This is a genomic window from Rossellomorea marisflavi (assembly GCF_009806575.1).
GTDB classification, from domain to species: Bacteria; Bacillota; Bacilli; order Bacillales; family Bacillaceae_B; genus Rossellomorea; species Rossellomorea marisflavi_A.
Map to the genome: position 1 here is coordinate 1,180,545 of NZ_CP047095.1, position 55,688 is coordinate 1,236,232.

65 protein-coding genes and 1 pseudogene (2 of these 66 cut by a window edge) are annotated in these 55,688 nt (G+C 48.3%); 45 read left to right on the forward strand and 21 right to left on the reverse strand.

Going from position 1 to position 55,688, the window contains the following annotated elements; translation table 11 throughout:
• On the forward strand, positions 1–142 hold the end of the coding sequence (locus D5E69_RS06235; RefSeq protein ID WP_048005179.1) for a toxin-antitoxin system YwqK family antitoxin. Its footprint begins 305 nt before the window's first position; 142 of the gene's 447 nt are visible here — the last part of the coding sequence; its start codon lies beyond the left edge, outside the window; it ends in the stop codon at positions 140–142.
• 38 nt (positions 143–180) lie between these two features.
• Here the strand turns inward: D5E69_RS06235 and D5E69_RS06240 are convergent, their stop codons facing one another.
• Positions 181–1,311, reverse strand: coding sequence for a 2-methylaconitate cis-trans isomerase PrpF family protein (locus D5E69_RS06240; protein ID WP_048005178.1), 1,131 nt, complete (start codon positions 1,309–1,311; stop codon positions 181–183).
• A 125-nt stretch (positions 1,312–1,436) separates the two neighbouring features.
• Between D5E69_RS06240 and D5E69_RS06245 the strand changes: the two genes are divergently transcribed.
• Positions 1,437–2,312, forward strand: coding sequence for a LysR family transcriptional regulator (locus tag D5E69_RS06245; protein ID WP_048005177.1), 876 nt, complete (start codon positions 1,437–1,439; stop codon positions 2,310–2,312).
• A 130-nt stretch (positions 2,313–2,442) separates the two neighbouring features.
• Positions 2,443–3,753 carry a CitMHS family transporter gene (locus D5E69_RS06250; RefSeq protein ID WP_048005176.1) on the forward strand — a complete coding sequence of 437 codons (1,311 nt, stop codon included), beginning with the start codon at positions 2,443–2,445 and terminating at the stop codon, positions 3,751–3,753.
• 17 nt (positions 3,754–3,770) lie between these two features.
• Here the strand turns inward: D5E69_RS06250 and yyaC are convergent, their stop codons facing one another.
• The gene (gene yyaC / locus D5E69_RS06255; protein WP_063190779.1) at positions 3,771–4,355 is read right to left on the reverse strand and encodes a spore protease YyaC; all 585 of its coding nucleotides are present in this window, start codon (positions 4,353–4,355) and stop codon (positions 3,771–3,773) included.
• Between the two features lie 68 nt (positions 4,356–4,423).
• Entirely contained in the window at positions 4,424–5,263 is an 840-nt protein-coding gene (locus D5E69_RS06260) for a LysR family transcriptional regulator (protein WP_063190778.1), read from the reverse strand.
• Positions 5,264–5,364: 101 nt separating this feature from the next.
• Here D5E69_RS06260 and D5E69_RS06265 point away from each other — a divergent pair, with 101 nt between their 5' ends.
• Positions 5,365–6,210: a sulfite exporter TauE/SafE family protein gene (locus D5E69_RS06265; protein WP_048005174.1), complete on the forward strand. Its 846-nt coding sequence runs from the start codon at positions 5,365–5,367 to the stop codon at positions 6,208–6,210.
• A 42-nt stretch (positions 6,211–6,252) separates the two neighbouring features.
• On the opposite strand, the gene D5E69_RS06270 is transcribed toward D5E69_RS06265, so the two are convergent.
• Positions 6,253–6,714 (reverse strand): hypothetical protein, encoded by a 462-nt coding sequence (locus D5E69_RS06270; RefSeq protein ID WP_053072431.1) that lies wholly within the window; start codon positions 6,712–6,714, stop codon positions 6,253–6,255.
• A gap of 205 nt (positions 6,715–6,919) precedes the next feature.
• Here D5E69_RS06270 and D5E69_RS06275 point away from each other — a divergent pair, with 205 nt between their 5' ends.
• The 4 genes from D5E69_RS06275 to D5E69_RS06290 all read left to right on the forward strand — a co-directional run bounded on the left by D5E69_RS06275 (position 6,920) and on the right by D5E69_RS06290 (position 9,811).
• Entirely contained in the window at positions 6,920–7,408 is a 489-nt protein-coding gene (locus D5E69_RS06275; protein ID WP_048005638.1) for a DedA family protein, read from the forward strand.
• A 219-nt stretch (positions 7,409–7,627) separates the two neighbouring features.
• A complete protein-coding gene (locus D5E69_RS06280; protein WP_048005173.1) occupies positions 7,628–8,107 on the forward strand; it encodes a MarR family transcriptional regulator in 480 nt (159 codons plus the stop codon).
• Between the two features lie 34 nt (positions 8,108–8,141).
• Positions 8,142–9,263, forward strand: a complete 1,122-nt coding sequence (locus D5E69_RS06285; protein ID WP_249931607.1) for an MFS transporter — start codon at positions 8,142–8,144, stop codon at positions 9,261–9,263.
• 251 nt (positions 9,264–9,514) lie between these two features.
• On the forward strand, positions 9,515–9,811 hold the full coding sequence (locus D5E69_RS06290) for a hypothetical protein (protein ID WP_048005172.1): 297 nt from the start codon (positions 9,515–9,517) through the stop codon (positions 9,809–9,811).
• 5 nt (positions 9,812–9,816) lie between these two features.
• Here D5E69_RS06290 and D5E69_RS06295 read toward each other — a convergent pair whose 3' ends face one another.
• The 5 genes from D5E69_RS06295 to D5E69_RS06315 all read right to left on the reverse strand — a co-directional run bounded on the left by D5E69_RS06295 (position 9,817) and on the right by D5E69_RS06315 (position 17,417).
• Entirely contained in the window at positions 9,817–11,556 is a 1,740-nt protein-coding gene (locus D5E69_RS06295) for a S9 family peptidase (RefSeq protein ID WP_249931608.1), read from the reverse strand.
• Positions 11,557–12,095: 539 nt separating this feature from the next.
• Positions 12,096–13,031 (reverse strand): DUF1672 family protein, encoded by a 936-nt coding sequence (locus D5E69_RS06300; protein ID WP_159129438.1) that lies wholly within the window; start codon positions 13,029–13,031, stop codon positions 12,096–12,098.
• 46 nt (positions 13,032–13,077) lie between these two features.
• Positions 13,078–14,004 (reverse strand): DUF1672 family protein, encoded by a 927-nt coding sequence (locus tag D5E69_RS06305; RefSeq protein ID WP_159129439.1) that lies wholly within the window; start codon positions 14,002–14,004, stop codon positions 13,078–13,080.
• A 365-nt stretch (positions 14,005–14,369) separates the two neighbouring features.
• A complete protein-coding gene (locus D5E69_RS06310; protein ID WP_159129440.1) occupies positions 14,370–16,463 on the reverse strand; it encodes an SA1320 family protein in 2,094 nt (697 codons plus the stop codon).
• Between the two features lie 6 nt (positions 16,464–16,469).
• Positions 16,470–17,417, reverse strand: coding sequence for a DUF1672 family protein (locus D5E69_RS06315; RefSeq protein WP_159129441.1), 948 nt, complete (start codon positions 17,415–17,417; stop codon positions 16,470–16,472).
• Positions 17,418–18,032: 615 nt separating this feature from the next.
• Between D5E69_RS06315 and D5E69_RS06320 the strand changes: the two genes are divergently transcribed.
• Positions 18,033–19,619 (forward strand): ATP-binding protein, encoded by a 1,587-nt coding sequence (locus tag D5E69_RS06320; RefSeq protein WP_063190769.1) that lies wholly within the window; start codon positions 18,033–18,035, stop codon positions 19,617–19,619.
• On the forward strand, positions 19,616–20,290 hold the full coding sequence (locus tag D5E69_RS06325) for a response regulator (protein WP_048005162.1): 675 nt from the start codon (positions 19,616–19,618) through the stop codon (positions 20,288–20,290). The genes D5E69_RS06320 and D5E69_RS06325 overlap by 4 nt, the downstream gene beginning before the upstream one ends.
• A 40-nt stretch (positions 20,291–20,330) precedes the next feature.
• Here the strand turns inward: D5E69_RS06325 and D5E69_RS06330 are convergent, their stop codons facing one another.
• Positions 20,331–20,747: a VOC family protein gene (locus D5E69_RS06330; protein WP_063190768.1), complete on the reverse strand. Its 417-nt coding sequence runs from the start codon at positions 20,745–20,747 to the stop codon at positions 20,331–20,333.
• Between the two features lie 155 nt (positions 20,748–20,902).
• On the opposite strand from D5E69_RS06330, the gene D5E69_RS06335 reads away from it, so the two are divergent.
• The 5 genes and pseudogenes from D5E69_RS06335 (at position 20,903) to D5E69_RS06355 (ending at position 24,072) form a co-directional block, all read left to right on the forward strand.
• Positions 20,903–21,328, forward strand: coding sequence for an NUDIX hydrolase (locus D5E69_RS06335; RefSeq protein WP_156489279.1), 426 nt, complete (start codon positions 20,903–20,905; stop codon positions 21,326–21,328).
• Positions 21,325–21,876 (forward strand): ATP-binding protein, encoded by a 552-nt coding sequence (locus D5E69_RS06340; protein ID WP_063190766.1) that lies wholly within the window; start codon positions 21,325–21,327, stop codon positions 21,874–21,876. Before D5E69_RS06335 ends, D5E69_RS06340 begins: the two co-directional genes overlap by 4 nt.
• A gap of 60 nt (positions 21,877–21,936) precedes the next feature.
• Positions 21,937–22,557: a class I SAM-dependent methyltransferase gene (locus tag D5E69_RS06345; RefSeq protein ID WP_159129442.1), complete on the forward strand. Its 621-nt coding sequence runs from the start codon at positions 21,937–21,939 to the stop codon at positions 22,555–22,557.
• Positions 22,558–22,559: 2 nt separating this feature from the next.
• The gene (locus tag D5E69_RS06350) at positions 22,560–23,087 is read left to right on the forward strand and encodes a DinB family protein (RefSeq protein ID WP_063190764.1); all 528 of its coding nucleotides are present in this window, start codon (positions 22,560–22,562) and stop codon (positions 23,085–23,087) included.
• Positions 23,084–24,072 (forward strand): annotated as a pseudogene (locus D5E69_RS06355) (S66 family peptidase). Before D5E69_RS06350 ends, D5E69_RS06355 begins: the two are co-directional and overlap by 4 nt.
• Positions 24,073–24,101: 29 nt before the next feature.
• Here D5E69_RS06355 and D5E69_RS06360 read toward each other — a convergent pair.
• On the reverse strand, positions 24,102–24,536 hold the full coding sequence (locus D5E69_RS06360) for a GNAT family N-acetyltransferase (RefSeq protein ID WP_048013564.1): 435 nt from the start codon (positions 24,534–24,536) through the stop codon (positions 24,102–24,104).
• 62 nt (positions 24,537–24,598) lie between these two features.
• Positions 24,599–25,321 carry a 3-ketoacyl-ACP reductase gene (locus tag D5E69_RS06365; protein ID WP_048013563.1) on the reverse strand — a complete coding sequence of 241 codons (723 nt, stop codon included), beginning with the start codon at positions 25,319–25,321 and terminating at the stop codon, positions 24,599–24,601.
• Positions 25,322–25,467: 146 nt separating this feature from the next.
• Between D5E69_RS06365 and D5E69_RS06370 the strand changes: the two genes are divergently transcribed.
• The 14 genes from D5E69_RS06370 (at position 25,468) to D5E69_RS06430 (ending at position 36,953) form a co-directional block, all read left to right on the forward strand.
• A complete protein-coding gene (locus D5E69_RS06370) occupies positions 25,468–25,890 on the forward strand; it encodes a GNAT family N-acetyltransferase (RefSeq protein WP_048013849.1) in 423 nt (140 codons plus the stop codon).
• A 5-nt stretch (positions 25,891–25,895) separates the two neighbouring features.
• Positions 25,896–26,306, forward strand: a complete 411-nt coding sequence (locus tag D5E69_RS06375) for a nucleoside 2-deoxyribosyltransferase (RefSeq protein ID WP_159129443.1) — start codon at positions 25,896–25,898, stop codon at positions 26,304–26,306.
• Positions 26,293–26,763 carry a DinB family protein gene (locus D5E69_RS06380; RefSeq protein ID WP_063190763.1) on the forward strand — a complete coding sequence of 157 codons (471 nt, stop codon included), beginning with the start codon at positions 26,293–26,295 and terminating at the stop codon, positions 26,761–26,763. Before D5E69_RS06375 ends, D5E69_RS06380 begins: the two co-directional genes overlap by 14 nt.
• Positions 26,760–27,293 carry a cysteine hydrolase family protein gene (locus D5E69_RS06385; RefSeq protein WP_082824274.1) on the forward strand — a complete coding sequence of 178 codons (534 nt, stop codon included), beginning with the start codon at positions 26,760–26,762 and terminating at the stop codon, positions 27,291–27,293. Before D5E69_RS06380 ends, D5E69_RS06385 begins: the two co-directional genes overlap by 4 nt.
• A gap of 138 nt (positions 27,294–27,431) precedes the next feature.
• On the forward strand, positions 27,432–28,154 hold the full coding sequence (locus D5E69_RS06390) for a hypothetical protein (RefSeq protein ID WP_063190762.1): 723 nt from the start codon (positions 27,432–27,434) through the stop codon (positions 28,152–28,154).
• Positions 28,155–28,170: 16 nt separating this feature from the next.
• Complete coding sequence (locus D5E69_RS06395) at positions 28,171–28,557, forward strand: GntR family transcriptional regulator (protein WP_048005151.1); 387 nt, start codon at positions 28,171–28,173, stop codon at positions 28,555–28,557.
• The gene (locus D5E69_RS06400) at positions 28,554–29,429 is read left to right on the forward strand and encodes an ABC transporter ATP-binding protein (RefSeq protein WP_048013561.1); all 876 of its coding nucleotides are present in this window, start codon (positions 28,554–28,556) and stop codon (positions 29,427–29,429) included. Before D5E69_RS06395 ends, D5E69_RS06400 begins: the two co-directional genes overlap by 4 nt.
• Positions 29,422–30,351 (forward strand): ABC transporter ATP-binding protein, encoded by a 930-nt coding sequence (locus D5E69_RS06405; protein WP_063190760.1) that lies wholly within the window; start codon positions 29,422–29,424, stop codon positions 30,349–30,351. The genes D5E69_RS06400 and D5E69_RS06405 overlap by 8 nt, the downstream gene beginning before the upstream one ends.
• A complete protein-coding gene (locus tag D5E69_RS06410) occupies positions 30,344–31,552 on the forward strand; it encodes an ABC transporter permease (protein WP_048013846.1) in 1,209 nt (402 codons plus the stop codon). The genes D5E69_RS06405 and D5E69_RS06410 overlap by 8 nt, the downstream gene beginning before the upstream one ends.
• A gap of 123 nt (positions 31,553–31,675) precedes the next feature.
• On the forward strand, positions 31,676–32,245 hold the full coding sequence (locus D5E69_RS06415; RefSeq protein WP_159129444.1) for a 2'-5' RNA ligase family protein: 570 nt from the start codon (positions 31,676–31,678) through the stop codon (positions 32,243–32,245).
• A complete protein-coding gene (locus D5E69_RS06420; RefSeq protein WP_159129445.1) occupies positions 32,242–33,924 on the forward strand; it encodes a M3 family metallopeptidase in 1,683 nt (560 codons plus the stop codon). Before D5E69_RS06415 ends, D5E69_RS06420 begins: the two co-directional genes overlap by 4 nt.
• Positions 33,925–33,970: 46 nt before the next feature.
• Positions 33,971–34,099 carry a hypothetical protein gene (locus D5E69_RS23805; RefSeq protein ID WP_268786706.1) on the forward strand — a complete coding sequence of 43 codons (129 nt, stop codon included), beginning with the start codon at positions 33,971–33,973 and terminating at the stop codon, positions 34,097–34,099.
• A gap of 16 nt (positions 34,100–34,115) precedes the next feature.
• The gene (locus D5E69_RS06425) at positions 34,116–34,826 is read left to right on the forward strand and encodes an alpha/beta fold hydrolase (RefSeq protein ID WP_159129446.1); all 711 of its coding nucleotides are present in this window, start codon (positions 34,116–34,118) and stop codon (positions 34,824–34,826) included.
• 63 nt (positions 34,827–34,889) lie between these two features.
• Positions 34,890–36,953, forward strand: coding sequence for a DUF4179 domain-containing protein (locus tag D5E69_RS06430; RefSeq protein WP_159129447.1), 2,064 nt, complete (start codon positions 34,890–34,892; stop codon positions 36,951–36,953).
• 38 nt (positions 36,954–36,991) lie between these two features.
• On the opposite strand, the gene D5E69_RS06435 is transcribed toward D5E69_RS06430, so the two are convergent.
• Positions 36,992–37,291: a TIGR04104 family putative zinc finger protein gene (locus D5E69_RS06435; protein ID WP_048013556.1), complete on the reverse strand. Its 300-nt coding sequence runs from the start codon at positions 37,289–37,291 to the stop codon at positions 36,992–36,994.
• A gap of 55 nt (positions 37,292–37,346) precedes the next feature.
• On the opposite strand from D5E69_RS06435, the gene D5E69_RS06440 reads away from it, so the two are divergent.
• Positions 37,347–37,844, forward strand: a complete 498-nt coding sequence (locus tag D5E69_RS06440; RefSeq protein WP_159129448.1) for a GNAT family N-acetyltransferase — start codon at positions 37,347–37,349, stop codon at positions 37,842–37,844.
• Between the two features lie 2 nt (positions 37,845–37,846).
• Entirely contained in the window at positions 37,847–38,302 is a 456-nt protein-coding gene (locus D5E69_RS06445) for an NUDIX hydrolase (protein WP_048013555.1), read from the forward strand.
• Here D5E69_RS06445 and D5E69_RS06450 read toward each other — a convergent pair.
• Positions 38,271–38,954 (reverse strand): DUF421 domain-containing protein, encoded by a 684-nt coding sequence (locus D5E69_RS06450; RefSeq protein ID WP_048015177.1) that lies wholly within the window; start codon positions 38,952–38,954, stop codon positions 38,271–38,273. The genes D5E69_RS06445 and D5E69_RS06450 overlap by 32 nt on opposite strands.
• 226 nt (positions 38,955–39,180) lie before the next feature.
• Here D5E69_RS06450 and D5E69_RS06455 point away from each other — a divergent pair, with 226 nt between their 5' ends.
• Together D5E69_RS06455 and D5E69_RS06460 are read left to right on the forward strand one after the other, a co-directional pair.
• On the forward strand, positions 39,181–39,630 hold the full coding sequence (locus D5E69_RS06455) for a GNAT family N-acetyltransferase (RefSeq protein WP_048005629.1): 450 nt from the start codon (positions 39,181–39,183) through the stop codon (positions 39,628–39,630).
• 63 nt (positions 39,631–39,693) lie between these two features.
• The gene (locus D5E69_RS06460) at positions 39,694–39,876 is read left to right on the forward strand and encodes a DUF4083 domain-containing protein (RefSeq protein WP_048005142.1); all 183 of its coding nucleotides are present in this window, start codon (positions 39,694–39,696) and stop codon (positions 39,874–39,876) included.
• 7 nt (positions 39,877–39,883) lie between these two features.
• Here D5E69_RS06460 and D5E69_RS06465 read toward each other — a convergent pair whose 3' ends face one another.
• Complete coding sequence (locus D5E69_RS06465; RefSeq protein WP_048005141.1) at positions 39,884–40,477, reverse strand: dienelactone hydrolase family protein; 594 nt, start codon at positions 40,475–40,477, stop codon at positions 39,884–39,886.
• Positions 40,474–41,403 carry an RNA polymerase sigma factor gene (locus D5E69_RS06470; RefSeq protein WP_148795917.1) on the reverse strand — a complete coding sequence of 310 codons (930 nt, stop codon included), beginning with the start codon at positions 41,401–41,403 and terminating at the stop codon, positions 40,474–40,476. The genes D5E69_RS06465 and D5E69_RS06470 overlap by 4 nt, the downstream gene beginning before the upstream one ends.
• A gap of 227 nt (positions 41,404–41,630) precedes the next feature.
• Between D5E69_RS06470 and D5E69_RS06475 the strand changes: the two genes are divergently transcribed.
• Complete coding sequence (locus D5E69_RS06475; RefSeq protein WP_048005139.1) at positions 41,631–42,326, forward strand: CPBP family intramembrane glutamic endopeptidase; 696 nt, start codon at positions 41,631–41,633, stop codon at positions 42,324–42,326.
• 33 nt (positions 42,327–42,359) lie between these two features.
• On the opposite strand, the gene D5E69_RS06480 is transcribed toward D5E69_RS06475, so the two are convergent.
• Positions 42,360–43,556 (reverse strand): MFS transporter, encoded by a 1,197-nt coding sequence (locus D5E69_RS06480; protein ID WP_063190750.1) that lies wholly within the window; start codon positions 43,554–43,556, stop codon positions 42,360–42,362.
• On the reverse strand, positions 43,546–44,571 hold the full coding sequence (locus D5E69_RS06485; protein WP_063190749.1) for an ArsR/SmtB family transcription factor: 1,026 nt from the start codon (positions 44,569–44,571) through the stop codon (positions 43,546–43,548). The genes D5E69_RS06480 and D5E69_RS06485 overlap by 11 nt, the downstream gene beginning before the upstream one ends.
• Before the next feature lie 221 nt (positions 44,572–44,792).
• On the opposite strand from D5E69_RS06485, the gene D5E69_RS06490 reads away from it, so the two are divergent.
• The 4 genes from D5E69_RS06490 (at position 44,793) to D5E69_RS06505 (ending at position 48,185) form a co-directional block, all read left to right on the forward strand.
• On the forward strand, positions 44,793–45,788 hold the full coding sequence (locus tag D5E69_RS06490; RefSeq protein WP_048005136.1) for a tripartite tricarboxylate transporter substrate binding protein: 996 nt from the start codon (positions 44,793–44,795) through the stop codon (positions 45,786–45,788).
• Positions 45,789–45,853: 65 nt separating this feature from the next.
• Positions 45,854–46,300: a tripartite tricarboxylate transporter TctB family protein gene (locus D5E69_RS06495; protein WP_048015135.1), complete on the forward strand. Its 447-nt coding sequence runs from the start codon at positions 45,854–45,856 to the stop codon at positions 46,298–46,300.
• A gap of 14 nt (positions 46,301–46,314) precedes the next feature.
• Positions 46,315–47,835 carry a tripartite tricarboxylate transporter permease gene (locus D5E69_RS06500; RefSeq protein WP_063190748.1) on the forward strand — a complete coding sequence of 507 codons (1,521 nt, stop codon included), beginning with the start codon at positions 46,315–46,317 and terminating at the stop codon, positions 47,833–47,835.
• A 155-nt stretch (positions 47,836–47,990) separates the two neighbouring features.
• A complete protein-coding gene (locus D5E69_RS06505) occupies positions 47,991–48,185 on the forward strand; it encodes a hypothetical protein (RefSeq protein ID WP_213085581.1) in 195 nt (64 codons plus the stop codon).
• Between the two features lie 183 nt (positions 48,186–48,368).
• Here the strand turns inward: D5E69_RS06505 and D5E69_RS06510 are convergent, their stop codons facing one another.
• Positions 48,369–49,256 (reverse strand): cation diffusion facilitator family transporter, encoded by an 888-nt coding sequence (locus tag D5E69_RS06510; protein WP_048013550.1) that lies wholly within the window; start codon positions 49,254–49,256, stop codon positions 48,369–48,371.
• A gap of 199 nt (positions 49,257–49,455) precedes the next feature.
• Here D5E69_RS06510 and D5E69_RS06515 point away from each other — a divergent pair, with 199 nt between their 5' ends.
• The gene (locus D5E69_RS06515; RefSeq protein ID WP_063190746.1) at positions 49,456–50,292 is read left to right on the forward strand and encodes a GNAT family N-acetyltransferase; all 837 of its coding nucleotides are present in this window, start codon (positions 49,456–49,458) and stop codon (positions 50,290–50,292) included.
• 77 nt (positions 50,293–50,369) lie between these two features.
• Here the strand turns inward: D5E69_RS06515 and D5E69_RS06520 are convergent, their stop codons facing one another.
• Positions 50,370–51,173 carry an alpha/beta fold hydrolase gene (locus D5E69_RS06520; RefSeq protein ID WP_063190745.1) on the reverse strand — a complete coding sequence of 268 codons (804 nt, stop codon included), beginning with the start codon at positions 51,171–51,173 and terminating at the stop codon, positions 50,370–50,372.
• Positions 51,174–51,355: 182 nt separating this feature from the next.
• On the opposite strand from D5E69_RS06520, the gene rlmD reads away from it, so the two are divergent.
• From rlmD to D5E69_RS06540, 4 genes are all read left to right on the forward strand, one after another.
• Positions 51,356–52,717 (forward strand): 23S rRNA (uracil(1939)-C(5))-methyltransferase RlmD, encoded by a 1,362-nt coding sequence (rlmD, locus tag D5E69_RS06525; protein WP_063191052.1) that lies wholly within the window; start codon positions 51,356–51,358, stop codon positions 52,715–52,717.
• A 399-nt stretch (positions 52,718–53,116) separates the two neighbouring features.
• Positions 53,117–53,557 carry a GNAT family N-acetyltransferase gene (locus D5E69_RS06530; RefSeq protein WP_063190744.1) on the forward strand — a complete coding sequence of 147 codons (441 nt, stop codon included), beginning with the start codon at positions 53,117–53,119 and terminating at the stop codon, positions 53,555–53,557.
• Between the two features lie 3 nt (positions 53,558–53,560).
• Positions 53,561–54,196: a histidine phosphatase family protein gene (locus D5E69_RS06535; RefSeq protein WP_159129449.1), complete on the forward strand. Its 636-nt coding sequence runs from the start codon at positions 53,561–53,563 to the stop codon at positions 54,194–54,196.
• A gap of 28 nt (positions 54,197–54,224) precedes the next feature.
• On the forward strand, positions 54,225–54,389 hold the full coding sequence (locus D5E69_RS06540) for a hypothetical protein (RefSeq protein WP_156183340.1): 165 nt from the start codon (positions 54,225–54,227) through the stop codon (positions 54,387–54,389).
• Between the two features lie 36 nt (positions 54,390–54,425).
• Here the strand turns inward: D5E69_RS06540 and D5E69_RS06545 are convergent, their stop codons facing one another.
• Positions 54,426–54,971, reverse strand: coding sequence for a helix-turn-helix domain-containing protein (locus D5E69_RS06545; RefSeq protein WP_048005127.1), 546 nt, complete (start codon positions 54,969–54,971; stop codon positions 54,426–54,428).
• Between the two features lie 117 nt (positions 54,972–55,088).
• On the opposite strand from D5E69_RS06545, the gene D5E69_RS06550 reads away from it, so the two are divergent.
• Complete coding sequence (locus D5E69_RS06550; RefSeq protein ID WP_063190743.1) at positions 55,089–55,328, forward strand: PLD nuclease N-terminal domain-containing protein; 240 nt, start codon at positions 55,089–55,091, stop codon at positions 55,326–55,328.
• Positions 55,325–55,688, forward strand: partial view of an ABC transporter ATP-binding protein gene (locus tag D5E69_RS06555; protein WP_048015142.1) — the beginning only. It continues 542 nt past the right edge of the window; the window shows 364 of its 906 coding nt (coding positions 1–364); its start codon is at positions 55,325–55,327; the stop codon falls past the right edge of the window. Before D5E69_RS06550 ends, D5E69_RS06555 begins: the two co-directional genes overlap by 4 nt.

Sequence of the window (55,688 nt, forward strand, 5' to 3'; positions counted from 1 at the left end):
TGGAATACGCGAAGAATTTGAGAGTTTCGCTGGTAAACGCATCACGTATAGATTGTATGATCGGAATGGTCAGGTGACAGATGAGAAAGCGGAGTGGACCGAGTCGGATCGCCGATTTGCAGAAAAGTGGGGAAAAGAGTGAACCGGATGGCCAGAGTAGGCGATCCGGTTCTTTGCTCGTCATGCCGACTGGACGGCCGAGGTGTACTCTTTCTTCGTATGGACGGATCCCTCAAGGATCGTCCGGGCGGTCCTCACGACTTTGATGGCGCTGATATGTCCGGCAATGAGGTCCACCTTGGTCTGCATGATACCCCCGGGATGTCCAAGTCTGACAATATCCCCTTTCACTTCGAGGATATCCGATAAAATCGTATCATTCAGGAAGGCGGCGGTCGTCGTACAGATGGCTCCGGTGATGGCGAGTGCCTGATGGGGCTTCTGCATGCTCATCATGCGGATCAGGCAGTCGATGTCGGAAGCGTGGTGGGTGGTCCCGACCACATCCACATAGTCTTTCGGAGGTGCGATGATGGTCATCTTCGGGATGGCCGGTGACAGACGGGTCGCGTCTTCTTTCGATGCAAAACCGCATAGTTCAGCTGCCCGGGAACGGATATCTTCCAGTTCCGCAAGCTTTTCAGCAGAGAAATCCTCGGGAAGCTCGGTTCCCTCCAGTCCGACGTCCCTTGCATGCACGAACACAAGGGGGTTGGCGGCATCGACGATGGATACAGGGATGGTGCTCCCGCTTCCCGTAGTCATCAAATCAACAGGATTTCCAGTAGGGTAGACCCGTCCCGTCACGGCCCCTTCAGCATTTGAGAACGAAAGGTAAATTGGCGAACCGGATCCGGGTACACCAGGAATGGTCGTAGTCCCTTCGGTTTTCACCCTGCCGTCTTCGACTTCCACTTCTGCCGTGATGACCTTATTTGTATTCGTATTAAGGATCCTGACGGCAGTGAGTGGTTCCTTCACCTTTACCAGCCCCTGCTCAATGGCATACGGTCCCACCGCTGACGAGATGTTACCGCAGTTTCCGCTGAAGTCCACCAACTGATTTCCGATGCTCACCTGGGCGAAGGTATACTCGATATCGATCCCCTCAATGGAGGAAGCCTGGATGATGGCAGCCTTGCTCGTCAGGGAATTCGCCCCTCCGAGACCATCGATCTGACGTTGATCGGGGCTCCCCATGATATCCAGGAGAAATTCCTCCCAAAGGGAACGGTCCTCGGGCATATCCTTTTTATTCAGGAACACTCCTTTACTCGTACCTCCGCGCATGATCACAACTGGAACTTTCATAGAAAAAACCACCTTTCAGGAATCCACATTTGTTGCTCCCTATAGTATGATAAGAATAGCTATAAGTAAAATAGATAATTTAGTCGTAAACATCAAAAAAATACTTATAATCAGGAGTGATTTCCATGGATGAAAAGGATTGGACCGCTCTCAGCGTCCTGCTGGAAGAGAAGAACATCAGCAGGGCTTCAGAGCGGCTTTACATCTCCCAGCCGGCATTGACATACCGCCTCAAAAACCTGGAGAAGGAGTTTGGGATCAATCTGTTCTATAAGATCAAAGGGGGGATCGAGTGGACAAGTGAAGGCTTGTATCTGGCCCAGTACGCTGAAGAAATGCAGGAGAAGCTTCAAAAGACGAAGGACTATATGCTCAACATGCAAGATGATGTGCGTGGCACATTGCGACTCGGTGTATCAAGCAACTTTGCCCAGTACAAGCTTCCGAAGATCCTGAAAGAATTCTCCACTCTCTATCCGAACGTCCAGTTCAGCGTGAAGACGGGGTGGAGTACGGTCATCAAGGGGCTGCTCGATTCATCAAGCGTCCAGCTTGGCATCATGCGGGGCGATTATCAATGGAACGGGAAGAAGAAGCTCCTTCACAAAGAAAGACTTTTTCTCATATCGAAGAACGAAGTCGATATCGAACGTCTGCCGGAGCTCCCGTTCATTCAATACAACACCGACTCCTCTTTGAAAAACCTGATCACGGGCTGGTGGAATGACCGCTTCAATGAACCGCCCTCAACGACGATGGATACGGATCGCCAGGGAACGTGCAAGGAAATGGTCAAGCATGACCTCGGTGTCGCCATCCTGCCTGAGATCTGCCTGCGACCTTCCGACAACCTGTATACGTATGGATTGACCTACGAAGACGGGACGCCTGTCCAAAGGGATACATGGCTCATGTATAATGAATCATCCCTTCAGCTTGCGACGGTGAAGCACTTTGTGGACTTTTTGAATCAGCACGTCGATATCTCTGTTGGATTATAAAAAATACTTATAAGTATAAGTAAAAATTCTATATTTTACTTATTTGTAAGCGTCCCATATTCTTATAGTATCAATTTTCTGAAAAAACAGATCGGTAATTGAAAGCGTTTTCTATAAGGAGGATGAAATGATGCTTACATTTTTAGGTATTTCCATGGTGGTTGTCTTCACGTATTTGATCATGTCGAAAAAACTTTCGCCAGTGGCTTCCCTTGTACTCGTGCCTGTCATATTCGGTATCATAGGAGGGTTTGGACTGCACCTGGGGGATATGATGCTCGAAGGATTGAAGACCGTTGCGCCTTCAGCGGCCCTCTTATTGTTCGCCATCCTGTTCTTTGGGATCATGATCGATGCGGGGCTGTTTGATCCCCTCATCCAGAAGATGATGAAGATCGTCAAAGGTGACCCACTCAAGATCGCCATCGGGACGGCCGTGATTGCCATGACGGTCGCCCTTGATGGGGACGGGACGACTACCCACATGATCACGATCTCCGCGATGCTCGCTCTGTACCTGCGCATCGGGATGAACCCGCTGATCCTCGCCACGATTTCGCTCATGTCTGTCAGCATCATGAGCGGAATGACGCCCTGGGGAGGACCGGCGACCCGGGCCATTGCCGCTTTGGGACTCGATGCGAATGAATTCTTTATCCCGATGATCCCGACGATGTTGTCCGGGATGGGTGCGATCCTCCTGATGTCATACTTCCTTGGGAAGAAAGAACGGGAGCGGATCGGCGTCATCTCCCTTGATGAACATAGCACAGAGGAGTTGAGCCAAAACGAGGCCGCAGCATCATTTGCCTTGGAAGAGAACTGCAAGCGTCCCAAACTCCGCTGGATCAACCTGATCCTCGTCGTGACGGTCATGACCATCCTGGTCATGGGCCTCATGCCGATCCCGGTGCTTTTCCTTCTCGGCTTCGTCTTGGCCACCGTCATCAACTATCCGAATCTTGAAGAACAGAAGGAGCGGATCCTCTCCCATGCGGGGAATGCCATGACCGTCGTGCTTCTTGTATTCGCAGCAGGGATCTTCTCCGGAATCTTCTCGGGTACGGAAATGGTCAATGCCATTTCGAATTCCCTCGTCTCGATCATCCCTGAGTCCGTGGGGAAATTCTTCCCTCTCGTCGTAGCCATCACGAGCATGCCGTTCACTTTTGTGTTATCAAACGATGCATATTACTTCGGGGTGCTTCCAATCCTTGCAGAAGCAGGAGCGGCATATGGGGTGAGCCCGCTTGAAATTGCACGGGCGTCTGTCCTCGGGCAACCGGTCCATTTCCTGAGTCCGCTTGTGGCATCCACGCTGTTGCTCGTAGGGATGGTGAAAACCGATATTGGAGAGCTTCAGAAATATGCCATCAAATGGGCGCTATTCTGTTCCGTCATCATTATCATCGTTGGTTTCATCACAGGAGCCATTCTCTAATAAAAGAAGCAGGGATCTCAAAGGGTCCCTGCTTCTTTGCGTATATAGGCTTCTTGGATGATGGCGGATATTCGCTCAGCGAGCGTCATCACCGTGTATAGGCGGGTGTCATTCAGGAACTGGGAAGAGGGAAGGGGATCAGCGGAATTCACGATCCCCTGGAAGTGACAGTCCCCGACTTCAGGAAGCATCTTCTCGAGTGCCTTCCCCGGGGTGAGGGGGCCGGTGTTGAACAGGATGGAACCGACCGCATCTTGTTTCCCGAGTGCCGCGTCCACCGTCATGATGAATGGGTCACGGTGCGTTTTCTGGATGGCTTTCAACGTTGGTTTAAGATTAAAAGCGTGAATGGGCGTTTCAAGGGTTCCATAGACAGGTGAAGGAATCGAAAACCGGGTGAGCATCGTTCCGACGAGTGGTCCCAATGAATCCCCTACATACCGATCAGATCCAATACAGAGAATGACGGGGGTACGTCCACTTTCCTCCAGATCGGTCAGCATCGATTGAAGCAGTTGGAGGAGGGTCTCCGTTTCGTATTCCCTGGACTGTGCCGAGATCCACACTGGCAGATCGGGCTGGCTTCTATCGAATGAACGCATCTCTCAAGCTCCTTTCCATGTGGTCGTACTTCCATTATACATGCAGCCGGTGTGAAAGGATTTCCACATCATGACAAACCTTTAACAAGTTGGATCAGGTTGTCCACGACGCTTCCCTCGCCGGACTTTCCAGCGTGTACGAAATAGAAGGGCCGGTAGACGACAAAAGGATCAATGGGGACAAGTTTCCCTTGCCTGAGCTCCTCCTTCACCATGGAAGTGGAAAGAAAGGCAATCCCAAGTCCGCGGATCGCCAGCTGCTTAATGAGGGAGTGGCTGCTTGCCTCGAGGATTTCCACAGGCTGGATCCGCTCTGAGCGCAGGAGATCATCAGCATATTCACGCGTTCCGGAACCAAGCTCCCTCAGAATGATGGGGGACGATTCCAGGCTCATGCGATTGCTAGCAAAGAAACGTATCTCATCCCGTGCGATGACTTCGACCTGGAAAGGCTCGAGTCCCTTCGTCCCTTCCACAAGGGCAAAATCAATCTCACCGTGATTCAATTCCTCCACGATCGTCTCATGATTGTTGATCCGGAGCTGCAGATGGGCATGTGGATACATCACCTTCAGCTGTTTCACAAAATCGGGGAGAAGAACATCGCTTACCGTATGGGTGGACCCGATCCGCAGGTGGAATTCTTCCTTTTCTTCCTGGATATGTTCCATGGAGCGGGCAATCTCAAGCATCTTCTTGCCCTGCTCATAAACTTTCTGTCCAGCAGGCGTCAATTGAAAGGCGGGTGAATTGGAAGAGCGGCTGATGAGGGCAACGCCGAGAGCCTGCTCGAGCTTTTTGATATGGACGCTCACCGTCGGCTGGGACAGATTCAGGAATTCACTCGTCTTCGTGAAATGCTGAAGCTGCGCAAGGGTGACAAACGTCCGGATCCAATCGATTTGCATAAGGGCACCTCCATTATGAAACGTAATCATCATTATTCGTATTATTCATTTCTATTATAAACTTCCCCACTGTATAATGAAAGGGAAGGAAGTGAACAGAAATGGAATGGATTTATTTTATCATCGGTGGTGCGTTCATCGGGATTCTGTCAGGTTTTTTCGGCATCGGAGGAGGAATCGTCCTGACTCCTACGCTCCTGGTCCTCGGCTATGACCCGAGTCAGGCAATCATCCTCTCCTTGATGCTGACCCTCGGATCCACGGTGACCGGCACGATTTCTCATATACGGTTGAAAAATGTGAACGGACGCCTTGCCATAATCCTCGGGATTGCAGGTGTGATCGGTTCAACGGTCACGGCTCCGTTCGTGAAATGGCTTGAAGCATCAAATGGTGCATCCCTCGTCATTTCCATCGTCTATATCGCGATCCTTGGCTGGTTCTCCTACCAATTCTTCAGGAAAGAGAAGTCGGATGCGAAACCGAAAGGCAAGGGTGCCGTTCCGGTGATCGGGTTCATCACAGGGGTCATTTCATCCCTGATGGGTGTCAGCGGCGGGTTCGTCATGACCCCGCTCCTGTCAAAATGGATCAGGCTGGATCTGAAGAAAGCGATCGGAACGAGCATCACGGCTGCTTCCATCATCGTCCTATCCGGGATCGGTTCCTATATGGCAGCGGGTGAAACACTGGACTATCGCCACGGCGTGCTTCTCATCGCAGGTGCACTGATCGGAACCCCGATCGGTTCAACCCAGCTGAAGAACTTTGCGACGGATAAGGTGAAACGCATGCTCGCTTTCCTGTATATCATCGTAGCAGCAAGCGTCATCCTCAAGCTGCTTCAGATCCCGACCCTGTCCCTGATTCTGATCGGCGCGGCCATGGTAGCTTTTTTCGCCGTCTTGATCAACAAGCAAAGAAAAGAGCCGAGTGCATCAGCTTAGGTACAGAGAAGAAGCCCACGTCATCTGACGTGGGCTTCGTTTTTATGTTGCAGCGGTAATGGAACGGGCCATGCGAAACCAGTTTATATAAACCAGGATGATGAAAAATATACTGATTCCTATGGGAAGTCCATAATGGGGTCCCTCGAACACAGTATTATAAAAGTCGATAGGGGTCATGGCAATGGCTGCAACCATACTGATCAAGGCGAGGATGATCACTGAAAGTCTGCGATTACCGGCATTCCGGATAATAAACAGTGCAGTGGTGCACAGCAGCCATAAGCTGAGGACCAGTAGCGCATGAGAAATGCGATCCTCGAGATGGGTGTGAAGATGGTATACGACAAATGATAAGATCGCTATCGCCACAATCGGGATAACCATGAGAATATTCAGCTGCACCAAAGCGGGCTTGCGGACAATGTCTTCTTTAACTTCTAAAAATGATATGACACTATAATAAGACAGGGCACCTAGAAGCAGGGATAAAACAATGATCATACATATCACTCCGTATTAATTATTCTTGTATAATAATACATGGATTTTCTGGAAAAATCTATAGAAAACCTGCTCCCTATGGTATGATAGAAGGAGTGTTTTGAAAGAATATCCATGAACTGAAACTCTGGCCGGTGTTGAACCGTATAAGAATATGGAACATCATTGCTTGGAATTCACGTAGGGAGTTTAATGCTGTATGAGCTTGGAATCAGTTGAACAAATCATCGCCAATTATGGCTATATAGCCGTCTTTTTATTACTCACACTGGGGATCGTCGGACTGCCTGTCCCTGATGAGGTCCTGATGATGCTGGTCGGGTATTTCACAAATGTCGGGACCCTCAACTATGAACTGGCCGTATTGTTCAGTTTTGGAGGCGCCCTTGTCGGGATGACCATCAGTTACTTCATTGGCTACAAAGCCGGTCGACCGTTCCTTGATAAATACGGGAAATGGGTGGGACTGAAGGAAAAGCGTTTGCGAAGGGTCGAACAGTGGATGGAGAAATATGGATCGTATTCTTTGATTATCGGCTATTTCATTCCCGGCGTAAGGCATATCACCTGCTATTTTTCGGGGATTGCCCGGATGGATCTTAAACAGTACTTCCTGTTCGTCGCCATCGGATCCCTCCTTTGGACGTCGGTCTTCATCACCATCGGGAGGATGGCAGGTGTCATTACACTATAAAATTGTAAAAGCCAACGGGACTGGTCTCGTTGGCTTTTCTCGTTCAATTTTTTGATGATGTTATGGTTTTTATGAAGTAAGGGCCAACAGTGTGAGCTTAAGGATTAGTGAGATGATGGAGATTAGTATAATAGTTCACAGGTAAACTAATATTTGCAAATGGATTGTGACCGTGTTATTCTGTTTTTGTTCACTAGTAAACATAAAGGAGTTTGTTGCATGAAACAAATCATTTATGAATCGTATCTAGAATTACTTCACCTGAATGAGCAGAAAGCCGATTCAATTCAATCTTTATTCGGCATCTACCTTAACAAAGATGAACCACTTGATCTTTTACCTGGTAACATGACGAGCATCCACGTCATTCAGTGCATCGGTGACCATGAACCCATCAATCATAAGGGGATTTCCCGAACGATGATGATTTCCAAGGCTAACATCACAAAGGTTACCCGCAAACTGCAAGAAGATGGGCTGATTAGGACGGTTAAACTGAATGATAACAAAAAAGAAGTCTACTATAAGCTGACACCCGAAGGCAGGAAAGTCCACGACATGCACATGAAGCTTCACAACGAGAAAAAAAGGGCGTTCATGAATATGATCGAAGCATTTTCAGTGGAGGAACAACGGACCATTGCATCGTTTCTGGAAAAAATGACCGAGAGCATAAGACATGAACATGACCAACTCTAAGACTCGTTCACGCAATCAATCAATTTTGTATCTCATGTCCCTAGTAGCTTTCTTTGCTTCGCTTAACCAAAATATTTACACCCCATTGATTCCCTCGATAAAGGAATATTTTCACATTAACGGTCTGGCTGTAAATAGCACAGTATCGCTCTTCATCATTCTTACAGCCATTATACAACTGATCATGGCACCGTATTTGGACCGTACAAAGACAGGACATATACTTGTAGGAAGTCTCGTGCTCGTCGCCTTGGCGAGTCTCGGCTGCGCCTTGTCCCAAGGTTTTTATGCTTTTCTTTTTTTTCGGTGCCTACAAGCCATTGGTGCCGCATCTTTGCCGTTGATCGCGGTGATTACCATCATGGGTGAAACTCCTGAAGGAAAACAGGGGGAGGCGATGGGGACTTATCAAATGTTCCTCTCCATAGCACCGGCGGCTGCACCGGTTCTCGGAGGAATCATCGGTGCCAGATATGAGTTCCACGGTGTGTTCTGGTTCCTGGCAGGGCTAAGCCTCTTATTTTTATTCCTGAACGTACGACGAAGGAATACGACCGTGAAAAAAGAAAAATTGCACCAATCCCTAAGGTATTTGGATTTAATGCGGGATCCGGTCGTATTTGTGATCCTTTCGCTCAGTCTAGTGGTTTTCCTAGTGTATATGGCGATCCTTGTATTTCTCCCGGAGCTCCTCGCCGACCGTTTTCATATCGGATTGAAGTGGATTGGGTTTCTTTATGTGCCGGTAACGGGAAGCATAGTAGCAGGAAGCTACCTTTTTAAAAAGGTGAAATTGAACTTTTCCCATGTTATGGGCGCTGTCTCTGTGAGCTTGATCCTTTTCGCGCTAATGGATCAATGGTTGCTGCCTCTCACCCTTTTCCTTCTTATATTGTTTGGAATGGGCCTGGGAGCAGCAACCCCTCTCTTTGCCACATTACTGACATCCCGTTACAAGGAAGGAAAAGGCAGCATCATGGCGCTGTATAATGTAACTCGCTATATCGGCATGGGGGCAGGGCCGGTCGTATTCAGCCTTTTCTACAGGGAGATGGGGGAGAAAGGAACATTCCTGATCCTATCGGCACTTTTGCTTGCCTTGAGCTTTTCCTTTTATTCAGTCATCTCCTCTAGTAAGAAGAAATACCCCATCTAAAGGGGAGGTGCTTGCCATGCCCCTTTACTTCTGGGATTATGGAAAAGCGGGTTAGCGATCTTTTTCGTTGTCGTCAAGTAATTGAGTGATTTCCTGAAGTAATTCAATCTGCCGGTCCTGTTTTTCCTGGACACGTTTTGAATGGTCCCTGATTGCTGAAATCATGAATCCGAAACCAAGGATCAAGGTAAGAATGACTAAGCTAATGATACATATGCACTCCAATCGATTATTTTTGGGAGGTACTTAAAATGGAAAATGAAAAACTCGATAAACGTTCCCTGCAGGCGGTCTCCCTGACGGCCGTCCTGCTGGTGGCCTCCATTCTCGTGTTCCCGATCGGGAAGCTTGTGAAAGCCGATCTGTGGCTGCCCATCACCCTGTTTGCCTTGATCGATGCGGGCTTCATCTTGGCTCTCTTCATGGGGATGAGGTCACCACAACGCTTCGTGAAGCTGTTCAGCATCCTGGCAAATGGCGTTTTCATCATCGTGACCAGCTTCATGATCTATCTGCTGCTCATTGCCAACGGGATATCCGAGCCGTGATCGCTTTATAAAAGGGTATCCAGGAAGTGCTTGATCTCCTGGTACACCCTCACTTCATTGTCATGTTTCGAAAAGCTGTGGCCCTCGTCTTCCAACAGGATATACTGGACGGGGATGCCGCGCTCCCGTAGTCGTCCGACGATCCGCTCCGATTCCTCAGGGCGCACTCTCGCATCATTCTTCCCATGTATGACGAGCATAGGACCCGCCATATCCTCTACATACGTGATCGGGGACTCAGCAACAAGCTTTTCGCGCTGCCCGACGGGATCACCCACCAGATTGACGATCAGAGGCTTCAGTGTCTCCGGAGCTGCCTCCACGTACGAAATCAAATCCGAGATCCCGAAGATATCAACGGTCCCACAGAAATACTCCGGATGTCTCCCGGACAGAAGAAGGCTCATGTAACCGCCATAGCTCCCGCCCATGACAGCGATCCTTCCTTTCTCCGCAAGTCCCTCGGCAATCAGCCAATCCATTCCCGCTACACAGTCAAGCCTTGGCCCGACGCCCCAATCACCTTCCACCCGTTTCATGAACGAAGCTCCATACCCGATGCTCCCGCGGAAATTGGGCGCGAAGATCGTGTACCCATTCAGCGCCAAGTACTGCAGGAGGGGGCGATCCTTCAACCGCTCCGATTTCTGCGGTCCACCGTGCGGCCATAGAACCGTCACCCCGTTTGGCTCATCCGGGCGGTACAGGATTCCTTCAATCGTCAGTCCGTCGAAGGAGGGGTACTCGACAGCCACCGGTTTGACGCGCCTGTTTTTCACCCTATAGGGAGTCAGGCACTCCCAGCGTCCGTCCAAACTCAATCGATAGATAGCGTCGGAGGCATGGGCAGAGCTTCCCAGAAGGAGAAGGGTGCCGTCCGATGTTGCCTTCAGTTGATTGAAGGTATCGCAGGGAGTGTCGATTTCCGTGCAGTTGCCTTCCTCAGGGAAGTAACGGTGCAAATGATCCCGTACCCCTTTCTCAGTTGTCAGAATCAACTCATCCTGCACCTTGCAGAGCCCCTTCATGTTCTCGCCCTCAATCGAGAGTTCCTTCTGAAACAATCCGGTAGAAGGTTTATACGAAGCAAGGTAGTGAAAATCCTCACCATAGTCTGTCAGGAAGTAGATCCGGTCGCTTCCGTCGTATAGGACATCCTGGGTGCTGTATGGACCTACAGCATCCGGAATCATGGGCTGACTGACTCCGCCCACCATGCAGTAGGCCGGCACATGGGTATTGGAATAGGATTCCGTGTACACATAAGACGATTCATCCGGCGCAACGGCTGCACACACGATGGGAGCCGCCTCCCCTTTTTGCACAAGGGTCTTTGTTCCAAGGACAGCATCATAACGCATGACGTTAATGAGCGGATTCAAATGATTGGTGGAATAGTAAATATGCCCTTGTGAAGTGAAGCTGGCAAAGTAGGCCGTCGACCCGTTTTCCTCCTCGGATAAAGGAATGATTTGCCCGTCATCCATCACTCGATGCCACTGGTAGTGCTCATCTCCATCGCGATCGAATGTTGCAAGAACACTCCCATCATAGGTGAAGAGGCTGGAACTATGCTGATTTGAGAATGTGAGACGGTTGGTCTCAAGGGAGTCGAGGCAGAGTTCCCACACATCATAGGAACCTCCGTGGTTCGTACTGAACAGGATGCGCCTTCTTTCGTCATCAACCGTGAAACAGGCGATGGCGGTTGTTTGATACAGGTCTTGAATGGCTATCAATGTCATCACTCTCCATAATTGATCGTCATGGTAACAGGGACACCCTTCACCCCGCACTCATTCACGGTACGAGCTGTGATCGGATTGTGGCCTCTTTCCTATTGGATGCATCACTCTTGTAAAAGAAGAGGGAGGAGCTAGAATCCTCCCGTAATGGGGATTCACTCCACGCAAGCTGGTTGCTTTATAGAAAAGGGTACCATGAATGGAGGTGTATATAAATGGGTTTTATGGAATTTAGAGTGAGGTTGTTTAGTGTGATGCCTCGTCGCTGTAGCTTAAAGGATGACACCGAGCAGTATAAAACAGGAACGTACTACAGCAAATCGGTGAAGATCATTAAAAATCTATAGATTGATTTTCGTGGTCTTCCCGGAGGATACAAGTAAAAAGCACAGGGGTCGTTCCTACTCTTCATGAAGGAAGAGAGACCGTTCCTGTGCTTTGCTTTTATTCAGAACATGTATCTATCATTTAACTTACTAACATTCAGAAATAGGAGGTTTTTACATAAGCTAAGGAGTATGTGCTAACTCTTGCATGCTTTATTCTTTGTAAATCCCGTATATCCCATCCTGACTTAGTGAATTTTCTTTATTGCCGGAACCTGCCTTCTTGATCACATAATGATCGTGCAAGTTAATGAAATACTGGCCTTTCGGTAGATCATCGTTTTCTTCAAAAGCAATCATGATGGGATTGTATACTTCTTGTACCGGCTCTTTTTTTGGATCTTTCATATATAAGTTGATAGAGAACGTTAAATCATCAGGGTCAAACAGTTCTTCTTGATAGGCGTCAGTCAATTCTTCTTTTGAAGCGTCGGGATTTTTCATGTATAGATCATAAACCGGCTGAATGGCTTCATCATTGGAGGAGGCCTGGACAAAATAATAGGGAGTTTCGTAGGCATTTCCACCTACATTTTCTATCGATTCGACAGTGGTTCCAACTACCTCGCCACTCGAGTTTATAATCTCTTCGATTTGTTTATCCAATACTTTGAATTCATCTTCTTTTATATAAGCATATAGAGCGGTTCTCAACCCTTTCTCTACTTCACCTTCCAAGGTCCAGACGCTTTCTGTTTTGACTCGTTTTTCACTAAAGTCAATTGGGACAATCGCGGTGGAATAAAAATGTAGTCGTCCTTTTGATTCGAAGAAGACCGTGTAACCGCCTTGATTACCTACCAAATTGTGAACCTCTATATCCGTTTTATATTCTTTTTTAATATAATCTTTGGTTGCCTTTATTACTTCTTCTTTGTATTGATCTTCGGCTTTTTCTGCTTTCCCCCCATAAGGAAGGAAATATCCGTCTCCAGTATAGGTTAAGACACTTTCATAAAAATCGCTGGGCCGATCCTTTACACCGTCTTCGTTTTCAGTCTGTGGTGAATCGTTTGAAAGGAGGTTTAAGCATCCTCCTAAAAATAGGATGGGGGCGAGACATAATAGCGTGATTCGTTTACCTATCATTTTATTGAATTCCTCCAATCAATTAAGGGTTAGTAAAAAGCGCATATCATTCTATGATAATCTCTTCCTGCTTGGAGCCAAGGCTTCTGTTATCGATTGTTCCCTTTTCTTTTTGATTATCATTAAGGGTGATGATGTAATGTCCTTTCGGCAGTTGATTTCCGGTTTTAATCTTATCCATTATTAGACGGAAGGTCTTTTCGTCAGGTTCAGTATCTGGTTCTTTCATGAACAACTGAATGTGAATCTCGATATTCTCAGGATCGAAGTCCTCTGATTTAAATACCTCTAACAGTTCTGCTTTAGTGGAGGAAGGAGAATCTAAATATTTTTGATAAACGGGGATAAGTGCTTCATCTGAATTTAAATAATTCGTGTAGTAATAAGGAGTCATGTATCCCTGTCTACCTATGTTTTGGATCAATTCCTTCCTGATTCCCACCACATCATTTTCTTCAGCTACCTCACCCAAAAGTCCATCCAACTCACTGAATTGTTCTTCATGCATATAAGCGTATAGTGATGCCTTCATAGCGTTATCCAGAAGGTCATCATAATATTTCACTTTATCTCCCAGAACTCTCTTGTTAATCAGATCGATCGGTATCCTGACTTCTGAGAAGAAATGGATATGATCCTTTGTTTCAAAGTAAACGGTCACCCCGTCAATGTTAGTAAGAATATTGTGTACTTGGATGTCTAAGTGGAAGTTCTTCTTTATGTAATCCTTTGTTGCTTGAATGATTTCATCTCGTAATTCTTCTGTGATGTCTTCCGTTTCCTGTGCATCATACGCTTTGTAATCTTCCGCAGTGTACGTTAATACGTCCTCGTTTCGTTCTTTTCTTTCTTTCTCTAATTTCTTTTTATGCTCTTCGATTTCCTTGGGTGTTGTAGTTGAGATTGGAATACAACCATTTAGAAGAAGAGGGATTAAAACAATTAGCAATGCATGTTTTTTGTATGTCTTCAATGGATAACCCTCCATTTGTTAAGGTGTTTATCTTTCATTACTGAAAACTATTCGAAATTAATTTGCATTTTTTAGAAAAATAATAAGTGGAATTTGCTTGATAGGATAGTGTCACTTACATTAGTGTTTAAATCCTCTTATCTTTTCTAGTAGTATAGTTGAACACTTTAGATATTCATTTCATAACAAAAAATATCCACTAATATGAAAGTTAAAAAGGAAGCTCTTCAGGGGAAAGTGTAATTTTATCAAATCAGTTAAAAAAGAAAGGATATCATTAGAATAGATATCCCTTCTTCTGTTTCATTATAAATACATTTATTCAATTTAATTACATTAAGTAGTCGTAAGAAACCACATTCGAACTAACTGAATGTAATCCGTTCAATTTGTTCGCGAACGGTTTCTAGATCGGCTTTTACCTTTTGGGAAGTATCGTGAAGTGCAGTGATGGAATTGCCCTTATGTTCACTAAGTTGATAGATTATATCTTCGAAGAGCAATTCTAATTCTCCATGTAGGGAAGAAGATACTCCGTTTAAAATGTTGATCTCAGCTAGTTTAAATTGATCCAAAATTGCATTTTGAAGGAAGGGTTTAAATTCATTCACAATGTTAGGGAAACCAAAGAATACTCTAGTTAGTCCATCTCTAACTCCACCCAGTGTTCCAGTAATCTCCTCAAGCGGGGCGATTGCTGACTCAGCTATAGCATTCACTTTATTTGCAAGATTCGAGTATAGCCCCAAGAAATCCATAGGAATGGCGACTGAGTCTATTTTAGCTTTTGACTTAATTTGCAGGATTGTTGCTTCAAGGGACCCTTCTAGTGCTGAAACAATTCCTATTAGGGTTCCTACTACTGCTTGGATAACGTTATTTCCAAAAGCAGTGAGAATTGCGATGCTTTCATCGAGAATCAGATCACCTAATTTCATACCAACTAGCATATGGTCTGATTCCGTTAACGGTTCCCCGGAACTATTCAGCATCGAAGGAGCGACTGCAAGTAATGAGCCCTTATTTGTGATTGAGTCAGCCAAATTTTTATCACGCATGACCATCTCTGCCCTTACGAAATTTGTTTTAAAGTTAAACAGTTCAATATGCTTTGACACTTTCTCAATATTAAGGTTGACGATTTTGTAATGTGCGTTTAAATCATTTACAAACACATCTTCTACAACCTGTTTCCCACCGCTTAAAAGTGTGGGTATTAAGTGCTCGCTCAATTGCTTGAAACCTTGTAGTAGATCTACTATATTCTCTTTGAATTGAGAGAGCAACTCACGTGGGGGTTCAAATATATTAGCTACATTTAGGTCAATGTTGATAATATGCTCTACTAGCTCAAGCGGGGGAGAGTCCAGTACCTTATTTATGGACCTGACAAAGGATTCTGCTTTACCCAATAGGGCGATCCAAATGTCCAACTCCAATAGGATAGGAGCAGCTAAGGTACTAATGCCTTTGAACAAGGGATGACTGAAATGTGACTCAGTAATTTCTTCAATTTTATCTTGAAGTTCATTCAATCGGGCAGAGAACCTTTCTCCTTCTTGTTCTACTAGTAATTTGGACTTATTCATATAACTATCTATACTTGTATACTTACCATGAACTGACAAATCATCCCCGATCAAAGCATTTGAGAGTTTGTCAAGAGCCTCAGGGGTAATATCGATGCGCTCAGTGTTTCCGCTGTACAGCGGTTCTCCCGTCCAGATACTGCTAATGATATGGTCATCTGCTGATACATTTATTTTCTCACCTGCGACGACATAAGGTTTATTGTTCCCATAATAACCAGTATGGAATGGACCGATGTTGTTGAATTGAAGACCGGCATAAGGTGCTCCAAAAGAAATATCCCTTCGTTCTCCGGGAATTCGATCATCGAGCCCTAATGAAATCAGGCCTTTAGTCAACACATCATTACTCCCGAAATAGTTCACTATATTCGAATACTCTCTATTTGGATCCATTTTTCCTTTGGGTAATAGTGCAGGATTAAGGGTGACACATCTTATATCATCTTCTGGATGTTCTACTACTACATTGGAGGCAAGAGGACCGCCAAGAGAGTTTCCTGCCACATAGGATACTCCGCCCTCATGTTCATACCTTTCTTTCATTTCAACATAGTATTCTTCTGCAGCATCAAGTTGCTCTACGTCTAAATCACTAAGGAGTTGAGCATCGGCTTTAAGATCTTGTTTTCCATACTTTGCATCGGCTTGAGTACCTTGATAAATTACTGAGATTTCCCCTGTTTCAAGGCATTTAACTGTCATCGCATCAAGGCCACTAGGGTGGTCATATCTGGTATCTAATACCCGGAATGTTTTCCCATTTACTTCTAATGGATCATCATAAATTTGAGGATTTTGGTAAACGTGTAAGCCTGCTAATTCGACTAGATCCGGATCGGTTACCTTCTCATTAATTTTATTAGTCAAATTAATCTACCTTTCATAATCTTTTAATATAGGAGTAGAATATTTAATAGAATTCATTTTTAAGCCTGTACCTTTATTTTTTTGAACATAGTTATCATTTAAGAAGATCTCATATGTTCCTTTGGGTAAATTATTGTTTTCTTTTACAAACTCCTCAATTTTATTGAATGCATCTTGATCAGGCTCTGCTTTTTCCTTTTTCATAAAGCCTTGAATTGTAATGAAAGCATAGTTTGGATCAAATTTACTTGTGTCATATGCCTTCACAAGTTCTTCTTTAGAAGCTTTTGGGTTTTCCAGATAGAGGTCATACACAGGCTTCATTGCCATGTCAAGTTTGGTCGATGTAACATGGTAAAAAGGGGTAGAATAACCGTTACCGCCAACATTCTTTAAAGATTCAAGAGAAATGCCAACTATATCATGAGTCTTTGCTACAGATTCAATTTCTTTATCTAATTCTTTAAACGCATCCTCTTTAATGTATGCGTAAAGGGATCCACGTATGGAATTTTCAATCCTCCCCTCTAATGTCCACACATTATCTGAAAGTATTTTTTTGTCTTCAGTATCGATTGGAACAATGGCTGTAGAATAAAAATGCAAGCGGCCAGTCGTTTCAAAGAATACAGTAACACCATCCTGATTTCCGACCATATTATGGACTTCAATATCGATGTTATACTCTTTCTTCAAATAATCCTTAGTCGCCTTTACTACTTCATCCTTATGCTCTTTAGCTATCTTTTCGTTTTCTTCTCCTCCAGGTAGGTCATACCCCTCACCAGTATAGGTAAGTACGCTTTCAAACTTATCTGCAGGTCTAGCGTTTATATCCTGGTCCGTCTCCGTCTTCTTCGCTTCTGATTTTTTTCCGCTGTCCACTCCAAAACAACCTCCTAATAATAATGAGATGCTTATACCACATACGAACAGTTTCCATTTATGTTTCATGTGTTAACAATCCTCCTAATGGGATGATGTACGTAAAAGAACTTCTTTATTGTAAAAGAAACTGTAAAGTATTAACAGGTGAATGTACCTATAAATTCAAAAACAGGAAATTCGTCACCTGGAAGGATTGTATCTATGTGAATCTTTTGTCATTCAGATTTGTGACGATTCCAAGGTGTTTGAGTCTTTTGTCACCTGAAATACCATTACCCTCCAGTTTATGGATTTAACCCTTTTGATGGAAAAATTAATTAGTATATTCTTAATTATGAAAGGGAGAGGGATTTGGAGGTTAGAATGGTGCATTTAATTTTCTACATCGTCTAGTGTATGAAAGGGGAGAAGAGGAGGTACTACCTTAATTACGCTTAAATAGGTGGCAGTGTATAGGTTTGAGCCGTCAATGGTCACAACCATCATTATGTGGATATAACCCTAAAGGTGTAAAAATATTCTTATTCTATCAATCTTTCTTTATCGAAATAACCAGCGTGTCGCGTTCTTTAGTTGAAAAGTTAAGGTATCACTCGTTGCATCTGAATATTCAGAAATCCTATTGCCAAACGGCGGACGTCCTTCTAAAATGAAAGAAATGAGACCGGGGAGGTCAGAGGGATGAATGTATCGCTTCAGACGAAGCTCTTGGTCTTGATCCTGACGTTGCTGTCATCGGTCATCCTTCTCCTGAGCGGCACGTTTGCTTATTTCGAATCCAAGGAAACGGAGAAGGAAGTCGGTCAGCTGGCCCTGCAGGTGGCGACGACGGTGTCCCTTATCCCTGGTATCCGGGAAGCGTTTCATACAGAGGATCCGGCGAAGATCATCCAGCCCATGACGATCCAGATGAAGGAGCAGGTGGGGGCGGAGTTCATCGTGGTAGGGAATAAGGACAGCATTCGCTATTCCCATACGCAGCAAGAGAAGATCGGTAAGCGGATGGTGGGAGGGGATAATGACCGGGCCCTCATTAATGGAGAGTATTATACGTCCAAAGCCGTCGGTTCCATGGGTCCGTCCCTGCGCGGAAAGGCGCCGATTTTTGATGATAACGGGAAGATCATCGGGCTCGTGTCCGTCGGCTTCCTCGAGGAAGATATTCACACGCTGTTCATTCACAAGCTCCGTACGTATGGGATCGTCTCGATTCTCGTATTGGTGGCAGGAGCCGTGGGGGCGGTCCTTCTGGCGAAAAATATCCGCCGCGATACACACGGGCTGGAGCCGAAGGAGATTGCGGCTCTGTACCGGGAGCGGAATGCCATCCTCCTTTCCATAAAAGAAGGGATCATCGCCGTGGATGAGAAGGGGTTGATCACGATGATGAATAACTCTGCGAGGAAGCTCCTTGGTGTGAGTGGGCGGAAAACCCAGGTGCCGGTACAGGAAGTGATACCGAATACGGAAATGTATGATATCCAGCGGAACGATATTTATGAAAACGATCAGGAAATGCTTCTGAACGGAAAAGTCGTAATCGTCAACCGGACACCGATCATGGATAAGAACGGGATTGTCGGAGCGGTGGCGAGCTTCCGTGAGAAGACGGAAGTGACGGAGATGATCAATACCCTTTCAGAGGTCCGGCAGTATTCTGAAGATCTTCGTGCCCAGACCCACGAATTCACCAATAAGCTGTATGCCATCTCGGGCCTTCTGCAGCTGGAGGAATATGAGGAGGCCATCGATCTCATCCACTCAGAGGCCGACGTGCACGGTAGCCAGAACCGGATCGTATTCGAACAGATCCATGATCGCAAGGTGCAGGCCATCCTATTAGGAAAGATCGGGAAGGCATCGGAATATAAAGTGACGTTCAGCATCGATCCAACCAGCTTTTTGAAACCGTTACCAAAAAGGGTTGCCATGAGTGACTTGATCACGATACTGGGAAATATCATGGATAATGCCTTTGACGCCGTTGCTCACAAGGAGACGAGGGAAGTTACTTTCTTTACCACCGATATCGGGAAGGATATTGTGTTCGAAGTCGCCGATACCGGAGCCGGGATCCCTGACGATGTGGATGTATTCCAGCGTGGGATCTCTTCGAAACAGGGGGAGAACCGGGGAGTGGGATTGACGCTGGTGAAGGAGACGGTCACAAGGCTTGGCGGAACGATTGAGCTTCATGTACCGAAAAGCGGAGGGACGGTCTTTACCGTGTTCATTCCAAAAGAAGAGAAAAGGGGAGAAGAAGGATGATCAAAGTGATCATAGCGGAGGATGATTTCAGGGTGGCGTCCATCCATGAGCGATTCCTCCAGAAGATCGAAGGGGTCACCGTTGCCGGGAAGGCCCTGAACGGGGAGGAAACCCTCCGCCTGCTGGGAGAAGAGGAAGCGGATCTATTGCTTCTCGACATCTATATGCAGGATCAGCTTGGGACGGATCTCCTGCCGGCGATCCGCACCCGGTTCCCCCATGTCGATGTAATCATGATCACTGCAGCGAACGACCGGGAGCTTGTGGCGACGGCCCTCAGGAACGGGGTTCTTGATTACATCATCAAGCCCGTATCCTTGAAGCGGTTCACCTCCACCTTGCAGCAGTACCAGAAGAGAAGGGAGATGCTGAAGGAGAAGGAAGAGGTCAGCCAAGCCACCATCGACCGGTTGCTCGGTCTGCATCAAACGCCGCTGAATGGAAGCGGCATGCCGAAGGGGATCGATCCCCTCACCTTGAGTAAGGTGAAGGCGATCGTGGAGGATACGGGCAAAGGAATCTCAGCTGAAGAAATGGGCTCCAGGATGGGGGCATCCCGTGCAACGGCGAGGCGGTATCTGGAGTACATGGTCTCAACGGGGGAAGGAACGGCGGAGCTTGAATACGGAATCGTAGGCAGGCCGGAGCGAAAATATTTCATGGCTAAATAAGAAGGAAGCTCTTCCCGCGGAGAGCTTCCTTCTTATTGTTCTAGCTTTTCCCTTGAAGTTTCCGTACTTCCTCGCTGTGAAAAGGTGATCCGGTTACTTCATCCACAATGGAGAACGGGTTCCCGTCGGGATCGTTGAAATCGAAGGCTTTCATACCCCCGAAATCTTCAAGCGCTGTGACCGTGACACCGTGCCTTCTGAAACCTTCATGAGTGGCTTCAATATTATCCGTGAGGAAATTGAAGTACGCATTCTTCCTGTCGCCCCTGATTGTGAACTCGGTTTCCTGACGTGACTCCACCTCCACCAGGGCAAGCTGGGTGAGCCCGTCAGGCAGGCAATACCCGACCCCGTCTTCCCACTCGTCGATTTTCTTCACCCCGAGATGCTCCTCATACCACGCCATTGAACGCTCCATATCCGTCACCGGAATAAAGATGGATCCTACTCGAAACATCCTGACACCTCCTTTAATTGGAAAAGATCTTTCTATCATCTATTCGCTATGAGTCCGGAAATCCCTTCAACAAAGGTTTCAGGCTGAAAAGCATTGAGTATGCTGGATTTTTCTGAAATAATAGAATTGGATAATTTATGAAAAGGGGATCGATCATGACAATGACATACACACCACCCAAGCATATTGTTTCTGCGGCCGTGACCGTGCTGAACGAAAAAGGGGAAATCCTTTTGATCAATGGGCCGCGAAGGGGATGGGAGATGCCGGGTGGGCAGGTCGAAGAAGGAGAATCCCTGACGGACGCAGCCATCCGGGAGACGAAGGAAGAGTCGGGTATCGATATCGAAATCGTGAAATTTTGTGGAATCTATCAGAATGTGAAGCGATCGATCTGCAACACCCTCTTCCTCGGTAAGGTCATCGGCGGTGAGCCGACGACATCCGCGGAGAGCCTGGAAGTGGGGTTCTTTCCGGTGGATGTGGCTCTGAGCATGGTGACCCACTCCAACTTCCGCCAACGGATTGAAGATTCGCTGGAGCACACCCGTCATCCCATCCACGTGGAGTTTAATCAATGAGGCTGGCCGTCCTTACCGTAGGGAAGACCCACAGCGGAAAAACCACCTTTGCCCGGACGCTGGAAAGGGAGCTGCCTGATTTTATCGTCCTCGATCAGGATCTTCAGGCAGAGTTCATCAACACCCACTACCGGAAGCTTGTCCCTGAGAAGGGCCCAAACACCTTCAAAATGGCCCTTTCACAGACCATTTTAAACCATGCGGTCGAGCATACCGGACATCATATCATCCTGAGCAACTCCAATCTGGACCGGGATGGGAGGCGTGACCTGCTCTCAAGCTTTGAACAGCAAGGCTTCAAGACCATCCTGGTAGACTTTCAAATCCCGGATTCCGTCCTTTTCAAGCGGATCGGTGGATCGGGTCGTAGCACGACGATCTTTAGGACGACCACCACTTCATATGAAGAAGTGTTGCAGAGACAGAACGGCTATCACGGAAACGGTCCCTCTGAAGGAGAAGCTGATCATCTCCTTACCATCAGGAGTGAAGAGGATGTAATCCGCATAATCGATGCGATAAAAAAGATAAAAAGTATAGAAGAATAGAAGGAATCGGAAGTATCCCTGTAGAATTAAGAACATACGTTCTAAAACAAGGAGGTACACATGCAGAAAATCAAAGATCAATTAACTCATTCATATAATGCTGCTGCCATCTCCAGGGATCGCGAGCTCAAGGAGGATTGGAAGGCGGAAGTGCGCAGCCACTTCCTGTCGCTCCTGATCAAGGAAAACAAGACCAGACTCCTTGAGATTGGAGCCGGGTCAGGGCAGGAAAGCGTAGTTTTCAAAGAAGCAGGTCTGAACACGTTCAGCACCGATCTGTCACCGGAAGCAATCCGGCTGTGCAAAGAGAAAGGGCTTAAGGCAGAGGTCATGAGCTATGATTCGTTAACGTTCCCCGATGGAGCGTTCGATGCCGTATGGGCGATGAACTGCCTGCTACACTGCCCGAAGGATGAACTTCCCGGCCTACTTGAAGGGATCAAAAGGGTACTGAAGCCAGGCGGGGTCTTTTTCATGGGTGTCTATGGAGGCAAGGATTCAGAGGGGATATGGGAAGGGGATTTCTATGAGCCTAAACGATTCTTTGCCCTCTACACGAATGAACGATTGAGAGAGATCCTTGAACGGCATTTTAAGATCGAATCGTTTCGGTGCCTGGCAAAAGAAGAGCTGGGCAGGGATCTCGATTTTCAAGGAATCATCCTTCGGAGATCACGGTAATCATGGACATCTACATAAAGGAACAAAAAGGGTACGCCCCCCAGATCGGGCATCTGGTATCCCAGATGGACTATGCACGGAAGACGACGCTTGATTCCATCGAAGGGTGCACACAGGAAGAACTGTATGGCCTTCTTTCGTCAGATGGTAACACCATCGGGGCATTGCTCCTTCATATGGCCGCCATAGAGAGAGGGTTCCAGATTGAATTCTTCGACGGACGGAATCCGAATGAAGAAGAAATGGAGGAATGGGGAGCTGCCTACGGGCTGGGAGCCCGTGGCCGCAAGGAAATCGTTGGACACCCCCTTTCCTTTTATATTGCAACATTGCGTCGTGTCCGGCAGAAGACCCTCACAGTCCTTGCCGAGAAACCGGATAATTGGCTCTATGAGGAGTGCCGTTGGGACGGTCACCCTTCGAATCACTACTTCATCTGGTTCCATGTAATGGAGGATGAAATCAACCATAGAGGGCAGATCCGGCTCATGCGGAAAGCCCTGCAACTAGAAAGGAAGAGAGAAGAATGAACAGATTGAAACAAGGAGATAAGATCGGGATTTTTTCTCCATCCTCGCCTGCTTCGGCGCATTCAAAGGTGAGGTTTGAGCGGGCAAAGGCCTTTTTGGAAGAGAAGGGCTTTACCATAGTGGAAGGTGCCTTGACGGGTAAGCAGGATCATTATCGATCAGGGACCCCGAAGGAGCGGGCAGATGAACTGAATGAGTTGTTGCGACGCACTGACCTTGCCATGATTATGTCGGTGATCGGGGGACGAATTCCAACAGTATGCTCCCCTATATCGATTATGAGGCGTTCAAGGAGAACCCGAAGCTTCTGGTGGGCTACTCGGATGCGACGGCAATCCTGTTGGGCATTTATGCGAAAACAGGGATCACCACCTATTACGGACCATCCCTAGTGCCATCGTTTGGAGAGTTTCCTCCCTTGGTCGATGATACCTATCGCTTTTTTGAAGACTATTTCATGAACGACACGGTCGTACCGTATGAAGTCCCGATGCCGCCTCTCTGGTCGGATGAACCCGTGAACTGGCTGGAGAAGACGACGGATAAGACGCTCTATCGGAATGAATGGGTGACAGGAAATCCCGGTAGCGCAGAAGGAAGGCTTATGGGCGGCAATGTCAGCACCATGTATGGCTTTATCGGCTCAGAGTATTTCCCCGAAGTGAAAAAAGGGGACATTCTCCTGATTGAGGACTGCGGCAAGCATGCCTCTGTCGTGGAGAAGAATTTTGCCATGCTGAAGGTTCATGGACTGTTCGATAAGGCGGCGGGAATCATTCTTGGGAAGCATGAACAGTTCGATGATGGGGGAACGGGAAAGAAGCCACTTGATTTCCTCTTGGAGCAGCTCGATGGAAGAGAACTGCCGGTCCTTGCGGAGTTCGATACGTGTCATACGCACCCGATGCATCCTCTGGCAATCGGAAAACGGGTAAAGCTTGACGCGGGAGAAAAGACGGTGACGTGCGTAGAGGAGTGGATATAAGAAGAAAAGGCACCCGGTGGGCGCCTTTATCACTTTAATTCTTTTTTCATCAGTTTATGGGGGATGTCTGCTTCATAGAAGATCTCGGGCTCGGATACATATCCAAGCTTATGATAGAACCCTTCGGCATGGGTTTGACCATGCAACTTTACGCGGCTCAGGCCCTGCTCCGATGCGATGTCTTCAAGCTCCTGGATGATATGGCGCCCGACGCCGCCTTTCCTGAAGGGCTTACGGATGCAGATGCGCTCGAGTTTCCCGGTTCCTTCCACTGTGCGGATGCGACCCGTACCAACCGCCTTCCCGTCCTGATAGATAAGGATGTGGGTGCAATCGGCTTCGAGGTTGTCAAAAGCATCGTATTCTTCATCATCAGGGGTACCCTGTTCGTCGATGAAGACTTCTTTGCGGATGGCGAATGCTTCTTTCAATTCGTCTTCTGTTACGATTCTCTTGATGTTCACTGGCTTCAGTCCTTTCAAAGCTAATGATTAAGAGTATAGCGGAATAGCGAAGGCTTGTATACTCAGAAAGGATTCGTCGCCCACTGAAGGGATTGCTTGATGAAGATGCGGCGGTCCAGCTTGAGAAGCGATACCATGTGCTCGGCCAGATCTTCGGGCTGCATGTATTTACTCGTGTCGGCTTCTTCGAGCTTATCACCAAACGTAAGGTCTGTGGCTACTAAACTCGGATTCAAGGTCATGACGCGGATATTATGCGGCCGCACTTCCTGCATGAGAGATTCAGAGAATCCCTGAAGGGCGAACTTCGAACCGCAGTAAGCAGAGCTTTTCGCTGTTCCTTTCAGTCCGCTGCTGGATGAGATCATGATGATGTCCCCGCCGTTTTTCTCGATAAGCTGAGGAAGGACGGTGTGGGTCACGTGGTAGGTGCCGAAAACATTGACCTCGAAGGCACGCTTCCACTCTGCAGGTTCGAGTTCAAGGAACTCTCCGTATACACCGATTCCAGCATTGTTGATCAGGATGTCCGCATCACCGAGTGCGGATTGAAGCGAAGAAACAGCTGCTTCGACGCTCGAGAGGTCTGCAATATCAACAGGTGCCGTAACGGCCTCCACTCCATAGGTTCTGGCTTCTTCGGCCGTTTCCTCCAGGGCGGACTCCGTTCGTGCCATGAGGCCGAGATGGACGCCGGCTTTAGCAAGCTCAAGTGCGGTTGCCTTCCCGATACCGCGGCCGGCACCGGTAATATACGCGATCTTTCCTTCGATAGATTGTGCCATGCATGATTCCCCTTTCAATAGGTTCTTATGGACAGTGTACGGGGTCCGGGAGGGGCTTGCAAGGATTCACCATTGAAATGGAAATTTTAAAGAAAGCAAGTCTTCAGGAGGCTCCAACAATAAAATCAGGAAGAGTGAATAAAACCATGCAACTAACACTGAAAAATAATCTTGAAGTCACATTCAGAAAGTTCAAGGAAGAAGATTTTCCGGCAATCCACAGCCTCAATGAAAAGGAAGAGTGGAATAATCTTGTGAGTAAGAGGGAGCTGACGAGGAAGGCCTGGCTCGATTCAGGGATCGCCTATGTGGCTGAATCGGAGGGGGAGATCATTGGGTATATCCGCGGGCTGACGGATCAACATATCACCCTTTTCATCTGTGAACTATTGATTGACCAGAATTTCAGGGGATGTGGAATTGGAGCGAGACTCCTGGACTATGTTCACACCCTCTACCCGAGCACCCGGGTGGAGATGCTGGCCAGTTCCACGTCAAAGACCTTTTACGAGCAACAATCCTATCGCCCATTCTACGGTTTCCGCAAAACGTTTGAAGAAAGACATTGAATGCCATGAAATTTTATGTGGCGTCGAGCTTTAAAAACATTCCCATGGTGAGGGCCGTGACCGAGTCTCTTCGTGCAGCGGGACACCGACTGACGTATGATTGGACGCAAAATGAGCGGGCGAACACGGCGAAAGACCTTGAACGTATCGGTCAAGACGAGAAAAGGGCGATCTTGGAGGCGGATGTGGTGATCGTCTTGCTTCCTGGAGGCAAAGGCACTCATGTCGAGCTTGGCCTCGCACTTGCGTGGGAAAAAAGCATATACCTTTATTCGAAAGTACCATTGTCTTTGAATGAGAGCACCACGTTTTATCATCTGCCGGAGATCCGGCACATCACAGGAGAATTGGACGAGTTTCTACTATTGATAAACAACCATTACACATATCAGGAGGCATCATATGAGCAGCATTGAGTGGATCATCTTTAACATCGAGGAAGTAAGAAGAAGGAGCACAAACGTGTGGAGGAGCATTCCAGAGGATAAGCTACATTGGAGACCGGATGCAGAAGCGATGAGCATGCTTGAAATGATCAGACATGTACTGGAAAGTGAACATTACTACCACCTAGCCATTAAGAACAAAGGAAGTCTGGACGCGTTCGATTCGCCGTTTGAAAGCCGGCCGTACACCAATGTAGAGGATGAGCTTGCCTTTGCTGCCGGGTACCACGAGGCATTCCTGGAGACCATCCGTTCTTATACGGAAGAGGACCTCAAGGAAATCAGCATCGATCGAAGTGAATCAGGGTATGTCCGGGACTTGGGTGATATGCTCCTTCGCATCCCTTATCACGAAGCGGTCCATACAGGGCAGCTCCTTGATTATCTTCGTACCGCAGACATTGATCGCGTGAGGATTTGGGATTGAGCAGGAAGGCGCTCCTCATCATAGACGTCCAACAAGGTATGTTTAAAGAAGGAGGAGAAGTGCACAATGCGGAAGCTTTGTTGCAGACAATCACTACCCTGAAAGCAAAAGCAGAGTCAATGGACACCCCAGTTTTTCTGATCCAGCATGAGGCGCCTGAAGGAAAGCCATTGGAACGCGGGACAACAGGATGGGAGATCCATCCACGGGTGAAAGGAGGAACAGTCATCCATAAAATGACCCCTGATTCCTTTCATCAGACGGATCTTCACGAGCAGCTTCAGACACGGGGAGTGGAGGAACTTTTTCTTACCGGTATCCAATCAGAAGTGTGCGTAGATACGACGTGCAGGCGTGCCTTCAGCCTGGGGTATAAGGTGACGCTCGTCTCCGATGCCCATAGTACCTGGGATTCAGGAGTCCTGAAAGCAGAAGACATCATCCACCATCATAATGGAGTCCTGCGGTGGTTTGCCGATGTGGCGCGATCAAGTCATATTATTGAAAAATGGGAGAATGAAAGAAGCTGAATTAAGGCTTCTTTTTTTTGTTCAATTGGGTTTTAATTGTTTTATTTTCCAAAAACATCTTGTTTTGTCAGGTATCTTCTTTTATACTGTGCATATACATATACACAGTATAACACTCGAACATGGAGGTATTCGGATATGAATACAATGAAAGAAAGCATTTGGCTGGCGAGATTCGACTTCAAATATGTGTTGAAGTATATTCCGGTTGTTCTGTTGATGGCTGCACTGTATTCCTACTTTTTCTCTGAGCTTATGGAAGGCTATCTGGAAAAGGTTCAACCTGCTTTTGATTTGTTCTTTTTCCTGTATATTTTTTTCATGCCCACATGGTCACGTACGAAAGATAGCCTCGCCCAAAAGATTCATGGAGATCTTTACGCAGCGCCTGTTTTTCTGCTCTTGAATCAGCTGCCGATCAAGAAAACGGTGATCATCACCAGCAGGTTACTCTGTCTCTATATCCCCATCACCATCGGTACGGCAGCAGCCATGGTCATGACGTATTTCTTGTCGGAGGAATTCAATGAAGTATTAACATTTGGGGAATTGATTGTTCTGACAATGTTCTGGACCGGAATAGCCCTTTCTTCCTGCAGTGCATCCGTCACCATGGAAATGGGTGATCGCATCTCGAAGAAGCGGTTCATCACATCGTTTATTTGGCTGGTGGGAGGAGCAGCCGCATTGTATTTCTTGATGAAAGATGTGCTTCAGACGGGGATCTTGAAATGGTCGATTTTCTTTAGTGCCGATCACCCGGTCCTGATGGTCCTGATGTCCATCGTCATCCCGACACTAAGCACGTGGTGGGCATACCGCCATGCGCTGAAACAAATGAACAAAATGGATTATATGTAAGCAGGGGGAAATATCAATGAATATACCGATCCGATTATCAAAGGATTCGCGGGAACCGATCTATCATCAGATTGAGCATCAGCTGAAAGCCCTCATTGCAAGCGGTCAGCTTGCGGCCGGATCTCCCCTGCCGTCAATCCGGGTGCTGGCGAAGGATCTCGAAATCAGCTCGATTACGATCCGGCGGGCCTATCAGAACCTGGAATACGAAGGCTTTATCCGCACTTCTCAGGGGAAGGGGACCTTCGTTGCAGAAATCGACGCCGGCAAGAAGGAGTCGGTTGCATCGCAAGCCGTCCATGATGCGTTGAAAAAAGCCGTTACAATCGCGAGGCAGCATGAATTAAGCAATAGCGAAATCAGTGAACTGATGGAATCCATTTTAAAGGAGGAAGAGGAATGAACGACCCGATCACCATAAAAAATGTAGAGAAAACCATCGGGGGTCTTACGGTCTCCATCCCACATCTGACCATACCTGTTGGGACGATTTCCGCACTGGTGGGAACGAACGGGGCCGGGAAGAGCACGCTCTTCAAGATGATCATGAATCTGGTAAAGCCGGACAAAGGGACTATCTCGATCTTCGGAAAGCCTGTAAATGGTGATGATGAGGAATGGAAATCCCACCTATCCTATCAGTCACAGCAGATGGACGGGGTGGATTTCCTTACAGGTGAAGATCTCCGACAGCTGATGTCCCGCTACTATCCGGACTGGGACGAATCGTTATTTCAACGGGTCGTTTCCACCTTGGAAATCCCGCTGAACAAAAAAGGCAAAAAACTCAGCCCGGGAATGCAGGCGAAGCTGAGCATCGCCCTCACCTTGGGATGCAATGCCCCTGTGATGCTGCTGGATGAACCGACGGCTTCCATGGACATTCCGTCCCGTAAGCTCGTCATCGATCTTCTTGCCGAGATCATGGAGACGGGGGAGAAGACAATCCTAATGGCCACGCATCATGTGGATGATCTGAAGAAGCTCGCAGACTACTTGATTTTCTTTGATGGGGATGAAGTGGGGGAGCCGGTTGAGAAGGATGAGTTGGTCGCCTCATACCGACTTTTGTGGCTGGATCAACCTGTCCCTTTTGACGAACCGTTGCCTGGTGAGATGAAACGGACGTACGGCAAGGTGATCTTGACAAACGATCCAGATCAAACAAGGGATGCCCTCCGTCAGCATTCGATTTCAATTATGGAAGAGCAGGTGCCGGATTTGGAAACGGTCGTTACTGAATTATTAACAAAGGGAGAGAAGCATTATGTCTAAAACCATGCTGAAAGTAAGCAATGTCAAAAAAACATTCAAGAAGCAGCAGGTCCTGCACGGCGTGTCCTTCGATGTGAAGGCAGGAGAGATCACAGCCCTCCTCGGACCGAATGGAGCCGGGAAGTCGACGACCATCCGGAGCATCATGGGGATTCTCTTCCCGGATGAGGGTCATATCCAGTTCAGCGGAGAAGAAGAAGGAGTCATCCCGAAGCATGCCATCGGCTACCTTCCCGAAGAACGCGGACTCTATAAAAATGTGAAAATCATGGATATCCTCCTGTATTTCGCAGAACTGAAGGATTACCCGATCAAAAAAGCCAAGGAGCGCGCCCTTCATTACTTGAAGAAATTCGGACTTGAAGGGAAAGACAAGGTATCGATCGAGGAGCTGTCCAAGGGGATGGGGCAGAAGGTGCAGTTCATCGCTTCCATCATCCATGAACCGAAACTGCTTATCCTGGACGAACCGTTTTCCGGACTGGATCCTGTCAGTCAGGAAGTGTTCAAAGACGAAATCCGTGAATTGGCGCGCAGTGGTACGGCCGTCCTCCTGTCCGCTCACCAGATGAACCTTGTGGAAGAAATGGCCGACCGCCTCATCATGATCCATAAGGGAAGGGAAGTGATCAGCGGCACGATGGACGAAGTGAAGGAGAAATACGCGAACTTCAAATGCACGATCCAGGGAGTCAATCGCCTGGAACTTCTGGAAACGATCCCTCAGGTGGCGAGGATCGAGCAGTCGGAACAGACATCGACGCTTTATCTCGAACCCGATGTGCATATCCCGTCTTGGATCCGTAAGCTTCCTGAGGGCATGACCATCCATGAACTGAAGATCGACCGCATCACCCTGCATGAAATCTTTATCGATATCGCCACCGATAAGCAAGGAAAGGAACGTGAAAAAAGTGCGTAATAGTTTAAAAGTAGCCAAATGGGAGTTTAAGAGGAACGTCAAGAACAAATCCTTCCTGATTTCACTGGTCCTCACACCATTGATTGCGATTATCTTTGCCGTCCTGCCGTCCCTATTCGCAGGGGGAGGGGATACGCCCGTCCATGTGTATGTAAAGGATGATACGGGAATCTGGAAGGATGAAGTGGCACCGCTTTTGAAGCAGTCAGATCTCGATTGGAGCGTGACACTGACGGATAAAGATCAAAAGGAAATGGAGAAGGATTTCCGCGATGAGGAGGATATGGCGTATATCCCCTTGACCAAAGAGGCTGTGGAAAAGGGTCAGATCACCTATCTGACTACAGAAGAGATCCCTGATTCGTTTGCGTCGGACGTGCAGATCCTGGCGCAGCCCCTCCAGCATCTTAGGCTGACGGAGGCAGGACTCACAGATGAGCAGCTTCAGGCGGTCTCCACCGATATCTCGTTCACAGCGCAGGAACTTGCTGGCGAAGACGGATCAGGTGACATTCTGCGGAAAGCAGTGCCTGGAGCGGCGGCGGGCCTCGTCCTGTTTTCCATCATCATGACGGGGATGATGATCGTCCAAAGCGCTTCTCAGGAAAAAAAGGAGAAGGTGTCGGAGATCATCCTGTCGTCCCTTACCCCAAGTGAGCTGATGCAAGGGAAGATCATCGGATATTTCTTCCTTGGGATCCTACAGGTCGGTTTTTGGATTGCCGTCGCTCTTCCTGCCATTGCGATCCGCTTCGATGAGTTTCCGGTCATGGACTATCTGCTTGTTCCTGAGCTGTTGCTCCTCGTCTTCATTGCGCTCCTTGGCTATCTCCTATTCGCAGCTCTCTTTGTCGGACTTGGTGCGACGATGGAGGATATGAGCTCGACAAGCAACTTCCAAGGCATGATCCTCATGCTGCCATTCTTCCCGTTCATCCTGATTTCACCGGTTCTTTCTGATCCGAATGGATTGATCGCGACGATTGCCAGCTATGTGCCGTTCACCTCACCGGCCATCCTGATCCTGAGGCTTTCCTTACTCGATCAATGGCCGTGGCTCGAAATCATCGGTGCCATCGCAGTCCTCATCCTGAGCATCTGGGTGATGATCAAGATCGCCGGCAAAATCTTCGAAGTCGGCATCCTCCTCTATGGGAAGAACGCCAGCATCGGAGAAATCATCAAATGGGTTAAATCATGAGACATGGGGACGGTTCCGATGCGTCAAAAAAATGACGCACAGGAACCGTCCCCATGCTGCATTGTCAAACGTCAGATTATTTGAAATAATGGGGATGTATGGAAAAGAGGAAGGGGTACTTGCATGTATTGGGTTGTCGCGTTATTTGATGAAGAGACAGAACAAAAGGTGATGGATATTTGGCAGGAGCTCTGTGATCAATCCATCTCGTATTATGTGAATAAAGTCAAGGATGGGAAGCCCCATCTGACTCTAGCAAGTTATGAGCAATTGGACAAGGAGACGTTCATGACAAAGCTTGAAGCCTATTGTGAAGGGAAGGAAGAGGTAGCCCTCACCTTCAATACCGTGGGCTCGTTCCTGAATCACGACACGGTCTTCCTCTCTCCGGTCATCACCACCGATCTATTGAAGCTGCACGGGGCCTATCACCAAGCATTTGCCCACTACAAAGAGGCTTCCAACGAGCTATACGAGCCTGAACAGTGGATTCCCCATTGCACATTGGCCAACCAGCCTGTTACAGGAAACCTGTCCGACGTGTTCGGTTATTGCCAGAAGCATGTTGAGCCGATCTCTGGATCCATTGACCGCATTGCCATTATCGAGAAAGTCGGTGAAGAAAACGGGAAGCTCGTGGCTCCTGTGATTTATACAAAGAGATTATCCAAGAGTGGGGTGACGAACGGATGATGGACGAATGGACTCTCGACCCACTGATACCCGATGATGTGGACCTGGATATTGCACGGATTACATCTGAGTTAGAGGAAGTTACGAAGAATGGAGTTCTGTCAGAAAAAATTTTGACCCTTCAAGAGATCTATTCGAGATGCTATGAATATCTTGAACTGGCAGTGTGCATCACCTGGAAAGATAAGAAAGATCCGATGGGTAAACAGTTGGACGGGAAGGCAGAAGAGCTGATGGGGCGCTATAAACAGATCGAGTCAGAGGTGAAGCGGGAATGTCGTCAGTTAGCGGATGAGGAGTGGAGTCGACTGGCCGATTCCGAGGAATTGGGTTCCCTCAGGCCCGTACTGTCCACCTGGCGTCTGCCCTCTCCTGGGAGCCATGAGCTCGAAGCGGATGGTCTCCATGCATGGGCTGAGCTATACGGAATGGCTTCGGACCAAGTGAAACCCAGATGGAAAGGCAAAGAGATTCCCCTCGGTGAAGCAGTAAGGCTTGTCTATTATTCGAACAATCGGCCATCGAGGATCGAGTTCTTCAAGGAATGGACCAAGGAGTGGGAGAAAGTCAGTCATTGGTGTGCCAAGGCATTGAATCACATCTCTGGATTCCGGATCAGCAGGGGCGAGGATCCCGTTCAGTCGGCCTATGAAACAAACCGGATCACGCAACAGTCCGTCAATGACATGTGGGCCTCTGTCCTCGAGCGGAAGGGGATGTTCAACGACTTCCTCCAGCATAAATTGGTTCTTCAAGGTGAGAAAGATCTGCACTGGACGGATCAATTCGCCCCTCTCCCTTTGCAGACGGAATTTGGGACCATCCCTTATGAGGAAGCTAAAATCTTGATCGGAAATCTCATCGGAGCTTTTTCGGAGGATGCCGGTCGGTTTGTCCAGCATGCGTTCAACCACAAGTGGGTCGATGCAGCGCCGTCCCGTCACAAGGTAGTCAGTGCTTTTTGCGCACACTTTCCCAATGCGCGGCAGACGAGGGTCATGATGAGCTATGAAGGCGACCTTCAGAGTGTGAGTGTGTTAGCCCATGAGCTTGGCCACGCCTACCATTATCATCTTCTGGAGGACCATCCCATGTTTCTGCAGGATTGTCCACAAGCATTCACGGAAATTGCCTCGACTTTGTTCGAATCGATTCTTATTGAGGAGGCCATGAAATCTGCTTCTCCCATGGAAAAAATGCATCTTCTTGATCAGCAGATCAGTCGGGACATCGGCACCATCCTCAATAGCTATGTCCGTCATCGATTCGAGGAAATGCTGTACGAAAACCGCCGAATGGGTGAAGTCGATGCGCGCAGGATGAACACGAGGATGGCCGATGTACAAAACCACGTATTTGGACCGGATATGAAGACTCTTGATCCGACCTTCTGGGCATCACTTCGCCATTTTTATATCACACGGAAACCGTTCGGCCACTTCCCATATACGGTGGCCCACCTGCTCAGTACGGGGATCTATCATCAGTTGAAAGAGGCAGAAGATAAGGAGCAACGCTTAATGGCGATGTTGGAGGACACTGCATCACTTACGGTCGAGGAGTTCATGCAGAAACATCTGATCAGCGGATGCGTATGGGAGTCTGCCCTGGATCGAATTCAGGAAAATATAGAGACATTCACCGCACTTTCTTCCCGCCAGCTGAAACCAAATCAATGATTCAAACGTACTTACTCCTATACTGCTAAATAAAGGAAGTGGTTGTATGGGAAGGAAGCTGCGGAGCGAGCACGACATCTTTTCCGGAGAAAGGAAGCCGGAGAAGAGCCGCTGGGTCATCGTTGACATGATGTCGTGGTTGCTCGAGGTGTTCGCCAGGTTATTCATCCGCTAAGGAGGAGAGAGTAAAAATGATTTTACATACAGACGTAACAGGACAAGGAGCACCCCTTGTATTCCTTCACACAGGCTTACAAACGGGATTGACCGATTTCGAACAGCAGGCAGACTTCTTTAAAGGGACCTATCAGGTCATACGTCCTGATCTGAGAGGGCACGGTTCATCCGTATCTGATGAGTATGAGAATTTCTTTGAAGACTCGGCGAAAGACCTTGCCGAGACGATTGAGCATCTGGAGGTGGGTGCCGTACATCTGGTTGGTTGCTCTCTTGGGGGGATCGTGGCGCTATTCTTCGCAAAGCGCTATCCCCATCTGATCAAAAGCGTCACCCTGTCAGGGATCACGCCTGAAAAACCCGGTAATTGGTCGGAGCTTCATCGTCAAGATGTGGACATGCAAAAAGGGCTGTTGGAAAACCAGGAAGCGTGCCAATATTTTGATGGGCTTCATCGATCCGATTGGAGGAAGCTGATTCAACTCGGCTGGGATGAGGACTGGTATCCTTTCCAAGAAACAGAAAGTTTCGAAGGCATCGATTCACCCATCCTGTATATGGTGGGCGAAGGTCAGCCCGCAGAAAGAAACGGGGCACTCTATTATGCTGACGAACATGTGAGGGTTGCGGTCATCCCGTTTGCCTCCCATCTGGTCCACAGTGAGCAGCCGCAGGTATATTCCATGGTCCTGAATGAATTCCTTTCTCGCGTAGACGGGCTGTAAGAGAAGGAAGCATATGGTAGAATGGGGATAATAGACTGATTTTTTAGACAGGGAGTGCTGACTATGGAAATGCCCGCCGCGTCCCGGAATGAGATGGTGATGGAGGTTCAGGAATTGAATAAAACCCTCATGATCTTCCGGCAGATGGAGCTTCTCCTCTACGCCATCGGCCGCTCCCAAGGTTGTGGGGACGAGGAGATTGCACGTATCCTTTTCAACTGCATCTTTACGCTTCATGATCAAAAGAAGAAACATGCCTTGGAAAAGGACCGTAATGCGCTCATTGCTCTGTTCATGAAAGAATGCAGGGGGACTGCCAGGCCGGTGGAAGGGGAGGAGTTCCCTTCGGTGATCAGCAGGATGAATGAGAGTGAACGTGAAGCGGTTTTACTTGTATATGGCGCAGGCCTTTCAATAGGAGCTGTTTCTTCGGTCATGAAAAAGCCTGAGGATGAAGTGAAGGAAGACCTCCTTAGGGGGATCCGCTTCATTCGTGAACACCCCGATGTGGAAGGATGTCCTGAGTACCACCGCCTCTACGTGGACTATCTTGAACGCAGCATCGAGCGGACGGAGAAGGTCGCATTTGAAATGCATATTCACCAGTGCCCCGGGTGTCAGGAAGACCTTGCCACCTTTCAGGAGACGCTCCTGGAATTACGGGAATTCTTTGAGCAGAGCCAGGTTCCGGAAGGGTTCCGGCTGAAGCTTGATGGGCTGATCGACACGGAGCTGGAGACAAGAAAGAAAAAGAACAAAAAGCGAAAGCGCACGGGCATCATTGCCTTGATCGCGGCTTTTCTATTACTATTTACGGGTTTTGTGACCGATGGGTTCGCCTCAATCTACTATACATATGCAGACTGGAAGAATGACGAAGATCCCCTGCTTCGTGAGTTCTATCAATCTGGAATCGGTGAACGCCTGAACCTTACAGCAGAAGACAATGGTGTGAAGATCACGATCAAGACTGCCATCGCCGATGAGATACAGACTCTGGTTTATTATGAAATTGAAGATATGGAGAAGGACAGGCGGTTGATGGTGGATACGGAAAATGGGTTCAGCCTCGTAAATCAAATTGATTTCCAGGATGAAGGAGGAAGCTTTTACTTGGAAGAAGGTAAAAGTGAAGAAGGAAATGAGGAAGAAAGAAATATACACAAAGGATCCTTCTCACTTCCTCCGATCGTAGATGATGTGGAGGATCCCCTCATAAAACTCAGTTTTACCCAATTGATAGCGATGAGCCCCGATATGAAATCCACTATGGAAGTGTATGCAACCAACGCTATGGAAGAAATGGAGATGACGAGAGGAGATTGGGAGTTCGAAATCCCTGTTGAAAAGAATAAATCCCGTGTTTTGAAACTGAATCAGGAAGTCGAGGTGGAAGGGTTGCCGGTCAGGCTGGAAGAGCTTGTCATCGCACCCACTACGACTGCCCTTACGTATAGTATCCGTGAAGGGGAAGAAGAGCCTTTGTCCATCTTTCAGTTGCTTTTTGATTCTATAAAGACGGAGGAAAAGACCGCATCGATAAACTGGTTCAGTTGGCCGGTCTACCAGGACGATTACGATGATGGATGGAGCTCCTACAGTCAAAATTTTGATTCCTTGTATTTCGAAGAGCTGGGGGAACCGGAGCTAGTGTTTTCCAGACTTCAAATGCATGTGCCGGAAGAGCTAACATTCAAGATTGATTCCACTAAACCCTTCCCCCAAGTCCATGAATACGGAGGTGGAAGCATTGTGGTGGAAGAACCGTCAAAAGACCGTCCGGGAGAAGTCACGATGAAGATGCCTCTAACGGATAATCGAGACTTCGATACCGTTTACATCATGTCGAAGGAAGAATCAGAGGGCAGTGGAGATTTTCGAAATGATGGGGAAATGGAGAGCGTGTATCTTGACCGTAACGGAAAAGAGTTTGAGGAGGAAGATTGGGACTATGAGGAAGTCATGAAAGGGAATTATCCTCGGTCTCTTACGGTGAAGCAATCGTTTAAAATGTTCAAGCAAGGGAAGCCAGCTCCTGACCTAATTCCCACCGAGTTTATAATCGACGGGTACGAAAAAACCGTTTTCCTGGATCAATCCGTGCCCCTGAAGTTTAAAAATAAGTAACGTGCCATAAAAAGAAGGCCTCCCGGGGCCCTCTTTTTTCACCACATGGCTTCTTCTTCACTTGTAAGGGTGTAGAATGTTGGCATCCACGTGAGGACCGCAGCAAATGTAGCCAGCTGGATCGATATGATGATCGACGCAGGCAGGGATAATCCGACAAACGGCAAGCCGATTACCAACGGGATCATGGCCAGGACGCTCATGTGGTTGCGCGAACGCCGCGATAGATACTGAGTTGCGCCACATTCCGGACAGGTGAGGGAACGCTTGAAGGTGAAGATCTTCTTGAAGGTTTGTTGCCATGTCCATTCCGTGTTGCAGTGTTGACAGACGGGCATGAGATCACTCCTTTCAAAAGATAGTTTTATTTTACCATAATATGGAGGTGGTTGTGTGGATTTTCGGAAAGTCTATCCTGACGATGCAGGGAAGATCGTTAGACTGATGAAGGAAGTAGAGAAGACTTCTCCGTATATGATGATGGAGGGAGGAGAGAGGAAGACGACGCCCGAGCAGTTCAAGACATTTTTGGAGCGGATCGGTAACTCCTCCACCATACTGGCTGCGGAAGAATCCGGTGAGTTCGTCGGTTACGTCATGATCCTGACCGAGTCAACGAGGAAAACGTCCCACCGGGCATATATGGTGATCGGTATCCGGGAAGACTGGCGCGGCAAAGGGCTAGGGATATCACTGATAAGGGAAGGGATAGAGTGGGCAAAGGAACGTTCCCTTACCAGGCTTGAATTGACGGTCGTCACCGATAATGAACCGGCCATCGCCCTTTACCGGAGGATGGGGTTCGAGATCGAGGGGACAAAACGCCAGTCATTATACATCGACGGGCAGTATCATGATGAATATTATATGGCACAGCTATTGGAGGCTTGAATATGTTTGTAGTCAATGTGGAAGGAGCGATCCGCCGTGGGGATCGCTGGTTGATGATCAAAAGGAGCGATAAAGAGGAGCATGCTCCGGGCGCGCTCTCCTTCGTGGGAGGAAAATGTGAACGGGAAGAAGCATCCACTGATATCCTTGAACGTACGCTGAAGCGGGAAATCTATGAGGAAGTGGGTGTCAACGTGACCGACCTCCACTATGTAAACAGTTCGATCTTCCAAACGGCATCTGGCATTGATGTGATTGATGTCGTCTACATATGCACGCTTCAAGAAGGAGAAGCCTATGCGAAGAGTCCCGTCGAAGTCGATGAGGTGAAATGGATGACAACGGAAGAAATCCTGGCGCATCCAGGAATCCCCGATTTTCTCATACATAATATCCAACAGTGTGAGGCGGTATATCGCTCTCGCTTCAGCGGAGTCCATCACGATGCTCATCGATAAAGATGTTCCCGCTGCTTGTGACAACGGCATAGTTGATGTCATCCAAGGAAATTCCCCGGTCCCTGCAAATAGACAGCAGTTGTTCACGGTGTAGTGGGATAAGGTTTTCCGTTGCTTTCCCGTCCATGATCAATTCAACGGCAAGGGGTCCTGAAGGTGAAGGAGCGAGGTTCATATCCTTCGGTGTGAGCGGTGAGTAGAGTGCTTTCTTCCTGACAGACAACATCCCGCTCACTTCGAGGACGACCATGTCCACTTCCGTGATATCAAAGATTCCCTGTTCCCTAAGCTGCTGGTTCAGGTTATCCATCGTGAACTTCAGCTTCCTCATGTTTTCCTCAAGGATCTTCCCTTTTTCCATGAGGGTGGTCGGTCTTCCCGATAGGCGGCCCCTCCACTTCCGGGACTTGGCAGAAGTCAGAAGAAGGATATAGAAAAGGAGAATCAGTACGACGAAGGAAATCACCATGGAACTGAATTGTAGTCGATGGTTGAAGGCCATATTGGCGATCAGGGAGCCGATCGTGATGGAAAGGGCAAAGCTGTAGTGATTTTTATGTGAGTTGATATGTTTACCGAATAAAAGAGTCGCCAGCACGAGGAGGATAAAGCTGAAAGTCGTTCTGTAAACGGTCATCAAGATATCTTCCACGGCAGATTCCCCCCTCAAGACGATAATATCTCCTGATGATGGAGGGATCATGTATCTAGTGAGGATTATTTTAACTATTATGTAAATGCTTGCGGGGTGTATGGTATAATTTTCTTGCATGCAAAAGCATAGCCCTAATGATAAAGGAGGCGTTCATGATGAAATCGATTTACACTCATGGGAAAACGCCGCGTGCGCTTTCCCTCATTTGAAAGGGGAACTTGCATTGAAATCAGTCAAATTGGTCGAAGTGAATGAAGAAAATTGGTATGAGTGCTGTCAACTGGAGCTTACGGAGGAGCAGTCCTCCTATATGGAATCCAATGCCGTCTCCATTGCACAGTCCAAATTCGAGCCCGGTCTTAAACCATTTGCCATCTATGAAAAGGAACAGGTAGTCGGCTTCCTTATGTTCAACACGGAACGGGAAGAACTCGACGGCTATTGGGTGTACCGGATCATGGTCGATCGCAGGCATCAAGGGAAGGGCATCGGCAAGCGGGCAACAGAAGAAATGCTTGCCATCATGTCGGAGCTACCAGGGTGCGAGCGGATTGTCGTCGGGTACCATCCGGGTAACATGGGTGCCCATCGTCTATATGAAAGCCTTGGCTTTCAAGATGAAGGGAATCGGTTCGGCAAGGAAATGGCTGTCATCTACCAGGTGACTTCATAAAACAGAAAACGTCAGGGTCTTGATCCTGGCGTTTTCTGTTTTATGAAGAAGGGAGGAAAGATAATGGAATTCATGAATTGGTTGTTTCTTGTTTTATTCTTCGGCTTGATTGTCCTTTTTTTCGTCTCCTTCACGCTGTTCATCCGGCGCAGCGTCTATCGGTCGATGGCAAGGAATGAGCGGATTGATGAGGTGGAGGCGAAGCTTGATCGGATCCTGGCTCATCTGGAAAAACCGAATAAGTAAAAGCGGATCAGTGCTGACCCGCTTTTTGCTTTATATGAAGATGATCGGATAAGAGGGAAAGGGCGACTTCATAGGACGGCTTGTGGAATCGTTTTGAAAATGGATCGGCAAACCCATGGCTTCCAGCCACTGATAGGGCTGTTACATGTTCTATTTTTATGTGACGGATGAACTCTTCTACCGGAAATGATGGTTCACTTTCCCCATACAGAAGGAGGGTGGGGGACTGTGGACGAATCTCTCCATAATCCCTGATCCGAGAGCCGTAAAAGCAGACGGTCCGTTTTACCTCAGGCATCGGACTGCACATCCAGGCAATCGTCGCACCGATGCTGAAGCCCACGACATACACGCGTTCAAAGGTGCGACTACACTCCTCGATGACTTCGCGCGCATGTTTCGAGGCAGACTGAAAGCCGATCTCATTCATAAACGATTCATAAGCCACTTCTTCCTCCTTATAGCTGAACACAGAAGGGATCAAGGAAGGGATGACAACCTCGAATCCTTGCTGTCGGAGCCATTTCTCATAGTGTTTCATGTGATCATTGAGGCCATAGATTTCATGGAGGAGAACTACGACGGCTTTCCATTTTCTCATGATCGCCAATCCACAGGCGGCTTGTTCAACTGAACGGCTACCCCAAGTTCCTTTCCTGCAGCAAACATGAATTCTTTCCTGAAGAAATAACTTTCATGCACCACAATCTGATTGTTTTCCACTTCCTGCACCTGGATATCGTGCAGCTCTCCGTCGTCCGTGATGACCACGATGACGTTCCTTCCCCAAAGGGTGATACGTTTTGCGGTGTGTCCCGGCAACCCGAACCGCATGGATCCATTCTTCATTTCTGCTTTGGAGTATTCCTGGAACCCGAGGAACGCTTCATTGTGGGCGGTTGAACTGAAGAGGCTGAGGAGCTTATCGAGATTGCCGGTATTGAAGGCTTCAAGGTACATGTCAATGGTCTCATTCGTTTCGTTATCTTTGGTCTTCAAAGGCTTCACTTCCCCCGAGTGATTTTCCTTAAGGTTCTGCCGGGCGCGCTGAAGAGCCGCGTAGATACCTCCCCGCGTCGTGTGGACAATAGCTGCTGCTTCCTCTGCGCTGAAGCGGAAGACATCCACAAGGAGAAAGGCAGCCGCCTGCTTCGGGGTAAGGGATTCGTGGACTTTCAGGAGTGCTTCCTCCAAATCAAGGGTGTCCATGGGTGGTACACTGCTGATGTCACCTTCGGGGAGACGGCCCACCTCATGCTTTCGCTTCCTGCACAAATCAAACCACGCATTCGTGGCCATCCTGAATAGATACGATTTCTGATCCGTCACATCACTCCAACGCTCCGGGAGCATCCCGAATGCTTTGAGCAGTGTTTCCTGATACAGATCTTCACCGTCCCACGGGGATCCCGCGATATAGGTGCAATACGACCACAGGTCGCTTGAAAACGCCCCTACCATGGTGGAAAAAGCATCCCGTGCCATCCTTGTTTCTTCTATTATATTTTGCGCGATATCCTGCTTCATTCTTTCTCCTCCTCTTCATCTACTCATCTATATAACGAATCAACGCTCGGAGATTATACGGGGTATATGAAAAATGTTGAACGTCTCTCTGCTCGACTTCAACGGTTTTCTCTAGTCAACATCATACCAGACAAAGGTCGGTATGTTGAATGTTTTTCCATATTCGCTTGAAGTTTCCATGTCGGAACAGGTAGGATGAAACTATCAAGATTAAAGGAGATAAACAAATGGGGAATCAAAGGTTTTGGGAGCAAGATAAGTGGACGTGGAGCATCTTTTGGGGACTGATGCTTCTTGAGTTCATCGGGGTAGTCGTGATTGTGAAGATCTACATACAGCCTGTATATAAGGAGTGGCTCGGCTCATCCCTTTATGGAGGGATGCTGGTCGGTCCGACCATTGCCATCCTTTTACTGACAGCACTCTATCTTTGGGGGATTAAGGGGAAAGGGGGCTGGGGTGAAGCAGGCGTCAGGGCGTTTCAAAGAAGTGAGTGGAAGCGGATGGTCCTATGGGGAATCGTCCTTATGGTAGCGGGGACCATCCTTATTTTCCTCACTGCGCAGATTGGAAATGATGTGGATAACGCGAAGACCGATAGTCTGAAAGAATCCATGAGTGGGATCAACATAATCCTTGCCCTTCTATCAGCTGCGGTTCTATCACCCCTGTACGAAGAGATTTTTTATCGGGGCTTTGTGTATCGCTTCCTTCGGGTCAGGTTGGGAGTGGGAGTCGGCCTCGTGGCGAGCGCCCTTATTTTCACGGCGGCCCATTACCCGACGACCAATGCCATGCCCGTGAATTTTGTGGATGGACTGGTCTTTGCATGGCTTTATGAAAAAAGCGGCTCGATCTGGCCGAGCGTCATCGTTCATGGTCTATTGAATGCCATTTCCATCCTGGCGGTCGTCAGTTCATAACAAAAGGCACGGAGGTGATTCCTCCGTGCCTTTTCACGCTGCGGCTCTATCGGTTTTATCATCTCCATAATGGGAGCGGATCAAGAAGAAGGACGCTGGTACGATGATGATGAGACCGATTGTAAGAAAGGCATTCCGTGTGGAAAGGGTGAAGAACATATTCGAACCGAACAGGATTCCTAATGGCATGGTGATACGCAGCATGAGGAGCCGGACGGCACTGAGTTGTGCCAGTCGTTCCCTCGGTGCGGCCTGTTGGAAAATCGCGGCGCTCCTTGCGTTGAAGAGAGGGAAAAGGAGTCCTCCCAACAGTTCGCATCCCCATGCCACCGGAATCGAGGGTGCCATCCAGAGAAGGGCGAACGACAGGCCGCCACCTATGAATCCTGCATACATGATCCAGGAGTGCAGGGGTATCTTTTTCAACAGCCATGTGCCAAGAACATATCCGATGGGGAATGAGGCCGAGAAGAGGGCATATTCCCACGGGGATCCGCCCATTTCCCCGCGTATGAAAGGGACGGAAAGCACCATGGCCGCTCCCACGGCAAACTGGACCAGGGATGACAGACCCGTCATCCGTACTAGGACGGGATAGCGGAAAAAGACGCGGTAGCCTTCCTTCAATTCATGCCACCAGCTTCCTTTTGTCCATTCCGCGGCTTCTGTTTGAGGAAGCCGTGACAGAGACAGCGCACTGAATAGGAACAAACCTGAAGAGAGGGCATAGATCAGCTGTGTCGGAACCACGATGAGAAGGAGGGCGGTCACCCCGGGAGCGAGAAAGCTCATGAGCCTCATGGTTCCATCGAGGATCCCGTTGACCTCCGTGAGTTCCTCCTCACGGCAGAGGTCAGGAAGGATGGAAAAGGACAGACTTGCATAGATCGGTTGCAGGAGCCCCAGACACAGCTGGAGCAGAATTAACCCGCCAAGGACAAGTGTGTCCATTCCGCTTACATACCCAATGAGGGGGAACAGATAAGCGGCCGATCGCAGCAGTTGGATCTTCTTCAATACTTTTTCCTTTGCCACATGATTGAGGAATGGCGCGCTCACCCCCTGCAAGACCAGTGACGGAAGGAAGTAGACGAGCCAAAGGAGGCCCATCCATTCCCGTGAACCCGTCAGCTCATACAGGATGAGCCCATTGATGATGCCGCCGGCGGCCCCGGCAAGTTCAGAGACGATCTCCCCGACCCAGAGGGCCTTGAATGCTTTATTCTTCATGGGTTTTTCCCAAGAAGAAGGAGAGATCCTCATGGAGTTCAGTGATCCGCTGCGGATTCGCGGAATAGACGCCTTTGGCAGACGTCACGAGCTTGGAAGCTTTCAAGAGTGACAGCTGATGGTGAAGCGTCGTCTTAGACACATCGAGCTTTATGCTCAACTCCTGGAGGCTGAGTGGTCCATGCTGCAGAAGATGGAGGACTTTGAGTCTCAGCTCGTCCCCCAATGCTTTATACCCGTTCACCATCGCCTTTCCCGGTACCCCTTGTTCCAACAGATACTCTTCCCTTAATGGATAGAAGAATAGTTTTGTATCAGGAGTCCTTTGCTCAAGGAGCCATGGACGATAGGAAATCTGAGGGATGAGCTTGATCTCCCAGATGGATGGTTCGGGTATGTATGCCGTCCCTGCTATCCGCTGTACCGATTCCGTCACGGAAGCTACCTTGTCGATGACATGGATGGAGGCCTCCCGATCAAGCGCCGACTTCCACTTGGCCCATTCCGCTTTTTCCTCCATACCTTCCTGCCAACCACTCAGTACGGAATGGAAGAGGTCTTTCATTTGTGAAAACGAATGGGTGGCAAGGGAAGCAATATACCCGCCGAAGAATTCATGGGTCTTGAACTCATCTGCATAGCGGTGGAAGTCCCGATCGTGAGAAGTTTGAAGACGCAGTGGTTCTGAATACCGGTCCTTGTAGGGAAGGATGGTTGAGTAAAATGTCGATTCCTCCATCCGGGACAGTTCATCCGAAAAATCTTGAACCGTGGAGGCGGAGAACGTTGATTGCAGCATCATAAGGGCAAACCACTGGTTGGTGTCCTCGATCATCTGAAGATCCTCCTTGAGTGTTTCAGACAGGGAGACCCGGGACCACTCTTCATCACAATCAAAGGTATGGCGGAGCTTCCGGTGTGTATAGGCGCTGATGCCTAGAATGATCTCCCATACGGGTGACCATTCGACGGAGACGGTGGGACTTTCTTGCATCTGGGACAAATGGTAGTTCATGGATGATTCCTCCTTTTCTATTATTCTAAAATAATCGAAAATAAAATTCAATATATTTAGAAAATAATAGAGAAGCAAGTCCATTTTCGTGAGCACAATGATCAAAATGTGCAAAAAGGGTTTAAATCCAATTTATTATGAAAACGGTTACATTTAAAATGGAGTCCTTTATGATGAGGACAGATTCACCTGATACTACACATGAATGAGGAGGGGTTTGAATGAAGAAAGGGTTTACAATTACGGTATTATCTATGATTTTATTCATGGCGGGATGCTCCGGACAATCATCCAGTCAAAAGTCCGACGGTCCGTGGAAGCCGACGAAGGCGATTGAAATTGTCGCACCGGCCGGAGCCGGCGGCGGATGGGACACCACAGCCCGGATGGCGGCAAAAGTATTTGAAGAAGATAAGCTGATCGACAAAGGTGTCGGGGTCGTCAATAAACCCGGCGGGGGAGGGGCAGTGGCCTGGTCTTCTGTGTTTGCCCAAAAGGACCCGCATCAAATGTTCGTTGCTTCTCCGCCGCTCCTGCTTGTTCCACTGAACGGCCAATCGAAGTATGGATATGAGGATTTCACCCCCCTTGCGAATATGATTGCCGACTACGGCGCGTTTGCCGTGAATGCCGATGCGAAATGGAATAATCTTAATGAACTATTCGAGGATATGAAGAAAGATCCTTCAAGCATCTCCATCGTCGGTACTTCGGCTCCGGGAAGCATGGACCACATTCAATTCGTCAAGGTGGCTAAGGCCGCAGGAGTGGATGTGAAAAAGATCAAGTACGTGTCCGACCAGGACGGGGGGGCTCTTACCCAGCTATTGAACGGCAGTGTGCAAGTGTTCTCCACTGGTGTAGGGGAAACGATCGAACAGGTGAAAGCAGGCAAGATCAAAGTGTTGGGCGTGACTTCTGAAGAGCGGATGACTGGAGAGGTATTGGAAGATATTCCGACCGTAAAAGAGCAGGGTATCGATGCCACCTTCATCAACTGGAGAGGATTCTTCGGACCGCCTGATATGAGTGATGCAGAGATTAAGTACTATGAAGATAAATTCAAGGCGCTGAACGATTCTGAAGGCTGGAAGGAAATCAGGGAAAACTTCGGTTGGAATGAAATGTTCATGACAAGCGACGAATACAACGATTTCCTGAAAGAACAGAATGACGAAATGAAAGCCCTCCTCGACGAAATCGGGTTGGGTCAATAATCAAATCAAATACCGGCGCGGGGCGATGGGTTCCATCGTCCCTGCCTGATAGGCGGTGTGCAATCGTGATCAATACGATGAATAAGAAAATGGGCATCATCCTTGCCGTTATCTCGGCCATTTACTTATATTTCAGCTTTACGCTACCAGAATACCCTTATGTTCCGGTGGATTCCGATGCTGTTCCAATCGTTCTCGGATTCATTCTATTATTCCTTTCTGTGCTGCTTTATTTCAGTAAATCGGAAGAATCTGAGGAAGAAAAGCTTCCAAAAGGAGAGGGCAAGGTCATCCTGGCGGTCCTGGGATTTGTCCTCATGTTCATTCTGCTATTGGAGCCCCTTGGCTTCGTCCTTACCACCTTTTTATTCATCAGCATCAATTCAAGATTCCTGGGCTACAAAAAGTGGGTAAGCAATATCATTGTTTCACTCGCGTTGCCCCTCAGCATTTATTTTTTATTCGTCTCATTTTTAAAAATACAACTCCCTTCGGGGATCCTGCCATTCTAAAGGAGGGATGACAGTTGAGCATCTTTGAAGGTATCCTCACTGGATTTCAAGTCGCACTCAGCTTAAAAGGTCTTTCATTCGTATTCATCGGTGTCGTCACAGGCACCATCATCGGGATGATCCCCGGTCTCGGCCCGATCACAGCGATTGCGGTCATGATCCCCATCACGTATGGGATGGACCCGGCACTTGCCCTCCTCCTCATGGCAGGTGTCTATTACGGATCGGCCTACGGAGGAGCCGCTTCTTCCATCCTCCTCAATGCACCGGGAGAATCCATGGCGGTCCCGACTACATTTGACGGCTATCCACTTGCCAAACAAGGAAAGGCGGGCAAAGCCCTGGCCATCGCAGCCTTGGCTTCATTCACAGGCGGGACGATCAGTGTCATCCTGCTGACGCTTTTCGCTCCCTTCCTGGCAAAGGTGGCCATCTCCTTCGGTCCGGCGGAGTATTTCGCCCTCATGCTCATGGGACTGATGACCGTCGCGAGTTTTTCAAGTGGTTCAACCATCAAGGCGCTGATCTCTGCAACGGTTGGATTCATCATCGCCACGATCGGGATCGATTCCCAGACAGGGACAGCCCGCTTTACATTCGGGAATATCAATCTCATGGAAGGAATCGATTTCCTTGTCATCGCATTGGGATTATTCGCCCTTGCGGAAGTCACATCCCTGATCCGTGAGCGGAAAGAACGGAGCATGTTCGACAGTGAGTTCGGAAGCATGAAATTATCGAAAGCCGAGGTCAAGGAGCTTTCCGTTCCGGTCACGAGGCAGTCCCTCTTGGGTTTCATCATCGGCGTGCTTCCCGGAGCTGGGGGAACCATCGCCTCGTTCCTTGGATATATCACTGAGAAGAAGCTTTCAAAGAAACCGGAGGAATTCGGTAAGGGGTCCATTGTCGGTCTGGCAGCCCCTGAGTCAGCCAATAACAGTGCGTCAAGCGGCGCATTCGTTCCACTGTTAAGTCTAGGGATACCTGGATCGGGTACTACGGCTGTCATGCTGGGTGCATTGATCGTCCTCGGTGTTCAGCCGGGTCCGCTCATGATCAGCGATCATCCGGATATTTTCTGGGGGGTCATTGCCAGTATGTATATCGGGAATGTCATCCTGCTGATCCTGAACCTTCCTTTGATCCCATACATCTCAAAGCTTTTGAAGGTTCCGAAGCCGATGTTGATCTCTCTTGTCATCATGTTTTGTATCATCGGGGTGTACGGGATCAGCTTCAGGACATTCGATTTATTCCTCCTCGTCATCTTCGGGATCATCGGATATTTCATGGCACGCATGAACTTCCCAGCAGCACCCATGCTCCTAGCCTTCATTCTCGGAGGGATGATGGAACGTTCCCTCAGACAGGCCCTTACGATATCCGACGGAAGCCTGCTGATTTTCGTGCAAAAGCCCATTTCGGCTACGCTGCTCGCGATCGCATTCCTTTCCTTCATCGTTCCGTTACTGAAAACATGGAGGAAGAGAAAGTCTGATGGAGATGCAGAAGAAACGGATAGTCAGGCATCATAAGAGTGGGACCCTCTGGGGATCCCGCTCTTCTTTTTCTTTCTCCTATGGTAAGCTTGGGATATGGAAGGTGCGGATTTTGTCTGGGAAGGGAGGGGAATCCCCTGGGGAATTATTCGGAAGAAAAGGCATGGAAGAGAGCGCAAAAGATGGGGAAGGTGAAATACTTAATCGTCATTGGCATCTTGACGGGGGGAGGGGCGTTTTTCGGTTTATCCGTATTGCTCGCTTATACTCGTGGTGCTGATATGGATCTATTCCAGACGTTCCTTTCCGCCCTCTCGTTCGGTGTGGTGTACGGTTATCTGTCCTGGAAGTTCACGAAAAGAAGGTATGAAAAGAAAAGGGGATAGCTTTTGATCCGTGTCAGATATAGGAATGGGATTTTTCTGTAAGTATAAACCTTACATGGCAGGTTCATGGTTGGGGCGCCATCATATCAGTCGGGGACGTCCATGGATGTGCCGAAGGGCAAAAGCGGAAAATGAACAATTAAAAAAAACAGCAGGTATGCATGAATGCATCCTGCTGTTTCGTCAATTCTCAAGTCCACTGGCGTTCTCGACATGGGTCTCGGGTTCAGGGTGAATAAAGATGACGGCTTTCTTGAATTCCTGCCTGATCCGGTCTTCAATGCGATCGCATAGCTTATGGACATTTTCAATGCTTTCTTTGGACGGCACGACCATGTGGAAGTCAATGTATTCAATTGCACCTGCGCGCCGCGTACGGAAGTCGTGAACCTCGATGTATTCATCTTGAAATGAATCGATGACATCCAGTATTGCCTGCTCCTCTTCATCGGATAACCGGGCGTCGATGAGGGGAGGGAAGGCTTCCTTCATGAGTTTCGTTGCTTCAATCATGATATAGATGGCAAGCCCGATCCCGATCAGGGGATCAAGGAACGTCCATCCTGTGACGGTGACGAGGAGAAGACTCGCTGCGACACCAAGGGAAGTGAAGACGTCTGTGAGCAAGTGGAGCGCATTGGATTTCATGGCGACTGAATTCACTCTCTTGGCCTCACGGTTCACAATCCTGGACACGATGAAGTTGATGAGAGCGCCGAGGACCATGACGCCTACGCCCAGTATCGGAAGTTTGATCGGTTCAGGGTAGATGAGTTTATGGACACATTCATAAATGATCCAGATCCCTGCTACGTAAATCAGCAGGGTCTCGATTGTACCTGAAATGTTTTCAACCTTCCCATGTCCATATGGATGCTCCGGATCAGCGGGCTTTCCGGAAATGCGGACGGAAATGAAGGCGATGAGGGAGGCGATGAGGTCCAATGATGAGTGAATCGCCTCTGATATGACAGCGACGGAACCGGTGAGGATCCCGACGATGAATTTTAGTAGTACGACAAAGGAATTACTGAGTACGGATAAAAAGGCAATGCCTGAGGTATTTTTCAACTATCTTCACCCTATTCTATTTTCTATGTTTCTATCGTAACAAGCCCCGTGCGAGTGGGTCTACAGCAACCTTATTTGAAGGAGAAACATATGTTTTGACCGGTGAAAAGGGTTGGATGAAGGAAACTTTATAGGATGTGGAGAAATGCAGACGGTATAAGGCACGAAGCATATTTTGTAATGGGAAAGGGTGTTTAAGATGAAGCTTGGAAATGTGGGTGTTTTTGATAAAAAAAATATCGTACAGCTCTCTCGTGAAGTGGGATGGGACTATAGTGAAGAAGATGTGGAAGAAGTGTTCAAAAGCGGAAGGATGGTTGGGCATCGTCTCGAATCGGGTGAGGTCATTTCCTCAGCGGCCCTGTTCCCGTACGGTGAAGAGCTAGCCACCCTCGGTGTGGTCATCGTCAACCCGGCCTATAAGGGGAAGGGCCTGGGACGGGAGCTGGTGGAATCTGTTCTTGCCTCTAAGGATGAGCGATCGATCTTGCTGGTTGCTACAAGGGAAGGAAAACCCTTATATGAAAAAATGGGCTTTAAGGTGACCGGGATGATTACGAAGTACATTGCTTCTGCTTTTCATCCACCACAGAATCAGCCTGAGTTCTTACTGTCCCCTATGACAGGCGAAGATATTGAAAAGGTGGCAAGCTTGGACGCTCAAGCATTCCGTGGAGACCGGAGCGTTATGCTCAGAGCACGATATGAACGGTCGATTTCAGCCGTTGTCCTCAGGGATTCGCATGGGAAGCTGATAGGTTACGGGATGTGTGTGCAAGGCTCCGTCCACCGGGTTGCAGGGCCCATCGTCGCACCTACTGCATATGAAGCGGCGGGGATCCTTCAAGAACTTCTGAGAATGGGTGAGGGGAGTGTCCGATTGGATACATCGACGGATGATATTGCCTTTCACAGCTATTTAGAAGGATTTGGATTCGAGGAAGACAGTCGTTCCCCGATTATGGTACAAGGTGAAGATGTCCTCGATTCAAGGAATGGGATGTTATTCTCCCTTGCTTCGCAAGCATTGGGGTAGAAAGATCAACTGCCCTTCCGCCGGATTCAAGTCATGAAAAATGCCCCGACATTCGCGGGGCATCCGATGGTTTATAGTTATTTCAATAGCTTAAGCAGTTCTTCGTTGCACTTTTCCTTTTCATCGTACACAAGGCCATGTCCGCTTTCTTCAAATGGAATCAGCACGGCATCGTTCAATTCTTCGACTAAGCGTTCACTGAAGGCAAAGTCACAGATCCGGTCTTGCTTTCCATGCATGATGGTGACGGGCACAGACACAGAAGTAAGCTCACTGCGAAGATCTTCATCCCGGAGAGAAGCTGCACAGGCAATGGTGCCGTGGGCGGATGCTTCAAGCCCGAGACCGAGGAACCATGCGTCGAGCTCATCAGACGTCTCGCTGTGGTAGAAGTTTCCGCCGAATTCTTTCAGTGCTGCCGGTCTATCCGCTTTGATTCCTTCAATCAGCTCATCGACTTCTTCCTTCTTCATACCGTACGGGTAGCCGTCCCGCTGGGTGAAGATCGGGGCTGCCGGTCCCATCAGGATCAAACGCGACAGTTCTTTTCCTGCAAATTTACTTGCATACCGGATGCTGATCGGTCCACCCATGGAGAAGCCGGCGAGATAAAAGTCTTGAAGGCCAAGCTCGTCGACGACTTTTCCGATATCAGAAGCGAGGGTGTCATAATCGTAGCCGAAAGCAGGCTTGTCCGATTGTCCGAATCCACGAAGATCGACCCCGATGAAGCGATAGCCTTTCTGAGGCAATTCGTTCATCTGATATTCGAACATTTTGTGATTCACAGGCCACCCGTGTATGAATACAATCGGTTGACCTTCCCCGATATCTTCCACAAAGAGCTTCACATCTTTATCTACAGTGATATATTTACCCATTTCTACATCATACTCCCTCTTGGTTAATGAGTTAACTTTTCCCTCAAGGAAAGGCGATTAAACAATCGGGTTCTTTCCTGTAGAAATACCAGTTGCAATCCCCGCCCGATTTTACTAAAGTATAGAGTTAGACAGGTTTTATAGAGGAGGACCCGAAATTGACAACATCCAACCCTGAAACGATGGTTGCGACAATACATGGATTAGACGACAGAGGCTCGGGCCGTGCCAGCGTGTGGCGCGAAAACGAGCTTGGTAATAAACGAAAATTGAAGCTTACAATCCCTCAGACCCTTCCTGGTGAAGAAGTCCAGGTGACGGTGGATAAGCCCGAGAAAAAACGCTGGAGGACAATGCCTCAAGAGATCATCACGCCGAGTCCCGAACGGACAACCCCTCCATGCCCACACTTTGATCGCTGCGGCGGCTGTGTATGGCAGCACTGGGAGTACGAAGGCCAGCTCAAGGAAAAGACCAACCACGTCAAGCATGCCCTTGAAGCAGAAGGATTCGACCCTGCATTGGTGAGGGATGCCATGGGAATGGACAACCCTTGGCGTTACCGCAACAAGATGGAGTTCACCTTCTCTAAAGAAGGGGAGCTCGGACTGCATGAGCAGGGGAACTTCCGAAAGGTCATTTCCCTTGAAACGTGCTTGATCGCAAGCGAGCAGATGGTGGAAGCAGCGATGGAAGTCGCCGCCTGGACCAAGGAACACGGCCTGAAAGGGTATGACAAGGAGGCGCATGAAGGCCTTCTGCGCCACTTGATGGTCCGACAATCCTTTGCTACGGGTGAATTGATGCTGGGCGTGTTTGCAACGGAAGCCCCGACGGGTGATCTTCAGGCTGCCGTCGATGATTTGAAAGCACGTGTAGAAGCGAAATTCCCGCATGTGAAGAGCCTTCTGTGGATGGAAAACACCGATTGGGCAGACCGTACCCAGGCGGAAGAAATCCATGTCCTTGCCGGTCGTGATTTCATCTATGATGAGATGGACGGGTACCGATTCCGTCTGTGGTTCGATACGTTCTTCCAAACGAACCCGACACAGGCACAGAAGCTTGTGGACCTCGCCATTGAAATGGGCAAACCGAAGGAAACGGAAAAAATGATCGACCTCTTCTGTGGTGTCGGTACATTCTCCCTTCCATTCGCAAGCCGTGTCGGCGCCCTTGCCGGCATTGAAATCGTGGAAAGCTCCATCGAGTCGGCAAAACGGAATGCCAGTGACAATTATATTTCCAACACAACCTTCCTTGCGAAGGATGCACGAAATGGCATCGACGAGATTCTTGAGAGCTTTGGACGTCCCGAACTGCTCCTTCTTGATCCCCCGCGCTCAGGTGCAGGCGGCAAAGTGATGAGACGGATCGGCCGTGCCCAGCCGGAAAGGATCGTCTACGTATCCTGCAACCCGGATACGTTCGCGACAGACGTTAAAGAACTTGAAGCCTTCGGGTATAAGCTCGATGATGTACAACCAGTCGACCTGTTCCCTCACACGGTGCACGTGGAAGTCGTCGCAAGTCTGAGTAAGTAACTTGATAAGGAACGAGGCTGGGGCATGTCTTAGTCATAGGGAAACCCGAATTCATTGGCCAATAAACAGGCATATGAATTCGGGTTTTTGATTTGTTCGTAAATAACATGTGTATGTCATTGTTTCCAGCGGTTGATTGGAGTGCAAGACGTAGACTCCTCCTGCGGGAAGTGTAGCTGATGTGAGACCCCGCAGGCTTGCCGAGGAGGCTCACGGGCTACCCGCGGAAAGCGAAGTCTTGCACGGAAATCATAAGCGGCATTAAGAACTTATATTGATGATGTTCGTCATGAAATGGCACCTCTTTGGTTTTATCCCAGCCTTTATTTCGAAAAAAGAAATGAACCAAAAGGGGAGTGATGGTAAACTTTAACTACTAAGAGAGAAGGGGAGATCTCCATGAACATCGTGAAAGCAACACTGAGCGACCTTGAATCGGTCGCACACCTATTCAATGAATACCGCATCTTTTACAAAAGGCCATCTAATCCCGAAGGCGCAAAGACATTCATCCAAGAGCGTCTAACAACTGGTGACTCCGTGATTTTTCTTGCAGGTGATGATCAAGGAGTGATCGGATTCACCCAACTTTACCCGACATTCACCTCGATCGGGATGAAGAGGGCATGGATCCTCAACGATCTTTATGTGTCAGAAGATGCCCGGGGGGCGGGAGTCGGGCAGGCTCTGCTCCACAAGGCAAGGACGTTTGCCCGGGAAACGGGGGCTGCTTCCATCTGCCTCAGTACAGCCCCTGACAATGACGTGGCACGCAGGCTGTATGAAAAGAATGGGTACCGCCAGGATCAAATCTTTCTTCACTATGAATTGGAGCTGTGAACCGTGGTGAAATTATATATTACAAGACATGGTGAAACGCAGTGGAATAGGGAGAAACGGATGCAGGGGTGGAAGGATTCGGATTTAACACCGGCAGGAGAAGAAGACGCCCGGGCCCTTGCGCAGGTATTGAAGCGGGTTTCCTTTGAGGCTGTATACTCAAGCCCGATCGGTCGGGCAAGGAAGACGGCAGAGCTGCTTGTGGACCAAGCCCCCATCATCCTCGAGGAAGATCTGAGGGAAATCGGGATGGGCGATTGGGAGGGAAGGACGCAGGAGGAAGTGAGGGCCGCCGATCCGGAACGCTTTCATACATTCTGGAACAAGCCCCATGTCTATGAGACCGAGACGGGAGAGACCTTCAATCAGGTTATGGACCGTGTGGAGTCTTTCTTGAAAAAGGTTCAGGTTCACCAGGGGACGATCCTTGTGGTGACCCATTCCATTTTCATCAAAGCCCTGCTGGCCTATGTAAAGGAACTCCCACTGGACAAACTGTGGTCGCCTCCCTTTATCGAAGCCACCAGCCTCACGGTCATTGAAGGGGCCGGGGGAAGTATGAAATTGTGGTGGAAGGAAATACTTCGCATAAAGAGTAAGAAAATTGAAACTTTTTACAGACTGAACCGTATAAGCTAGTAAGAGCATCAAAAGGGAGGTGAATCTTATGTTGTGGATCATCATTGGTGTCGCTGTCGTATTCGGTCTCGGCTCTGCCCTCATCAATGGTCGAAGGGAGAAATACTCCTTTGATGTGGCGAACGATCAGGAACGGGTGCTTCAAGAAGAAGAGAGGGTCAAGGCAAATAGCTGGTTCGGCGGCGGATTGTAAGAAATGCGTGGGGTATTCCTTGCCCCACGCATTTTTTTAGTGGGATGGGGAATCGGGAATCATCGTGATGGCGATGGTTCTCAGTGGTTCCCTATCCTTTTTTTCTTGTGTAGCGCCGGTGTAGTATTTCTTCACGAGCTCCCCGATTTCCGTCTGCAATTGTTGGTATTCGGCATCACTCAATTTCATTTCAACCATGGAGAAAGAGGCTTTGTCCTCATCGTCTCCAATTCGTTTCAAGTAATCTTCATATTGCGCTGAAACCATCAGCTGATACCGTGAGAAGTGGAGGAGCTTCTCCTCACCTGAAGCTTCCTTCCATTCTTCTTTGGAAATGGTGGCTTCCTCTTCGTTCAATACATAATATTTTTCAGAAACAGACTTTACTTTTTTCTCACGGGTCACACGGATGATCCCTGCATGGGCAAGGGTCTGGATGTGGCGATAGAGTGTGGCCTGCGGGACATCTTCAATCACTTTGACCATTTCTAAAGGTGTCAGGCCTTCTACTTTGTTCCTCATGAGAGCCTGGCATATTTTCATCCGGACGGGATGCATCATCAACTCGGCTTTATTTTTCAATGGAATGCTCCTTTACCTCGCTTTTGTAATCTCATTATAAAAAATGAGAATAGGAATTGCAATTCATCCACTTATCTATTATCATTATCAATAATGATAACGAAAAGGGTGATGAGAATGAACTTACATTACGGGATAGATGATTTAACATTTTTGGATATAGAGGCCATGTTGCCGCTTATCCTGCCGATTGTGATCATCAGTCTGATGCTGATCGTTTTGGCCTTAACAGATTTATATAAAAATCGGGAGTTCAGAGAGCATAAGCGTATGTGGGTGTTGGTCATCGTATTTGCGAATACCATTGGTCCTGTTCTTTACTTTGTTTTCGGTCGGAAAGAGGGTCAGAGAAGATGAAGCTTGAAGTGAAAAATGTGAGTAAAACCTATAAAGGTCATGTGGCCGTCCACCCCTTCACCTTGATGGTGGATGAGGGGGCTTGCACAGGTCTGATCGGACCGAACGGGGCGGGGAAATCAACATTGATGCGATTGATGACGGGTATGGAGGAACCTGAGATCGGAGAGATTTTACTGAATGACAAGCCGATTTCCTCCATGAAAAAGGAAATCGGCTATCTCCCCCAGTATCCAGCCTTCTACGAATGGATGACGGCACGTGAATACTTGTCGTTCATGGGAAGGCTTTCCGGTATAGCTCCCTTTGACCTGGAACATGACACTCGTGAGCTTTTGAGTAAAGTTGGACTTTCCAATC

Excerpts from the sequence above, each read along its gene's own strand:
- D5E69_RS06240 (WP_048005178.1), bottom strand. The coding sequence starts at position 1,311 with ATGAAAGTTCCAGTTGTGATCATGCGCGGAGGTACGAGTAAAGGAGTG.
- D5E69_RS06245 (WP_048005177.1), top strand. The coding sequence starts at position 1,437 with ATGGATGAAAAGGATTGGACCGCTCTCAGCGTCCTGCTGGAAGAGAAG.
- D5E69_RS06250 (WP_048005176.1), top strand. The coding sequence starts at position 2,443 with ATGCTTACATTTTTAGGTATTTCCATGGTGGTTGTCTTCACGTATTTG.
- yyaC (WP_063190779.1), bottom strand. The coding sequence starts at position 4,355 with ATGCGTTCATTCGATAGAAGCCAGCCCGATCTGCCAGTGTGGATCTCG.
- D5E69_RS06260 (WP_063190778.1), bottom strand. The coding sequence starts at position 5,263 with ATGCAAATCGATTGGATCCGGACGTTTGTCACCCTTGCGCAGCTTCAG.
- D5E69_RS06265 (WP_048005174.1), top strand. The coding sequence starts at position 5,365 with ATGGAATGGATTTATTTTATCATCGGTGGTGCGTTCATCGGGATTCTG.
- D5E69_RS06270 (WP_053072431.1), bottom strand. The coding sequence starts at position 6,714 with ATGATCATTGTTTTATCCCTGCTTCTAGGTGCCCTGTCTTATTATAGT.
- D5E69_RS06280 (WP_048005173.1), top strand. The coding sequence starts at position 7,628 with ATGAAACAAATCATTTATGAATCGTATCTAGAATTACTTCACCTGAAT.
- D5E69_RS06285 (WP_249931607.1), top strand. The coding sequence starts at position 8,142 with ATGTCCCTAGTAGCTTTCTTTGCTTCGCTTAACCAAAATATTTACACC.
- D5E69_RS06290 (WP_048005172.1), top strand. The coding sequence starts at position 9,515 with ATGGAAAATGAAAAACTCGATAAACGTTCCCTGCAGGCGGTCTCCCTG.
- D5E69_RS06295 (WP_249931608.1), bottom strand. The coding sequence starts at position 11,556 with ATGACATTGATAGCCATTCAAGACCTGTATCAAACAACCGCCATCGCC.
- D5E69_RS06300 (WP_159129438.1), bottom strand. The coding sequence starts at position 13,031 with ATGATAGGTAAACGAATCACGCTATTATGTCTCGCCCCCATCCTATTT.
- D5E69_RS06315 (WP_159129441.1), bottom strand. The coding sequence starts at position 17,417 with ATGAAACATAAATGGAAACTGTTCGTATGTGGTATAAGCATCTCATTA.
- D5E69_RS06320 (WP_063190769.1), top strand. The coding sequence starts at position 18,033 with ATGAATGTATCGCTTCAGACGAAGCTCTTGGTCTTGATCCTGACGTTG.
- D5E69_RS06325 (WP_048005162.1), top strand. The coding sequence starts at position 19,616 with ATGATCAAAGTGATCATAGCGGAGGATGATTTCAGGGTGGCGTCCATC.
- D5E69_RS06330 (WP_063190768.1), bottom strand. The coding sequence starts at position 20,747 with ATGTTTCGAGTAGGATCCATCTTTATTCCGGTGACGGATATGGAGCGT.
- D5E69_RS06335 (WP_156489279.1), top strand. The coding sequence starts at position 20,903 with ATGACAATGACATACACACCACCCAAGCATATTGTTTCTGCGGCCGTG.
- D5E69_RS06340 (WP_063190766.1), top strand. The coding sequence starts at position 21,325 with ATGAGGCTGGCCGTCCTTACCGTAGGGAAGACCCACAGCGGAAAAACC.
- D5E69_RS06345 (WP_159129442.1), top strand. The coding sequence starts at position 21,937 with ATGCAGAAAATCAAAGATCAATTAACTCATTCATATAATGCTGCTGCC.
- D5E69_RS06350 (WP_063190764.1), top strand. The coding sequence starts at position 22,560 with ATGGACATCTACATAAAGGAACAAAAAGGGTACGCCCCCCAGATCGGG.
- D5E69_RS06365 (WP_048013563.1), bottom strand. The coding sequence starts at position 25,321 with ATGGCACAATCTATCGAAGGAAAGATCGCGTATATTACCGGTGCCGGC.
- D5E69_RS06370 (WP_048013849.1), top strand. The coding sequence starts at position 25,468 with ATGCAACTAACACTGAAAAATAATCTTGAAGTCACATTCAGAAAGTTC.
- D5E69_RS06375 (WP_159129443.1), top strand. The coding sequence starts at position 25,896 with ATGAAATTTTATGTGGCGTCGAGCTTTAAAAACATTCCCATGGTGAGG.
- D5E69_RS06380 (WP_063190763.1), top strand. The coding sequence starts at position 26,293 with ATGAGCAGCATTGAGTGGATCATCTTTAACATCGAGGAAGTAAGAAGA.
- D5E69_RS06390 (WP_063190762.1), top strand. The coding sequence starts at position 27,432 with ATGAATACAATGAAAGAAAGCATTTGGCTGGCGAGATTCGACTTCAAA.
- D5E69_RS06395 (WP_048005151.1), top strand. The coding sequence starts at position 28,171 with ATGAATATACCGATCCGATTATCAAAGGATTCGCGGGAACCGATCTAT.
- D5E69_RS06400 (WP_048013561.1), top strand. The coding sequence starts at position 28,554 with ATGAACGACCCGATCACCATAAAAAATGTAGAGAAAACCATCGGGGGT.
- D5E69_RS06405 (WP_063190760.1), top strand. The coding sequence starts at position 29,422 with ATGTCTAAAACCATGCTGAAAGTAAGCAATGTCAAAAAAACATTCAAG.
- D5E69_RS06415 (WP_159129444.1), top strand. The coding sequence starts at position 31,676 with ATGTATTGGGTTGTCGCGTTATTTGATGAAGAGACAGAACAAAAGGTG.
- D5E69_RS06420 (WP_159129445.1), top strand. The coding sequence starts at position 32,242 with ATGATGGACGAATGGACTCTCGACCCACTGATACCCGATGATGTGGAC.
- D5E69_RS23805 (WP_268786706.1), top strand. The coding sequence starts at position 33,971 with ATGGGAAGGAAGCTGCGGAGCGAGCACGACATCTTTTCCGGAGAAAGG.
- D5E69_RS06425 (WP_159129446.1), top strand. The coding sequence starts at position 34,116 with ATGATTTTACATACAGACGTAACAGGACAAGGAGCACCCCTTGTATTC.
- D5E69_RS06430 (WP_159129447.1), top strand. The coding sequence starts at position 34,890 with ATGGAAATGCCCGCCGCGTCCCGGAATGAGATGGTGATGGAGGTTCAG.
- D5E69_RS06435 (WP_048013556.1), bottom strand. The coding sequence starts at position 37,291 with ATGCCCGTCTGTCAACACTGCAACACGGAATGGACATGGCAACAAACC.
- D5E69_RS06445 (WP_048013555.1), top strand. The coding sequence starts at position 37,847 with ATGTTTGTAGTCAATGTGGAAGGAGCGATCCGCCGTGGGGATCGCTGG.
- D5E69_RS06460 (WP_048005142.1), top strand. The coding sequence starts at position 39,694 with ATGGAATTCATGAATTGGTTGTTTCTTGTTTTATTCTTCGGCTTGATT.
- D5E69_RS06465 (WP_048005141.1), bottom strand. The coding sequence starts at position 40,477 with ATGAGAAAATGGAAAGCCGTCGTAGTTCTCCTCCATGAAATCTATGGC.
- D5E69_RS06470 (WP_148795917.1), bottom strand. The coding sequence starts at position 41,403 with ATGAAGCAGGATATCGCGCAAAATATAATAGAAGAAACAAGGATGGCA.
- D5E69_RS06475 (WP_048005139.1), top strand. The coding sequence starts at position 41,631 with ATGGGGAATCAAAGGTTTTGGGAGCAAGATAAGTGGACGTGGAGCATC.
- D5E69_RS06480 (WP_063190750.1), bottom strand. The coding sequence starts at position 43,556 with ATGAAGAATAAAGCATTCAAGGCCCTCTGGGTCGGGGAGATCGTCTCT.
- D5E69_RS06485 (WP_063190749.1), bottom strand. The coding sequence starts at position 44,571 with ATGAACTACCATTTGTCCCAGATGCAAGAAAGTCCCACCGTCTCCGTC.
- D5E69_RS06490 (WP_048005136.1), top strand. The coding sequence starts at position 44,793 with ATGAAGAAAGGGTTTACAATTACGGTATTATCTATGATTTTATTCATG.
- D5E69_RS06515 (WP_063190746.1), top strand. The coding sequence starts at position 49,456 with ATGAAGCTTGGAAATGTGGGTGTTTTTGATAAAAAAAATATCGTACAG.
- D5E69_RS06520 (WP_063190745.1), bottom strand. The coding sequence starts at position 51,173 with ATGGGTAAATATATCACTGTAGATAAAGATGTGAAGCTCTTTGTGGAA.
- rlmD (WP_063191052.1), top strand. The coding sequence starts at position 51,356 with ATGGTTGCGACAATACATGGATTAGACGACAGAGGCTCGGGCCGTGCC.
- D5E69_RS06530 (WP_063190744.1), top strand. The coding sequence starts at position 53,117 with ATGAACATCGTGAAAGCAACACTGAGCGACCTTGAATCGGTCGCACAC.
- D5E69_RS06540 (WP_156183340.1), top strand. The coding sequence starts at position 54,225 with ATGTTGTGGATCATCATTGGTGTCGCTGTCGTATTCGGTCTCGGCTCT.
- D5E69_RS06550 (WP_063190743.1), top strand. The coding sequence starts at position 55,089 with ATGAACTTACATTACGGGATAGATGATTTAACATTTTTGGATATAGAG.